Genomic DNA, 57,671 nt, shown 5'->3' with positions numbered 1-57,671 from the left:
ATAGAAGTATTTACGAATCTGTGGTTTTTACTGCTGCAATTGACGTAAAAGGGAAATTTCCAAAAGTAGATTTTTCAGACACAGACATTCTTGAGGAAAATATACTGTGGGAAAAAGCTACAGTACTTTTGAAAACTTCAAATTTAAAGGGAATAAAGACCACTCCAGTTGTGAATATAGCTTCAGAAACCCTAACGATGACCCCGCAATATTCAAAAGAACGACTTAATACTATTCAAAGTAATTACATTCCAAACGCAAAAGCCATATTTGCTGAATCGCAACCTTTTTCCTTCAACTTAAAAATTAATGGAAGCGAAAGTCTGAAGTTTTTGCCCATCGGAAAAGAAACCGACGCCACTATGAAATCTAACTGGCACTCCCCTAGTTTTGACGGCAACTTTTTACCCGAAGACACTAATAAGGAAATTAGTAAAGACGGTTTTACGGCCTCTTGGCGCGTATTGCAAATAAACCGACAGTTTGAGCAATCGTTTTTTGGACACCTCCCCAATCTTTCATCCTCTGCTTTTGGAACCAAACTCATAATTCCCGTTGACGAATACCAAAAAAGTGAACGTACCGCAAAATATGGTTTTTTGGTAATTGGTTTAACCCTGCTGGTGTTTTTGTTGATACAAATAGTTAGCAAAATATACATCCATCCGTTTCAGTATGTAATGATAGGTTTGGCCTTAGTAATGTTTTATACACTGCTTATTTCTATTTCGGAACACAGCAATTTCTTTAAGGCGTATTCTATTGCGGCTTTTGCGGTGCTCGCATTGATTACTGTTTACTCCCGCGCCATTATAAAAGGGTTTAAATTTCCCCTACTTATTTGCGGATCTTTGGTCTCGTTGTACGGTTTTATATATGTAATTATTCAGTTAGAAAATTATGCTCTGCTAGTGGGAAGTGTCGGACTTTTCTTAATCTTAGCAATAATTATGTTCGCTTCTCGAAAAATTGATTGGAGCAATGAAAGCTAATATTTAAAAACTATAACTAAACCTCACGGGCTTTTGAGACTGTGAGGTTATAATCAACATTTACAAAATGAGCATTTTTAGAAACAACTATTTATACAGTACGCTTCTACTACTCTTTATAGAAATCGGCATTGCAATTTTTCACTTCAATCCATTTATAAGAGGTTTTTTAGGAGATGTTTTGGTGATACTACTTCTGTATTCGTTTCTGAAAATTTTCATCAAAAACAATGTTCTCAAAATTGCAATTGCCGTTTTGGCATTTGCTTATTTCGTAGAACTATTACAGCTTTTTAAGCTTGCTGAAAAACTAAATATCAAATCTGAAATAATGCTAACAATTTTGGGTTCGGTATTTGACCCTTGGGATCTTCTAGCGTATTTAATTGGCTTTCTACTTATTCTATTAATCGAAAAAACTTTTACTAAAAATGAAGACAATAAAAACATTTCTCTTTGATCGTTTTAATATGCTGTTTCCGCTTATTTCGCTAACAGTTTTGTGTGTTTTTCTGCTTGCCATTCGCTCAAAAAGCACACATTCTTTTTTCTATTTTTTTCTAGCGTGGAATTTATTTCTGGCAATGATTCCGCTTTTTATTTCTATGTATGTAAAAACTCGTGCACCGTTAAAAAAATACAAGCTCTATTCGCTGCTTTTACTGTGGCTGCTTTTTCTTCCGAATGCACCCTATTTAATAACAGACTTTATCCACTTGCGTTTAAGCCCTACAGAATGGATTGGTTTTGACGCGTTAATGATTGCCATATTTTCAATTACAGGCATTTCGTTTTACCTGTTTTCGGTGAACGATATTAAAGAAGTGCTTTCTAGACATTTCAGCAGAAAAACAATTTCAGTTTTTACAGCTATCCTTCCTTTTCTAGTTGGTTTCGGAATCTATTTAGGCCGCGTTTTACGGTGGAATTCGTGGGACATTCTTCATAAACCAGACCATCTTTTTATGGATGTTTTTGAAATATTTACGAACCCACTCATACATATTGAAGCGTGGTTGTTTACAATTTCCATCGGACTATTTCTGAAGTTGGCATATTGGGTCTTTGGAAAATTTCTTTATAGAGATTAAAAATATGATTTCACGATTCCGATAATTATTTTAATTTGCGAAAGAAACACAATTTATAATTTTAAAAATGCGAATAAAAAAGTGCATATTCCTACTTTTTATTGTTAACATTTTTTGCCTTCACGCACAAACTCCGCGTTTTGAAAGTTTTGGCCAACCCACCAAACAAGATTTGGCATTAAAAATATACAAGCCTGAACCCGATGCCTCTGGGGTGATTTTGTATGAATCTGGCAATTATTATGTTAAGTCCGTTGGTTTCGGGATTTATCTTGTGAAGGAATTCTATAGGAAAATAAAGGTGCTAGATGCAAAAAAGTTTGATTTTACCGATGTAGAGATCGCTTTTTTTGATGGAAGGAAATGGAACAATGAGGAAGTTGTAGAATATGAAGCCATAACCCATAATGGTTCAAAACAAAGCAAAGTACCAGAAAGCGGATTCTTCAAAACACAGGAAACAAGTTCCATAAAGACACTAAAATTCACCTTTCCAGATGTACAAGATGGAAGTATTTTAGAATATAGGTATACCATTGTAACACCGTATTTTTATTATTTGAATGGATGGGAATTTCAACATGAACTACCCACAATCTATAGCTTATTTCAAACCGTACTGCCCGTAAATTTCAAATATAACCGTATCCTGTACGGGCCTCAAGAATTGGCTATAAAAAACAAGTCATTAAAACAGAATGGGTTTTCGTTACCAAATTATAATGGCAAGGTTGATTCTGAGGTGCATCTATACGCCATGGAAAATACCCCCTCCTTTATCGAGGAAGATTACATGCTTGCCAAAAAAAATTACGTATCGAGACTTGTTTATGAACCATTGTCTTTCAAAAGTTTTAGTGTTGATTGGAAAGAACAAGTGTTTACTCGAAATTGGAAAGATGTAGATGAACGCTTTAAGAATGATGAAGATTTTGGAGACCAATTAACTCAGAAAAATTATTTTAAAAGAAAACTCCCAAATGAAATCCTAAATATTCCGGATAAAATGCTGCGTGCAAAAGCTGTTTATAAATTTATACAAGAAAGATATACTTGGAATGGCAGATATTTTAATTATGAAATTAAAGTAAAAGACGCTTTTGATGAAAAACTGGGAAGTGTAGCGGCCATTAACCTTTCACTAATAAATGCACTTGAGGCAGCAGGATTATACGCCAAACCTATGATCCTATCAACTCGTGAAAATGGTTCGCCAACAGAATTATACCCAGTTCTTTCAAACTTCAATTATGTTTTGGCGGTATTAATGATTAACAACGAAAGAGTTTTACTTGACGCCACCAACAAACAAACACCATTTGCAGTACTTCCTTTTCATGCGCTAAATATTCAAGGCCGCGTGATGGATTTCAAAAACGGGAGTTATTGGATGCCTATTGAACCTTTTAAACAAAACATACATTACGCAAACGCTCAAATAACCGCCGATGCAAATGGAGATTTTATTGGGAAAGTGAGTCAAGCTAGCTATGGCTACATCGGTTTAAAGAAACGAAGCATTATTGAAGACGGTACACTTCAAGAGTATATTATAACCCAAGAAAATGATAAAGCAGGAATAGAAATTGAAGAATACCAAGTGGAAGACCTCAACGCAATTGAAAAACCGCTGAAAGAAAACTACAACATTTCTATAGAACCCGAAACGGTGGGCGACAAAGTGCTCCTCTATCCTTTTTTCAACAAAACCTATATTTCTGAAAACCCATTCAAAATGAAAGAGCGCAACTACCCGATAGATTTCGGTTTTCCGTTCACAAATACCTATTTACTATCCATAGATTTGGGCGATGTTTATAAAGTTGAACAACTACCCGAAAGCCGCAGCATAAAATTACCCGGGGACGATGGCGAGTGTTTGGTAACTTATGTATCTGAAGGCAGCAAAATCAACATCCGCTTTAATATGAAACTGAATGCCTATCGTTTTCCGTCTGATGCCTACCAATCTTTAAAGGAATATTTCGGGACAATGATAACCATGTTGAAAGAAGAAGCAATCATTCTAAAAAAAATATAAAATGAATTTAAAATCGTTACTAATTATTTTCTTTTCCCTTTTATTTTCAATTAATTATTCGCAAACCAAGGCTGCTCATATTTTTGGGGAACCCATGGCAGAAGAGTACGCTATGACTAGCTATTCCTTAGATCCAGAGGCAAATGGTGTGATACTTTATGAAAGAGGAAACTATTCTGTCGATGTATCAGATGGCTACATAAGGCTCATTAAAGAAGTGCATAGAAAAATAAAGGTATTCGATGCTAAAAAATTTGAATTCGACCATGTTCAAATTCTTTACTACCGCGAAAACAATGTTCGTGAAAACATTAAGAATCTAAAAGCAATTACGCACAACGGTAAATCAAAAATCTATGTAAGCGATAATGCAATTTTTGACACCGATGAAAGTGATCATTGGTCGCTTAAAAAGTTCACATTTCCGAACGTGCAAGATGGTAGTATTCTTGAATATACGTATCGTGTTGAAACTCCCTATTTACGCAACTTTGGTGAATGGACTTTTATGAATTCGATACCGACCATATATTCTGAATTACATACAGAAATTCCTGGAAATTACACGTATAATAGAACGCTTTACGGCGAAAGAAAGCTGGATGTAAATCACGCAGATATAATTAGAGATTGCTTTCACCTTCCCGGCTTTAAAGTCCCTGGCGACTGCGAATCGGCTACGTATGCAATGAAGGACATTCCAGCTTATAAAGAGGAGAAATACATGCTTTCAGGCAATAATTACATTCCTTCCTTAAAATTTGAGCTTAGAGATATTGTTCACTTAAATGAAAGCAAAGATGCATACTCCAAAACTTGGAAGGATGTAGATCGCGAATTTAGATATGATAAAGATTTAGGGCGCCAATTAAAATATAACAACTTTTTTGAAGAACAGCTTCCTACTAATATTCAGAATATTTCCGATAAACTTGAACGCGCGAAGGCAGTTTATTACTTTATTCAGAGTACTATGGCTTGGAATAAAGAAACACGAATTTTAAGTGATATTCGTGTAAAAGATGCTTTCGAAAAAAAATCTGGGAATAATTCTGAAATAAATTTAGGGCTTATAAATGCTTTGGAAGCGGTTGGTTTAGAACCAAAAATAATGATTTTAGCAACCCGTGACAGGGCACAGCCCACAAAGCAATATCCTGTGCTTACAGATTTTAATTACGCAGTGGTTTTTCTGAACATCAACAATACAAAATACATACTAGATGCCACAGATAAATATATGCCGTTCGGTGTGCTACCTTTTCGACTTTTAAATATTGAAGGACGTGTATTAGATTTTAAAGAAGGAAGTTATTGGGAACCCATTACCCCTATCGAAAAAAATATGCATTATGTAAATATGCAGTTGTCTGCCAATGAAAAAGGCATATTCTCTGGAAAGGTTAATGAAGTTTCTACGGGTTATATTTCAGTACCAAAGCGAAGTGAAAACTACAATGTGATAAAAGAACATATTGTAAAAAGAAAGCAGAGCAACAATGAAGCTTTGAATATCACTATGCTTCAGATTGAAAACGAAACAGATTTGGAACAACCTTATAAAGAAAGTTATGAGCTTACGCTACACGAGCAACCAGTAGGCGATAAACTGTTTGTATTTCCCTTCTTATTTCAAACCTATTTTACTGAGAATCCTTTCACCAAAGAAACTCGTGAATATCCAATTGACTTTGGGTATCCTGTCATTAACAACTACCTTGTTTCATTAGATTTGAAAGACCAGTATGAGATTGTAAAAGCTCCTGAAAACAAAATATTAAAACTTCCAAATAATGATGGGGAACTTTCAGTTGTTTACGATGTTTCTGGCACTAAAGTAAACGTTAGGCTAAGTGTAAAGCTCAACAACACAAGTTTTTCAACCGAAGCATATCCCGCTTTGCGTCAATTTTTTGAAACATTAGTAAAAATTCAGTCGGAAGAACCTATTGAGCTTAAGAGAATATAATTTTAGTCGCGGAAAAATTTAGTGTTAATCGGAAGTGTTTACATACTCTTGTAAATAGCTAAATATTTCCGTCAGTTTTCCTTCTGAGTTAGTCATTTGCGCACGGTCTGAAATTCCGCTTTTATCTCCATTAAAGAATGCGTTTTATTAAAAACTAAACATTCATTCTATACCTTTCTATTCTTTTCCTGAATACGCCTTATAACCGCGGTAGCAGTACGTCTGGAAACAAAACGCGGAAGTTTTGAGAGTAATTTATTAAGTGTGCCGGGCACGGCAACAACCTTCCCTTTTTGCATGGCTTTATAACCGTATTCGGCAACGACCGTTGGGCAAGCCATATTGAAATTGATTTTGTTTTCAGAATCTGAAGTGCCCACCCCATTTGATACCACCTCCTGAAAACAGGTTTTTGTTTGCCCTGGACACAGGCAGGTAACAGTAACCCCAGTGCCTTTAAGTTCATTCGCAATGGCTTCGGAAAAAGAAAGAATATAGGCTTTGGAAGCATAATATACCGACATTAACGGCCCGGGCTGAAATCCCGCAAGTGAGGAAATATTCAAAATTTTACCCTTCCCTCGATCCACCATTCCTTTTAAAACGAGTTTTGTTAAATGTGTGGTGGTCATAACGTGAAGGTTCAGCATTTCGGCTTCACGAACCCAATCAGTATCGTTAAAGCTGCCAAAAACGCCAAAGCCAGCATTGTTAATCAGTACATCTATTGATGCGCCCTCCAGAACCTCAAATATTTCATTGGCCGCGTTGCTTCTACTTAAATCATAGGAATACAGATAGATTTCACAATAATGGGCATTTAAAATCGCCTGTTTTGAGTGCTGTAATTTTTCAGTATCAACATCTACCAAAATTAGGTTGTAACCATCTATCGCCAAAAGTAGCGCAAGTTCAAAACCAAGGCCTGAGGCGGCTCCTGTAATTAATGCGGTTAATTTTTTGGGCTCTTTAAATATCAAATATTGGTAATGTTCGCATTAGTTAATAGCTATTCGCCAGTATCTACATAATCCTGTAAGTATGAAAATCGAGGGGTAAGATTTCCATCTGAAGTTGTCATTTGTGCACGTTCTAAAATTCCACTTTTATCTCCATTAAAGAATGCGGGAATAACGTGGTCCAAAAACATCTCTCCAAAACCTATACTGGCGTCTTTCGGCAATTCGCAAGGCAAATTATCTACCGCCATTACTGCAATAGCGCCGGGAGCATCAAAAGCAGTTTCGCTTTCAGTTTTTGGATCGTATCCGTAAAAAGGATTGGCAATGGTAGAGGCTCGCAAAGTACAGGCAATAGGTCCATCTACGTCGCAAGAAACATCTGCAACTAAGTTTATTTTGAAATCAGGCTGTTTTGCATCTTCTCGTGTAAATAGATAAGGCGCTCCGTTGCCGTAAAAGTGACCTGTAATAAACATATCGCTCACTTTGGCATATTTCATAAAATCGCTTTCGTAAACCGAAGGATCCTTATAAAATTCACGCTTGCTAAAAGCACCGCCGTCTTTACGTTTGTTGTATTCAGAAACGTCTATTAGGCAATAAACGGGCTCGTTAAATTCTTTTGAAAGATATTTAGCATCGGTAACTTCTTTAATCTTTAAATGATCTAAAATCTCCTTTGCGCCTCTTGTTACCTTTCCTGTTCCAGATAAGATAATTTTAATGTTGGGAATGGTTATTTTATCTAATTCAGCTTTTGCAGCTGTCAAGTCGGGAAGGATTTCAACTTTTGGTAGTTCGAATAATTTATCGCGCAATCCCAAACATCTAAAACCATTATATGCACCTACTAAACCTGCGTAATAACCAAAACCAATTAAACGGCGATTCGCTTTATTCACGATCGTTTCGTGGTCAAACATTTCAATCTTATTATTGAGCATAGCCTCCAACAAGTTTCGATTGTACGGCTGCTTTTTAAGAGTATGACTAAAATAGAAGTATTTCTTATTGGGAATTAATGCTTCAATCGGCACTTCCTTTACACCAAACATTACATCTGCATCTGTAATATCCTCCACCACTTTAAAACCTGCCTTTCTATATGCTTCATCGGGAAAAATACGGATATCTGAACTTTCCACAATTATAGTGGCCTCAGGATGTACTTTTATGACTTCTTGGCATTTTTCTGGAGATAAAACTACGCGACGATCTGGCGGGCTTTTGCGTTCTTTGATAATTGCAAAGGTTATTGGCATATGGTATTTTTATTGAATAGATTTAAAGCGAAGGTAAAGATAGGGTTTTTCATGTATCTTTGCGCTTCTTTAAACGTGAGACGTGAGACAGCTTTCTGCCACTGAACACTGATTACTAAAGAAAAAAAGGGGCCGACTGGTTTTGACAGCGGGTCTAATTGTATTGTAAGCATGTCGAGCGCTGGGATATAGCTCGTAAATATCATATTTCACACTTTTTAAACGGCGAGAACAACTACGCCCTAGCTGCATAATCCGAATTACAGTAGGATGTGCCTCGGCCCACAAGGTGGGCAAGCAGGAAGTCACTCAACGGCCTTGGTTTGCGGCGGTTGATTTAGTGGCTTCGTAAAAGTAAACCTAGCGATGCTAGTGCTTTGATGGCATCGTGAAGCTCAAGTAAAGATAAGGAGTGCGTTGGTAGTTTTCGACCGGCAATCTCACGAAAATCTAAATGAAAACTAAACATGTAGAAGGCAGTATAATTGCTTGTTTGGACGAGGGTTCGAATCCCTCCGGCTCCACCTTCGCCCTCCGAAGCTTTGCGTATTTCAGCAAAGCGAAGGAGGGCTTTTTAAATTTAGGAAACTTATCATTAATGCCGTTTGAGGGCTTGCACCTCCGCTAAAGCTTTGGCGCACGCAGTCGGTGGATGCGGATCCACTTAATTTTGAAATGAATAGATTTTGGCATTGCGCACTACTAAGCTTTGTTAAAGGGGTGATTTTTCAATGTTAATTCTTATAAGAATTAAAAATTGTTTTCTAATTTTATACAACTCCCCATAATTATAAAATTTTAAATTATGGAACTTCCCTTCGCTGTATATATTCTTAAATGCGCTAATGGTAAGTATTACACAGGATACACAACCAATATTAGCAATAGGCTTGCTGCACAAAAAAAGGTGAGGTTTCTTTTACTAAAGATAAACTTCCTGTACAACTTGAACATCTCTCACTCTTCGCAAACAAGCAAATAGCGTATGATCTTGAACGGTATTTAAAGTCAGGTTCAGGGATTGCTTTTCGAAACAAACGACTAATCTAAAATATAGAAAGGCTTTTCGCATTACGTTAGCGTAAGCGCATTTGCAGGATTGGTGCATAAGGCAACACATCTTTTTATATAATCTTCCCGCTCTACAATAAAAAACCACAATGCGCATACTATTAGCGAATTGTGGTTTTTTATTACTTAATCTGTACGATTTTTACAATATATAGATTGCAAATTTGATTATAACATAGGTAAGATTACTCTTCTCTCTTCCCTGCATTATCGCGTGCCCATTGTTGGTATTCCTTAAATTGTGCGTCGTTTAGCACGTCTTTTAAAATTCTATCTTGGTATTCTGTGCGCTCAAAGTTGTTCATTGTTTTTGAGCGGTTGTTTGTTTTCCAAGCGGCAACTTCGGTTCTCCACTCTTTTTCGAAACGACTTATTTGATCGTCGCTCAGCTTTAAGTCGGTATACATTTTTTGCATTTTGGTATTATATGCAACCTCAGCATTTTCAATCTCTGATTTGGACATTGTGGGCGCCACAGTTCTGCTTCCCGTGACAACACGTTGAGGTGCCGTAGTACTGGAACTTTTAGTAGTTACTTCTGTATTAACTCTACCCCTATTTGAGGTTTCAGATTCTGTTGTTGTAGTTGTTTGCGTTGGTCCGCAAGCGGTAAGCAAGGCTAATAATCCCGCTGCAGATACTATTTTAAGCTTTTTCATAGTGTTCAGTTTGTTTGTTGTAACTACGAATTTACACCGGAGCAGCGCTAAAGTAATAGCCTTTAAGAAAAGTTTCTAATATGGTTAATAGGATGAATTGTACACACGGGAGTTCTGGAAAGCGAGATTGTATTAGGAATACATAATGCTTTTAAACCATTAGTTTGAGTGTCTATTTAGTATTTCTTTAATGGCTTAGGCTTGTTAATGCGCATCCAGATATCGCTATCTATTAAAAACAGTATCTTCGGAACAAGTAATTTACGATTTATGGCAAATGGCAAATCTTGGTTAAAAGCATTTCTGGAAATAATTAAAGTTATTTTTGAAAGTTCGCGAAGCAACGCTACACCCAGAACCTGGCACCAACACGTGGTACCTTATGAGGGGGATTGGGCAGTAAGGCGTGAGGGTAATAAACGCATTACTTCCAAACACCGTAAACAAAGTACAGCCATTACTAAAGCGAAACGAATAGCCAAAAAACACAAAGCCGATGTTATAATTCATAGGGAGGATGGAACTATTAGAGATCGGATTGGTTTTGATTGATATCTTAGAGGTATTTTGTATAAACTTGCCTAAGGGAATGGGACTAAATTTGATTCTATGTGTTGGGTATTAATCAAACTCCTTTTGAATATATTGCTCAAAATTGAAGCCACTTGCTCCACTAGCAATATCTCTTAAATAATAAACTCCTGCCTCTGATGAAATTTTTATTTCAACAAGTCCATTATCATCTCGTATGCGGAAAACTTTACTTACATCAGTTACAACTCCTTTGGGGATTTTTATCCAAATAAAGCCTTCCTCTTTTGCTAGTAATAAATGAAGTTCTTCTGTAAATTTTATTTGCGGAATATCAAACCACCAAATGGGTTTAGCCTTATTTAAATTTGAAAAACGGGTATTTGCTTTTGATAACGCATTTCGTTTAAGTACAGCATTTACAATTTTGATTGCTATCTTTTTTGATATTATGTTCCCTTTTAAAACATAATAAGTAGATTCAAAAGATTGGTAATCTATTTCCTTTTCTTCTTCTTCTTCAGCAATTTCATTATCATTCGACTTAAAGTTTTGCGCCCTATTTTGGGTGTATAGAAAATAGATTACAATTAGGAGAATTACTATTATAACAGAGAGGATAATTATCATTTTATTTTCCTTTACTATTATTCCTTTTTGCTTTTTCGATAATATCCTTTAGCTCGTCAATCTCCAACATAGATGAGCCACGATGTAACATTCGATGACAATTAGAACATACTGGTCTGACATCTTCTAATTTAGATTTTCTAGGACCATCTGCAATAGGTATTAAATGATGTATTTCAATAAACCCTACTCCATATTGACCATAAATTTGACCAAAATCAAATTGACATACGGAACACTTTGCACCATAATGCTTCTTTGCTTGAGAAATTAATTTTCTATCTCGTTTTGAAACCTCGCGTACTATTTGCGCTTTAAATCCCTCGTCGAAAATGTCTTGCGATGATTCTATAAAAGTTAGTGGTAATAATTTCTTTGGTACTGTAGTAGCAGGAACAAGTAATTCAAAATTTTGATTCTTGTTTTGATCTCTTTCGAACTTTCCAATTATATCGAAACTTTCAATTTTGTTACCCCAATCGTAAAACTTTGAAATGATATCTTTCTTAAAGTCACTTGCCGGTAGACTTAAAACATTAATAAAACCCCGTGAAATAAACCATTTTTTAGCTGCTCCACCTCCACCATTAAAATATTCATTATCAAATCCTGCGCTTTTGGCAAATGCCCAATGTTTAAGATCTGGTGTTGGCACGTAATTTTTCGCTGATGACAATTCTTTTTTCCACTCCTCTCCATTTCTTTTAAATTGAGAACTTCTATATTTAATAGTCTTGTATACGTTTTGCAGATTATTCATAATTGATAATTATTTTTATAGACTTATGATTTAAAGCAATCCACTTCTCTTACCAAATAATGGTTTATAAGCATCCCATAAATCCTGTTCAGCAAGTTCTAGCATTTTTACAATCTGAATATCGTTTTCTTGTATAAGCACTGTAAATACTCTGATTTCAATAGTACAATTCAATTCCTTAGGTAGCCATTCTTTTAAATGCATAGAATAAACTGTTTGCGACCCTATACCTAGATGATTTCTCATACGAGTAGCTAGATACTTAGATTGGCTACTACCTACATAAAGGATTCCACTTTTAACATTGTTATTTTTGCTATATGCTTTCCCGCCTTTTTTTGAGCTTTTTGCTTTTACAAAAGCTGTATTTATAACATCATAATCATCGCATCCTTTTAACCCCACTGTATAAATGACTTCTTTATCAAAAACGCTGAAATAATCCTTAACTTTTATTTTTAAATTCGAAGTATCTGAAGAGAACAACTCCTTGATACAGACTTCGAAACTACTTTTAGGTTCTTTTATTTCTACTTTCTCTAATACTTTGGAAATAGCCGCAAGTTCAGATTGAATGCCATTTTTTATTTGATTCCAGTCTTCCATTAATTCTCATCTGTCATAGCATCCCAAAAATCTGTGTCGAGCTTTTTAAGCTCTACGGTTTGCTCTATTTGCATTCCCAAACCATAATCATACATATATTCTGCAAGTTGGTCGCCGTCAATAAGAATGATAGTTGCGGCAGTATTAAGGTTCTTTACGTAGGCAAGTGAACCCGGTGAGAAATAAGATGTTGTTATAAAAACTCCTTTGCTCACAGGAGCCCCTAAAAGGGCGCCAGCAAATTTCTGAACCTCATCCCTGCCAATGCCATTTTTTAAAGCATAGCGTTTGGCTTGTATATGAATACGACCTAAGCCAAGCACATCTTCCTTTATTATTCCATCTATTCCGCCATCATTGGTGGCGCTTGTAACTAAACCAGAATCTTTTATTTCGCCACCATACCCCATACGCTGCAAAAGACGAACTACCAATTTCTCAAAATCATAAGGTGACTTTCTTAAAATAGTATCAAGGATCTCACTTTTACGAGCTGCTTTTATTTTCTCGAATGAAATGTATAGTTTCTCTGCCGGCGTATCATTTGAGCTTTCATTTTTATCAGGGAGTGATTCTTCCTTTTTGGCTGTTGCTTTGTTTGGCTCTCTTTCGCTAACTTTTTTGTCAATGTAAATGTGGACTTTATCTGGAGTTTCTAGCATTTTTACCCCGCTTACACTAATCTGGTAATAGCCTCTATTGGGTTTATCTACTAGAGCTGCCATATGTAAATAACTGAGAGCCCAAGTAACACGGTCATAGAATATATGCCCGTTACCAGAAGGATAGATTTCAGACACTTCTTCTTCTGTTAGTTGAAAGTAAGTAGCAAGAAGCTCTACAAAATCTTTTAATTTTAGTGTTCCTTTTTCCTTAAGTAGTTTTAAAGCAGGAATGCGGATTTCATCGTGTTTTGGAATTGGCATAATAATTTTTTTAAATCAATTTGAGTTGTCTGGCAATGTCTTGTGTTAATTTTGCAAATGGTCTTTTAAATGTTTCTTCGGGTTTGCTGTAATTGCCAATAATCACTCTATCAACAATTGAAGGATCAGGAAAAATACTATTTAAACTTTTACTGAGCATATCTCTATAACTTTGTGGATTTGCATTTGCTTTTATAACCAACTCTTCAACTATATCAATTTGCTTTTCATAAATTTTTTGAATTTGAAAAAGATCAATATGATTATGCAGTAATGAAATATTGCCATCTTTGGATTGTAAACTTATTTTCAAGTGATCTAAATTTTTGTTTATCCAATATTCCAATATTGAATTATCATCAATCCAAAAATTGAAACTATCAACATCATCAGACAATGTATAAAGCTCAAAAACTGCACGGTCTTTGCCTTTGGCAAGATTACAATTTGCGCAGGTAGGATAAAGATTAAAAAAAGAAGTTGACAAAAAAGGATATTTCGATTTTGGATGGTAATGGTCCAATTGCAATTTTGCTAATATATTTTTTTTCCTTTTTCTTTTTTCTTTATCGTAATATTTTGGCTCAATTACTATCGCTGATTGGGCATTACAATAAACACAAGTTTTTATATTCGATTTTAGAAGATATTTAGGAAACTCCTTATCTCTCAAATCCTCATAACGCATGGCTTCCACAACTAATTCATGAAACTTCAATTTAGACCTAGAAACATTTTTTGATACTCTACTTTGGATTAATATAGAATCAAATTCTTTAATGAAATTTATCATTTCTTCGGGAGTAGCATTCAAAAGATCCTGGTAATTGTCAATAATTTTTTGAATGTATTTTCTATAATCAACATATTTCTGTTGATTGATTTTCCCTTTAAGTTGCTTGAGTTTAGTAAGAGGATGAATAAAGTCGGATTTTCTTGTTTCTACAAATAAGGACTTATTAAATACCGCCACCTCCTCCTTTAAGTTTTTATCAATTTTAATTTTCCGCATTATTTAATTTTTTAAGGGCTAACTCAATTTCTATTTGTTTTAATAATAGCGCTGCTTTATTATTTAAGAGGAATTTTTTATCAAAAAGGTTTTGTAGCCTTTCTTTTATAATAGGTTCGTCGACAATATCAATAACTTTCTGCGCCAAATGCTTATCCCAGTTTCTGGTAAGGACGAGTTCATCCATAGCATCTCTAGGATCATCAGTAACTATAACCTTAAGATATATTATTAATTCTTTAATTGTATCCTCTGCAAACTCTCCCATAAAACCATTTTGAAGAAAAAAGCTATCCGCAAATAAGTCGTGGACATTAGCTCCGAATGATTTTTTGTGAGTAAGCTCATTATTTAAAACCGTGGTGTTTCCAACATCATCTTTATTCAAATATATAATATTACTATTAGGTATATCTGATAAGGTAAGAGGGTCATGAGTTGAAAATATCACTTGAACATTAGGCTTACTTTTTGTGGATTTCAAATCCTTTTTAGTTATAAAATCAAATTTATATGGCTGAATTTTAGAAAAAATGACTGGAAATGTTCTAGATATTGCTTTAACAAATTTCTTTTTCCATAGTGGGTGATAGCCTAGTTCTGGTTCGTCCAATAAAAGAAGATAATTTTCAAAACATTGATGTTCTCTTCCTTTAACCTTTTCCAAATAGTTATTAATTGAGGCATAAAATTCAATTAAAGCTTTCTCACCATAAGATAATTTTTTGTTACTTCTGAATTCTAAAATTGAAATTTTGGTCGGTATATACTGAAATGCTTGAAGAACCTTTTTATACTTAAATATTAATTTATCAAAAATTTCTATTGGATGTTTCTTAATGTTATATGTTAAAGTCCCCGCATTAAAATTTAAACTCTTATTATAAATTAACGAAGATAGAAATTTGTAAAAATCTAAAATGTCAGAAAACATTAGGACATGCTTCTTCATTCTGTCTCTGACATTTACCATATCAACCCCTCCAAATTTACTCCAGGTATCTGTATTGATAATGTCTAATATTTTATCCTGATTATCTACAGATATATATCCCAAAGTGTTTGTGATTTTATCTGTTAAGGCACCATATTCACTACTTAAATAAAGATCTAAGAACTTATTCAACTTATCCTCAAATCCATGCGAATTTAAAACCTCATTAAAGTCAGTTTTACCCGCTAACCCTGTCTGGGGGAAAATTGCTCCAAGTAGTATATAACTGAGCAATGTTATTTCGACATCTTTAATAAAATTTTTTGATTCGTGTATTAATCCTGCATCGTTTTTAAATTTATATTCATCTAAGTCCCAGAGTGAGTTAAAAAGAGAGTTAAAACTTCCGCTATCAATTATGCCCTTATAATTATTTAACAAATCTAGTATATCACGCTTTGAAAATTCTTCAGATTTCTCGCTTTCCAAACGGACTATATCTCCGGTTATATGATTTTTTACAACATCGCCTTTATTTGGATTTGCAAAGTTTGCTGTGGCATAAGTTTCTTGAAAAAAGGATTGACGGTGCCCTTTAGCTGATATGTAATATTCTTCGTAGGAAGGAAAATCGTTATATGATTTTTTTAGCAATGTTATTATTGGATCATTAAGTAGGATTACATTTCTTACTAATGAATCTAAATAATAATCCTCAACGGTTCCGTTTAAATAGTTTACTAATGCAAGTGATGAAGATGTGTCTTTTAAATCATAATCAAGTACAGGAGAATAAAACTGTTTTTCTATCTCTAATTTATTATTTTCTACCCATTCAATATTTCTGGAAGAATTAATTTTTTTTTCTGTTTCATTACAACCTTTTATTGTTCCTGTTTCCGTTTCATATATATAAACTGAAGCAACATGGCCTTTATCTGCTTTATTGTTTATAGCTCGCAACAAGCTTGTTTTTCCAGCACCATTACGCCCTACAATTGCACTTATTAAGGAAATATCTTCACCCCAAAATTTATTGATAAAATTTTCATTCTCTCTTACTATGTCAATATTAATAATTTGCTGATCATCCTCTGAAAAAGAGTAAAAAAACTTACCTCCTAAATTAATAGTTTGTCCGTTATGATCATCACCAAAAATATAAGGCAAACTATTTTTGGGTAAAAATATAGCAGCTAATCTCATTATTTAATTTATTTAAAATTATCATTTTCCGCAACCATACGCAATTCCTCATCCTCAGCTTTATAGTCCTTACGATCCTTTTTAGTTTTGTTAGCACCAAGGGTTTCGACTGCGCTCACCCTGACATTAACTTATCCAGTCATCCCTTGCACAAAAACCTGAACGAACTCTTTCATTTTATCTAAAATACGCTCTCCAACTTCTCTTGCTTTTAATATACTTGGTCTGTTGTCTAAGCATTTAAAGATATCATCGCGTAAAGGTTCCCGGCCGAAGGTTGTGTAGCTTTCTATTAAAGCTCTAAATTGTGCTTTGTCTAGATTTTCTTCTTCGCATATTTTTGATAATGAGATTATTTTTTCGTCGTGCCAAAAGCGTTCGAACTCATCTTGAATATTATCCACATCACTAATATAAGGCAGATTTTCTTCAATAAATTTTTCAATAAGTTCGCGCTTACTACGCAGCTCTATATCGCCAGAAAGCATTTCTATAATTGCCTTTTTCTGTGCCTTGGCATCTGTTGTTTTAGCATCTTTTAGTTTTGCTAATAATTGTAAAATATAGGCTACATTAATCTCGTCGTGATGTATTAATTCTAGCTCAAAATCTATATCGTCAAGTATAGAGGTTTTATGTTTTGCGTTATCCTGTTTTACTTTATCATATAAATCTAAATATTTGCTTTGATAATTTTCAAAGGTTTGCTCATCTATCTCTAAAGCTGACCATTCAAAATCTGTGTAAGATTCTAACACATTTTTTGCGCGCAATAAGCTTCTAAAGGCTTTTACAAATTTTAATTCATCTTCTTCACTTTGCAGATCATCAACACTTTGGTAGGTTGGCGCAATTTTTAATAGGTTTTTTAATGCTTCATCAAATTTTTCGGCAATTGACTCATAAGGCGGTAGTATTATTTCTTCAATTGCTTCTTTGTTAGAAAACAATGTAATAGCCTCGTCTGTTGCCTTTTTAAGGTTTCTGAAGCATAAAATATTTCCTTGCGATTTCTGCTCCCCTAAAATTCTGTTTGTTCTAGAGTATGCCTGTATTAGACCGTGATATTTTAGATTTTTATCTACGTATAAAGTATTTACCTTTTTTGCATCAAAACCAGTAAGCATCATATTTACTACTAGTACAATATCCAACCTATCTTTATCTTGAAAAGTTGGTTTTTCACGTTCCTTTAAACGCTTGCTTATGTCTTTAAAATAGTTTTCAAACTGCTGACTGTCTTTTGTTGAAAAACTAGTATTATACATTGCATTATAATCAACAATATATTCGTCTAGCTTGTCGCGGGTATGACTTGTTTTGTAGCTTTTATCTGGTTCACCTGCTACATAAAAATCATTATCTGGCATAAAATCCTGTGCGTCTTCATCGTCTTCATTGGTTCCGTAAGAAAATATAGTGGCTATGCGCAAATTGTGATCGCCTGCTTCTTTTTTGCGTTTAAAGATGTCATAATATTTAATTAGGGTATCAATATTACTAACTGCGAACAAGGCTGAATAATCCTTGCTAAACGTTTTCTTACTGTGATAGGCAATTATGTAATCTGCAATTTTTTCTAAACGCTTTTCGTCTGCATACACCTCAGCAGTGTCTATATCTTCTACTTCAATGTCAATAAACGTGTTGCTTTTTTGCTTGTACCTACCGATGTATTCTATTCCAAAACGTAACACATTTTGATCTCTAATAGCATCTGTAATTACATATTTATGCAAGCACTTTCCAAACAAATCTTTGGTAGTGCGTTTTCCCAAATCATTCTTTGAAGCATTGTCCCTAAAAATAGGCGTTCCTGTAAAACCGAAAAGCTGACTGCTTTTAAAATACTCAGTAATCTTTTGATGAGTATTCCCAAACTGACTTCTGTGGCATTCATCAAAAATAAAGACAACTTTTCTATCTTGTAAATGCTTTAAGCTTTTCTCGTAATGTATTTTAGAAATGGCATTGTTCAGTTTCTGAATTGTGGTTAATACCAATTTAGAATCATCTGTTAATTGAGTAACTAGCGACTGTGTATTGTTTGTAACATCTACGCTATCCTTTTTAAAGCTATTAAACTCTAGCATGGTTTGGTAATCCAGATCTTTTCTATCTACCACAAATACTACTTTGTGTACCTCTGGCAAATCCATTATAAGCTGGCTAGCTTTAAACGATGTTAAGGTTTTACCAGAGCCTGTGGTGTGCCATATATAACCATTCTTATTACTCGTGGCAACTTGGTTTACTATGTGTTCTGTGGCGTAAAATTGATAGGGGCGCAACACCATTAATATTTTATGGGTTTGGCTATGCACTATATATTTGGCAATCATTTTACCCAAGTGGTTTGGGTTTAAAAACGCAGTTGCAAAGTCCGTTAAATCTGTGATGTTTTTATTGTTTTGGTCTGCCCAAAAGAAGGTTTGCTTTACAGATTGCAACTTATTATTGGCAAGATACTTTGTATTTGCGCCATTGCTTATTACAAACAATTGCACATACTGAAACAAACCGTTATTAGACCAAAATGAATGTCGTTGATATCTGTTAATCTGGTTAAATGCTTCCTTTATTTCTAATCCCCTACGTTTTAGCTCTATTTGCACCAAGGGCAAACCATTTACTAAAATCGTAATATCGTACCTATTTTTATAGGTGCCTTCTTGGGCTATTTGGTTGGTTACTTGAAATAGGTTTCTTGCCCAATCTTCTTTATTAAAAAAGCGAACATAAAAGCTATCGCCGTTATCTCTCGTTATGTTGAAACGATCGCGTAAGGTTTTCGCTTTTTCAAACACATTGCCTTTGGCTAAATGATTTAAAATAGTTTCAAATTCTCTAGTATTAAAAACTATTTTGTTAAATGTCTCTAACTGCGTTTTTAAATTAGATAGTAACGCATCACCATCTGAAATAACAACATTCTTATAACCCAAACTAATTAACTGTTTGATGAGCTTATTTTCTAATTGAAGTTCAGATTGTTTGGTCATAATTTAAAGGTCATTAAACAAATCGTTTCAATTTGGATTAATACTTTCTAGTAAAGCTATTTTCCTAGCCCAATTACCGCCGTTTTGTGGTTTTATTGGTTATTTATTTTCCAACAAAAAACGATGCTCTTTAATAAAAGTTTTAATTTGTTGTGCTGCGCTTTCTGCTGCTAATTCTAACGTTTCTTGCTCATTTAATTTATTTAAAAATGAGATGTCTGATAAATTAATTATTTGATTTTTAAAAATTACAGGTTGATAATGTATCCATTGTTTATTAATTGAAATAAAATCCTGTCTACTGGCTATGGAATTATTTTTATCAAAAATACCAACAAACAAAATACCGTCTTTATGTCCCACACCACTGAAGCTTTCGGCTCCAAACCACACTTTCTTAGAAACTTCCAACTCTTTGCTATAAAACCATAAATTAGAGTGTTTTTTACTAATATCCTGTTTTGTTATATTATACCCTAAATTTTTATTATTTAAAATTTCTAAAACGCGATCTCTAAATTTCGATTTAAGTTTATTTACAATCTGATGATACTTTGAAGCAATAAGTGATGCTTCCTCTAAATTACTCTTTACAATTTCTGACAGCTCCATATCTTCTTTATTATCTAATGTTTTTGTTAGTTGTTGAATTAATATGCGGTACTGCTTTATACTTTCTCTAAGTAAAGGCTGGTCATAAGATAACCTTTGACAAACCTGAAGCCAATTAATTATCTCTACTTGATAACTTATTAATTGATAATTTATATCCTTTTGCAACTTTCCTTTACTTGTTATATCAGGTTCTTTACCATCTTTTGACAAATAAATCACCTTGTTTTTATCTTTATTAAAATTACAATACCTTTCAACTTGGAATTCTTGGTCTCCTGCATCTATTTTGTTTTCAATGGAAATAGTTTTGTTCGTTACATCATTAATTAAAATATCAATCCTACCACCTGTCTTTAAGTCTTTATTTATGAGACCAACATTATATTCAATAAAGACCTCGGCTGTTTTAAGGTCTAAATGATTTTTATATTCAATATTTGGTAAAATTTCAAGAAATGCTTTTAGAAAAACCGAACCCATTAAATGCGTACCCTGTGGATTCAATAATTCTCCAATAAATGCAGAATGTGTTCTTACCTCATTTGTTTTTAAGTTGAGTATATTATAAATGTTAAACGACTCACCTTTAATTTTAGTAATTTGTTTTTGATGCTCAACTAAAGTTTTTACACTTTTAAGCATTGTATTCTGTTTATATATAGTTTCAGAGTAAGCCATAAATTTTATTAGTTAAACAAACATCCCCTGCAACAACCCCTTTTTAAAATGCTGCGTTTTTTCTAGTTGCGTTTGTACCCCGTCTATTTTTGCATCTAGCGCACTTAAATAACTGGCTATTTTTTGTTGCTCTTTAAGCGAGGGAAAATTAAACTTCAATTTTCTCAATTCAACCATAGTCAGAGCTTTTTGAGTCGAGCCAATTGAGGTTTTAATTAATTCCTTAGTTTCCCATTCTAATAAAATTTCTAGAAATTTAGAATTCTCAGTTATTTTTCTCAACCATATTAAATTTCCATCTTTAAAATAAAATTCACTTTCATCTTTTATTCTTAAAACGTTACCTAGGGTTCCAACTGCTGTTATTAAGATATCGTTTTTAATTGGGACTCCATATTTAGCTTTAAAATCTTCATAGCGTTCTCTCGTTATAAATAATATATCAGATGGCTCTTGATTTATTCTCAATTCTGATATTTCTTTTCCTCTGTAAAATGGTATTCCTTCTTGTACATAATCCTCTAAATACACTCTTTTACTAGAAGTCATTTCACAAACATCCCCCAACCTCTTCTCCTCCCAATCCCCAAAATCACTCCCATTATCATCTTTAAACCGCAATTGCTGGCTAAAAAGCTGCTGCATTACCCCTTTTTTGTATTGTTCCAGTAGTTCTTTTTTGGTGCTTAGTTGCTGTAGTTTGGTATCTACCGCTGTTAGGAAATTTGCTATTTTTTGTTGTTCTGGGAGGGTGGGGAGATTTAGTTTAGTTTTTAATAAAATTTTCTGTGAAATATTTGTTTGAGATTCTGCTAATCCACTCGATTTACTGACTAATTGTTTTTGCGCTGCTCTATTTCCTAATGAAATTGCTAAAAATAAACTTGAGCTATTTTCATTAACTTTCAATCGAATCAACTTATCAGAAAGCATCAATTTTGGACGAACTTCATTAATATGCACTGGAACTCCTACTCTACTTGTTGGACCAGCTCTTGTTATTAGTATATCATTTTTCAATACCTGCAAATCTGGTCTTGGTTTTAGTTTTAATGGTAATTTTTTATTTGCATTTTGATTGAATCCTTCCCAAACAACAGCGGTTGTTTTTAAAACTCCCCACTCATTTTCAATTGAAGGATAATCTTCGCATTGTGGACTCCATCCAGAATCGATAGATGAAATTTTAGATTTTAATAAATTCTCTTCCCATTCCCCTTCAAACTCAGGAAAGCGCAATTGGGGTGTTTGTTGTTTTGCTTTGCGAAGCACGAAGCAAACCTGTGATGTTTCGGTTTCAGCTGCCATTAAAAAGGAGTTTCTATGTTTAACTGCTTACAAAAATCTGCAATGACAGCATCCGTGCTCTGAGTTTGGGCAGCAACTTCTTTTAAATCTGCTACTATTTTGCTTAAATCTATAGGTTCTACTTCTTCAAAAGTATCTACATAGCGCGGTATGTTTAGGTTGTAATCGTTTTCTTTAACCTCGGCTAGGGTGGCAACGTAACTGTATTTGTCAGTTGCTTCTTCGGTAAAATTGCCGTTGCCGTAGGTGCGGTAGGTGTTCACAATTTTTTCTATATGTGCCTCCTGCAATACATTTTGAGTTTTTACTTTTTCAAAATGTTGGCTAGCATCTATAAACAATATGTTTTTACTGCGCTCCGCATTGCTATTTCTATCTTTTTTGAGCACCAAAATACAAGTAGGAATGCTGGTGCCAAAAAATATGTTTGCAGGTAAGCCAATAATGGCATCTAGGTAGTTTTTATCTTTTATCAAAAATTTACGAATGTGTCCTTCTGCTGCGCCACGAAACAATACACCGTGCGGTAATACACACGCCATAGTTCCGTTTTCATCTAATTGATGCACCATATGCTGTACAAAGGCGAAATCTGCTTTGCTTTTTGGCGCAAGTTTACCATAAGCCGAAAATCGATCGTCGCTCATAAACAAAGGGCTAGCACTCCAATTAGCCGAAAATGGCGGATTGGCTACAATGGCTTCAAAACGTTTGTCTATATGGTTTGGGCTTGGGTTTACTAGGGTGTCTTCGTTATAAATATCAAAGCGTTTGTAGTGTACGTTGTGCATTATCATATTCATACGGCACAAGTTATAGGTGGTTGGATTGCTTTCTTGTCCAAAAAATTCACCTACTTCTTTTACTTCTTTGGCAACACGTAACAATAGCGAGCCAGAACCACAGGTGGGATCGTACACGCTTTGCAATTTGGTTTTATTGGTTGTAACCAGTTTTGCCAATACTTTTGAAACTTGTTGTGGGGTGTAAAACTCGCCTGCCTTTTTGCCTGCGCCGCTTGCAAATTGCCCAATTAAATACTCGTAGGCATCGCCTAGAATATCGCTGTCGCTGTTTTCTAAGTCAAAGTCAATATTTTCTAAATGGGTAAGCACTTTTACGATTAGTTCGTTTTTGGCGTCTTCTGTTTTCCCTAGTTTACTGCTCGTTAAATCGAGGTCTTCGAAGAGATTACCAAAATCGTCTTCACTTTCGCTACCCATAGTACTTTGCTCAATGCTTGTTAGTACATTGGCAAGATCGCCCAATATAAAATTGTTTTTACCACCAGCGTTGCCACGTCTTGCAAGTTCGCTAAATAGTTCGCTGGGTTTTAAAAAATAGCCTAGCTTATCTAAAGCTTCATATCTAATTGCTTCTAGCAAAGCTTCGGCATCTTTATGTGTTTCAACCGTATCGTAATTTAAGTCATCCGGCTCTAAAATAACATTTGCGTAGCTACTCATTTTTCGGCTTAGATATTTGTAAAAAATAAAGCCTAGTATATAATCTCTAAAATCGTCTGCATCCATATTGCCACGTAGGTCGTTGGCAATATTCCAAAGGGTTTGTTTAAGGTTTTGTTGTTTTTCGTTTTCTGACATTGGTAATTTAAAATCTTGGTTAGATGTTTAGCTAGTAGTTTTGGTGGTGTTTTTATGTCTTCTACCATTAAAAAATACAATTCCGCCTCATTGCAAAATTTCACACTGAGACAGAATATATTCTTTATTCAAATATAGAATTAATATTAATCTAACAAAACAAGGAGCTACTACTACAAAGGTGGAAAGCAATTTTCACCTACTTCACCACATCCACATTATACGTATACTTATAGCCCACGTATGAAACGGTGAACTTACTTTGCTCTTTGGCGGTTAGTGCTTTTATGTATTTTATTCTACAGATTTTATCGTTGTTGTCTACGCAATAGAAAGCCAGGCTTTCTTCGCCATTTTCGGTGGTTTCTATGTCTTCATCGCCAGAAATGGTGTACACCATATCTTGTTTTGCCCGAATGGTTATTTTATTGGTATCTAGATTTAGCGTAATTAAATCGTTAGTTTCTGAAATAGGATCCCATTCTGTCCATTGTCCGTTATCTAGCTCGTAGCGCATCGAAATACCTGTTGCTTTAAGCTTAATTACCTGTGCTGAAATTGGCACGCTAATCAATAGGAATAGAACAGCCAAAAGGAGCGGTTTAAATACACATTTTTTCATCATACTAGTTTTTAATTTTTGTTATTCAGTAAAACAATTTTAAATGGGGATTTAATTTTTTGCGTTTTTATTTCAGCAAAGCTTTAAGTGGGTTGTATTCTTTTTTTATTGCGTTGTATTTATAAGTGTTGGTTTTAGTTTTGTAAATGTAAAAGTGTTAAAGTACATCGCATTGCGGAATTCCACATTGCAGTTAAAATAATTAGCGCACGACAGCTTGGAGCTTCTGTGCATGTGGTTTTTTGGTGATCGTGGGTATCCTACGCTAAAGCTTCGGAGACCGTGGGGAGAGAATCAAAGATATCAATTTTTACAAATTTTTCACTATCAAAATTGTTTTCTAAACAGGATGCTATTTTTTCTGAAAAAATATAAGGCGTATTTCTGTTTAGGTTGCAACTACAGCAATCTCATTCCTACAGTATTGCATACACATAGCCACTTCTATTCTCATTATACGAATGCTATCAACAATATGAAAAATAGTCTTAGGGTTCCCTATTTATCATTTTAATACACTTTAGTTAGTTACATATCTAAATTTCTGTAGCGAATTGAGTACTAACAATATACGTGGTAACACTTATTTTCTATAGTGCTAATAATCAGTAACTTTAATATTTCAAACAATATTCAAATTACTCCCCTTTCTAAATTGATGAATACTTCATATTATTTCAATATGGAGTATTTACTATACTAATAACACTAACAACCAAACCAATGAAAAAAATTACACAACTATTAGCCGTAATAGCAATATTTTGCTGTTGCTGGCAGAGCAGTGCACAAGGGACAGAGAACAGCTTGTACTACCCTTCTTCATTACAGACACAACGCGCAATGCCCACGAGCCCAACTGCTGGACCTATGGGCATTGTTCCTATTGCGCCTACACAGGGCAATGAATTTTGTGCTGTTACCCATATTCCATATATAACGGAGTTGGAACAGCCTAACGGTCAAATTTTCCGCGGTCGGATTTTGACCGTCGATAAAATAACGTATCTAGAAACTGAGGATGGTTATACTGTTATGCAAGATCCTGCGGATGGCTATTTTAAATATGCCGCGCAAGGTGTTGATGGCGAATTGTATTTATCTGATGTAAAAGTTTCTGCTGCTAATCGCAGAAATGCGCAGGAAGTGCGTACGCTAAATTCTTTAAATACCCACGCTCGTTTTACTGGAGCGCCTTTACAGGAGCGCCTAGTTAGTGCAAGTGCTTCTCGAATTCCGTCTGGAGTATCTGTACAGAGTGTGTTTCCTTCTACTGGTGTTAGAAGGTCGTTGCTATTATTAATTGATTATCCAGATCAACTTGCAACTTATACTAATGCAGAGTTTGACAATCTTAGTAATCAGGTGGGGTATAATGTAAACGGACAAACGGGAAGTTTTCGAGATTTTTATTTGGCGGCTTCTTACGGAAGCTTAACAATAAACACTGATGTTTCTGGATGGTACACTGCCGCTAATAATCGCGCCACCTATGGAGTTGATGATATAAATGCAAGAAATTTCTTTAATGCAGTACCGCTTATTCGCGAAGCAGTTGACGCAGCTGAAACAGCTGGTATTAATTATGCAAATTATGATGGTGATGGCGATGGCTCTGTTGATGTGGTTATGGTAATTCACTCTGGTCGTGGATCTGAAGAATCTGGTAATGCAGCCGATATCTGGTCTCATAGATGGACATTGTCTGCCGCTGGCTTACAGGTTACATACGATGGTAAAATTATTAATGACTATATAATTCAGGCTGAAAAATATGGTCCTGCATCGATTACAAACATAGGTGTTATGTGTCATGAATTTGGACACGCACTGGGCCTTCCAGATTTATACGATACCGATGGCGGCTCTGAGGGTTTAGGAAATTGGTGCTTGATGGCTGGCGGAACTTGGAATAATAGTGGAAAAACGCCTGCTCATCCTTCTGTGTATTGTAAGGATGAAATGGGCTGGATGACGCCAACTGTTTTAACTGGCTCGGGAACAATTACTAATATGGATTTTTCTCAAAGCTCTTCTGAAGCTTATCGACTAAATACATTGGTAGGTAATGAATATTTTTTAATTGAAAATAGACAAAAAGTTGGTTGGGATGCCTTTTTACCAGGTTCAGGTTTATGTATTTATCATATTGATAGAGCCACAGCCAATAATACCAATCCAGCGAGATATCGTGTTGATTTGGAACAGGGTGATGGTTTTAGAAATTTAAATCTGAATATAAACCGAGGCGATGCAGGTGATACTTTTCCTGGAAGTTCGGGTAATGCTACATTTAACTGTATTAATAATCCGAATTCGAAAACGTATAATAATGCTGAATCTGACGCTAACCTTTATAATATTGTAGCGGAAGCAGCCAATAAAATGGGCTTTAACTATTTTACTGCTGCAGATTATACTGCGTTAGCAGATTTAAATGTGAATGCTGGCGTTCAATCCGGTCTTGGGAGCGGTACTCCTACAGGTGGGGTATATAGCGGACCCGGTGTAACAGATGATGGAAACGGAACTACCTATAGTTTTGATCCTGCTGCTGCAGGAGTTGGAGTTCATACTTTAAACTATACCTTTTCATTTACACTTTCCTGTGCGGATACGGCCTCAGATAATGTGGAAGTGTTTGCTTCGGCAACAACTTTTACAGCATTGGCAGATTTATGTATAGATGCTGGTAATCAAACTGGTTTAGGCAGTGGTTCACCAACGGGCGGTGTATATAGCGGGCCGGGCGTAACTGATGATGGTAACGGTACAACCTATAGCTTTAACCCAGCCACCGCGGGAGCTGGAACACATACATTAACATATACCCAAGGTGGAGATTTTGCTACAGATAATGTGGAAGTATTTGCATTACCAAATGTAACTTTTACTGTGGCAATTGATCCTGTGTGCCCAGCGACTGTGTTGCTTGGTCAAGGCGGTGGAAGCCCAACAGGTGGTTTATATAGTGGACCTGGAGTAACAGATGACGGTAATGGAACCACCTATACATTTGAATCGGGTGTTTCAGGGAATGGTACCCATACAATAACTTATAGCTATACTGACGGCAACGGATGTACTTCTAGTGCTACAGACACGGTAACCGTTGAAGATACTACTCCACCAGTTGTTACGTGCCCTGGAAATATTACCCAGAATAACGATCCCGGAAGTTGTGGCGCTGTAGTTACTTATGCTATGCCAACAATGACGGATAATTGTGGAACTACTCGTAATAATCAAATTCCTGATCAAACGAGTTCTTTTGGTGGAAACGCCAGAGGATACTGGTTTACCGCGCCAGTTGATTTTGTAATTACTGCGCTAAGAGTTCCAAATACGGCTTCTGCTGATGATCAAAATGTACAAGTAATGCGTTTTGCAGCAGTTCCTACAACGTGGCCAGCTCTATCGTCTTATGACGCTTTGCTTCACTGGTCTGGCCTTACCCCTGGCAATAACTTTATTCCGGTAAATATTCCTGTTGTAGCGGGAGATATAATTGCGATTATGGGAACCCGTGGAACAGGTAATATAAATTCATATACTAATGGTAACAATATTGCAATTGGGGGAAATATTGTAAACATTGCTCGTTTTGGTACTCAAAACACTATACACACTGGCCCTGCGCCACAAGGTACTTACTGGACGGAACCTAGTGATAGCAATAAATCTCGTATAGAATTTGAATATGATGCAACTACGTTAAATCAAACAGCAGGTCTTCCATCGGGTAGTGTCTTCCCAGTAGGAACGACTACTAATACCTTTGAAGCAACAGATGCATCGGGTAATATGGCTAGTTGTAGTTTTGATGTTACAGTGGTTGATAATGAAAATCCTATAGTAATGTGTCAGGACATAACTATACAATTAGATGCCGCGGGAACGGCTACCATTATTCCTGATGATGTACTTGCACCACCCGTTCCTGGTTATTCTGTAAATCAGACAGGCGTATTTAACCCGATAGATATTTCTGGAATAGGAACAAATATTACGCTAGGTGATGATCAAGGAAGTGCGGCAATACCGTTGGGATTCTCGTTTGATTTTTTCGAAAATACATATACAGACCTTTATATATCGTCTAATGGATATTTATCATTTTCAGGTATAGATCTAGCTGATTTTTCAGACGATGCAATACCTAATGTATCTACTCCTAATGATATTATTGCTGTTGTATGGGACGATTTAAATCCTGCATCGGGAGGTACTATTCGTTATGCGATGACAGGGATAGCGCCAAATAGAGTGTTTATTGTAGAATACAATAACGTGCCGCAATTTCCAAATACCGCTCCTATTACCACCCAAGCGCAATTATACGAAGGATCTAATATTATTGAAATTCATACGCTATCTAAATTATCGGATGGAAATCCTTCAACCCAAGGAGTTGAAAATGCCGCTGGAGATGCCGGCACCTCTACACCAAATAGAAATAATCAAATATGGACCGCGTTTAATGATTATGTTGCCTTTATTCCTAGTACTGGCACTAATCCAAGTGATAATTGCGGTGTAGCAAGTACAACATTAGATATGGACACCTTTAGTTGTGCCAATGTAGGACCAAATACTGTAACTATAACCGTAACCGATGTAAACGGAAATACTAGTACTTGTACGGCAGTTGTAACTGTTGAAGATAATATACTGCCTACTATTACTTGCCCTGGAGATATTACAGTAAATAATGATGCTGGTATTTGTGGCGCCGTAGTTACATGGACCGCTCCAGTAGTAGTTGATAATTGTTCTGGAAGTGCAGTAATAACATCATCGCATAACCCTGGAGATATGTTCTCAATAGGGATAACCACGGTAACTTATATGGTAACAGATCCTGGCGGCAACACGGCTAATTGTAGCTTCACTGTAACTGTTAATGATACAGAGCCACCAGTTTTAACATGCCCAGTAGATTTCACAGTAAATAATAATGCTGGACTTTGTAGTACAGTGGTTACTTATGTTACTCCAACTGCTACAGATAACTGTTCGCTTAGCGATATACTTATTAATGGTAGTTTTGAAACAGGCGATTTTACAGGTTGGGTTGTGGATGATTTTACTGGTCCTTATATAGCATATTACGTAGGAGCATCTAATGATGGAGGTGCATTTTTCCCACCGGCTACTCCAACAGATGGAGGATTGCTAGCCGGAAATGGCTTCGATGCAGGAGCTCCTGACACCTCACTGCTGTATCAAGAAATTAGTATTCCTGCCGGAGCAACAACTGTCGATTTAAAGTGGGACGAAAATATAGATTATGACCTGCTCACTTTCTGTGGTGGATGTTCAGATAGAACCTATCAGGTTCAAATACTCGATGCAACCAACACCGTACTTCAAGTGCTAAAAACGAGAGTTTTGACTGCGGGTACAATTGAGGATGATAATATGTGGGAAAGTGAGATGGCAGATCTTTCTGCCTATGCAGGACAGACAATTAGAATTGGCTTCTGGCAAGATGTGCCTGATTCCTCCTCGGGTCCTGCTAAATTTGCATTAGATAATGTTGTCTTGCTGATAGATACGCCTGTTGCAGTTATTCAAACAGCTGGATTACCTAGTGGTAGTACTTTCCCCGTTGGAATAACAACAAATACCTTTGAAGCAACGGATGCAGCTGGTAATACTGCAAGCTGTAGTTTTACCATAACAGTGATAGATAACGAACCACCACTGGCAAACTGTGCTCCTGCGTTCACACTTCAATTAGATGCTGCTGGAAATGCAAGCATTACCGTTGGCGATATTGAAAACGGAAGTACAGATAACTGTGGAATTTCAACTACAACAATCGATAAATCAACATTCACTTGTGCAGATGTAGGGCCAAATACAATTACTTTAACGGTCACAGATGTTAATGGAAACGTTTCAACTTGTACAACCATTGTAACAGTTGAAGATAATGTGGCGCCAACAGCAGTATGCCAACCATTTACGGCACAGCTAGACGCTACTGGAAACGTGACAATTACAGGAGCCGATGTTGACAATGGATCATCAGATGCCTGTGGAATTGCTTCACTTTCTGTTTCACCAAATACTTTCACTTGTGCAGACGTGGGACCAAACACAGTTACATTAACTGTAACCGATGTTAACGGAAATGTTTCAACATGTACAACTACTGTAACGGTTGAAGACAACGTGCCGCCAGTTGCAAACTGTGCTGCTCCATTTACTATTCAATTAGATGCTGCGGGTGATGCAAGCATTACTGTTGGAGACATAAACAATGGAAGCACTGATGCCTGCGGAATTGCAAGTACATTAATTGACAAATCAACATTTACTTGTGCAGATGTAGGTCCGAATACAGTGACCTTAACGGTAACCGATGTAAACGGAAATGTTTCAATGTGTACAACAATTGTAACTGTTGAAGATAGCATTGCACCAACCATAATCTGTCCAGCAGATATAACAGCCTTTACTGATGCAGGTGAATGTTTTGCAACGGTAAATTTTGCAACTCCGGTGGCTTTCGATAATTGTGGAATAGCGACTATTGTACAAACAATGGGAGCTCCAAGTGGAGGTACATTCCCTGTGGGAGTAAACACTATTGAATTCACTGCAACCGATGTAAATGGAAATACAAGCACGTGTACATTCACTATAACAGTGACCGATAACGAAGCGCCAGTGGCGGTTTGCCAGAACATCACCATCCAACTTGATGCTAACGGTAACGCAAGTATAGTGGCAGCAGACGTTGATGGCGGAAGCACAGACCAATGTGGTGTGGCTACTTTAGCGATAGACATTGATACTTTTGACTGTAGCAATGTTGGAGACAACAACGTGATTTTAACGGTAACCGATGTAAACGGAAACACTTCAACCTGTACTGCTATAGTAACTGTGGAAGATGTTACGGCGCCAGTAGTGGTTTGCCAAGACATAACAGTAGTGCTTGATGCATCGGGTACAGTAACCATAGCAGGAATAGATGTTGACGGTGGAAGCACTGATGCTTGCGGAATAGACACCTATACTTTAGATATGGACACCTTTGATTGTAGCAATGTTGGAGACAATATTGTAACATTAACGGTAACCGATGTAAATGGAAACACTGCAACTTGTACTGCTACAGTAACTGTTGAAGACAACACCAGTCCAGTGCTAGTTTGTCAAGACTTTACTTTAGAACTTGGTGCAGATGGTACTGCTATCCTTAATCCAAGTGATGTAATAGCTAGCAACGACGATGCTTGTGGAATCTTTACTTCTGCAGTAGATATTACGGCTTTCGATTGTTCAGATATTGGCGCGCCAATTACGGTTCAGGTATTTACAATAGATGTAAATGGCAACCTTGCAACTTGTACTGCAGAAGTAACAGTTGTAGATCTATTAGCACCAGTAATTACTTGTCCGGCAGATCAAACTGTTGATCCGGGACCTGGAAATATTTTCTATATTCTTCCAGATTACTTTGGAACCGGTGAAGCAACTGCAATAGACAACTGTACAGATCCTGTAACAGTAACAACGCAGAGTCCAGCAGCAGGAACACCACTTTCTGATGGTACATATACTATTTCATTTACAGCAACAGATGCATATGGCAACACAAGCACTTGCGATTTCGAACTAATAGTAGAAAGTGTACTTGGCGTTGGCGATAACAATCTAGATCTTGGAAGCATCAAAATGTATCCGGTACCAGCCAAAGATGTACTAAACATCAGCAATCCGCAGAGTTTAGAATTGGAAAGACTGGAAATATACGACCTAAGAGGTAGATTAGTACAGAGCACAGACCTTCGCGGAATGGGCAATGTGAAAACTATAAATATTGACCAACTAGCCGCTGCTTCTTATTATGTTAAGATTAAAGGTGCAACTGGCGAAATAACCAAACGACTTATAAAAGAGTAGTTTATTTAGTAAATAGTTTATAATTGTAAATCGCCCGAGGAAATTCCTCGGGCGATTTTTTTGTTTTTATAGGAATAAGATAGCGATTACTCGTTACAATTATTTTCATTGATTTCCATTTTAAAATGGTCAATTTATAACAGGGATGGCCATATTTCAGCCCGCAACCAGTTAATTCCAACAAACTACTAGAGATCTCAACTAACCACTACAAAAGAACGTTTTTCCTCAGATTCATTTACTGTTTCCATCCTACAATTAACTTAAATAATTAATAATAAAATTGCGTTTTTAACACTAACTACGTAAAATATACGTGTTACTACTTACTTAAAAGTTAAAAATTTAACATAACTTGCTGAATAGACAATAACGCAACTGATGCGAAATGTCAGTCTTTATTCATTTTATAAAGCTCGAAACCTCCTCATTTCTGACTTAAAAGAGGTCGCTTTCAAATTACAATCGCTAAAAGCTACTAATTTGATGCAAATTCTTAAAACCTAACTCGGTAGTCCCAATTACTGTACTTGCAAAATAGATATAGAATTCTTTTTAAGTACAATTTCATTCTGCTACAGTTAAAAAATTAGCTCCACAAATTTGACTGATTTAAACCTACGCCAAATGTTATTTAGAACAATGTTCTAAATGAGTATCGCAGTTTAAAAATTTAATTTGAGTCAACTTTAACCCTTTAATACCTTCATTATGAAAAAATTTATACTATCATTATGCATGTTTGCGGTCACGTGTTTTACGTATGGCCAGACAACAGTAACCAAGACTTATTCCGGGCCCACCGTTACAGTAGATGGCTGCGGAAATTATTGTGTAGCACTGCCAGGTGTTACTTTCTCAGCCGCCGATTTCACCCCCGGATGTACATCAATAATAGACATTAATATAAGTATAGACTGGCAAAAAACCAGTGGTACTTGTGGGGCGCCAGATACAAATTGTTCTTTTCACAATGAAACCAACTTTCGTATAGACGGACCTGCCGCTATGGAAATACTGGCTACTCCTAGTACGTGGAGCGGATGTGGAAATACCCCGGCGGTAACCACCGTTTTTGACCAGGCTGCCGCTGGCCCTCCAGGACCAGGAGATCCCGTTAGCGGGACCTTTCAACCAAATGGTGGAAATTTAGATAATTTTAATGGCTTAAGTGCTTTGGGAACATGGAGTCTGTCCGCAGGAGATACAGTTGGATCCGATCCACTTTGTGTGATGAGTTACTCTGTGACTATCACCGTAGGCGCCGCCAATGATACTTGTGCTACGGCTATTACAATAGATCCCGTTGCAGGAGGTACCGTAAGTGGCAACACTACTTGTGCTACTGCAAATGTTCCTCCAGAACCCAATTGTTCGGGTGTTGCAGCCGGATCACCAATGGTCTGGTATACTTTTACCGATACCACTGGAACGGGAATGATCGTTGATGCAAATACCTGTTCTGCAGGGACCGGTTATGACTCGGCACTAGGAGTTTATATTGGAGCTTGTGGAGCTCTCGCTTGTATTGCCGGTAATGATGATGCCTGCGGTTTGCAAAGCAGCGTTTCTTTTGTCACAGATGGATCCTCAACATACACCATTGGAGTGCACGGATTTTTTGGAAGTGTTGGTGCATTTGATCTTAATTTCAGTTCGTGCATCATAGATATTACCTGTCCTGCAGATGTAATTGTAAGTAATGATCCCGGTGCCTGTGAAGCAACTGGGGTTGGCTTGGGCACGCCAATTACTAATGGCTGCGCTGGTGAAATAATAAGTAACGACGCCCCCGCAGCCTTTCCTGTAGGAGTAACTGTTGTTACTTGGACTGTCACGGATGCTTCTGGAACAGCTATAGCAACTTGTACGCAAAATGTTACGGTTAACGACACTCAAAATCCAATCATTGGATGCCCAGCGGATATAACAATTAATAACGATCCCGGCGTGTGTGGTGCAACCGTATCTTATGGCATAGGATTCTCGGATAATTGTCCTGGGGCCACATTAAGCCAAACTGCCGGACAAGCTAGCGGAACTGTTTTCCCGATAGGAACAACAGTTAACACCTTTGTTGTAACCGATGCATCGGGTAATACTGCTACATGTAGTTTTAATGTTACGATTAATGATACTGAACCACCTGTAATTGCCTGCCCAGCAAATATAACGGTCAATAACGACCCAGGCGTTTGTGGCGCTACCATAACCTATGCAACACCTGTGGGCACAGATAATTGTCCAGCTTCCACAACAGTACAAACAGCTGGACAAGCCAGTGGAACCGTATTCCCAGTGGGTACAACCACTAATACTTTTGAAGTTACTGATGCTTCTGGAAATACAGCCACCTGTAGCTTCGATGTAACGGTAAATGATATAGAAGATCCAACCATTACATGCCCGGCAGATATTACAGTTAGTAACGATCCGGGAGTTTGTAACGCCGTGGTAAATTATACGGTCACAGGTATGGATAATTGTACCACTGGAACTAATCAAATCCCCGGACAAACCGGCACATTTACAGGTCTGGCCAGAGGTTACTACTTTGTGGCTCCAGCCAGTTTTACCATAACCGGTTTGAGAGTTCCAGATACATACGTGTCTACAGATCAGAATATTCAGGTAATGCGATTTGCCTCAACACCGGCAAACTTCCCAGGAACAACAAGTTATGATGCCTTACTTCATTGGTCTGGTTTAACTCCTGGAAATAACTTTATACCTGTGAATATCCCAGTAGCTCAAGGAGAGATCATTGGAATCTTGGGTACAAGAGGAACTAACAGTTCAAATTCATATGCGAGTGGTAACCCAATGGTAATTAATGGAATCAATATACCTATTAATAGACTAGGCTCACAGAATGATATTCATGCGGCAGCGGCACCCGATGGAACGTTTTTTACTGAGCCCTCTGGTGTTAATCCTAATAAAGGACGTATAGAATTTGAATATGACAGCCCAGTGTTAACGCAAACCGCAGGTCTTGCTAGCGGAAGCACTTTTCCAATAGGAACAACAACAAACAGCTTTGTAGCAACAGACGGTTCAGGAAATACTGCTACTTGTAGTTTTGATGTAACGGTTAACGATACCGAACCTCCAGTGGCAAACTGTGCTCCTGCGTTCACACTTCAATTAGATGCTTCTGGAAACGCTAGCATTGCCGTTGGAGATATTGATAACGGAAGTACAGACAACTGTGGCATTGCAACTACAACAATTGATAAATCATCTTTCACTTGTGCAGATGTAGGCCCTAACACGATTACTTTAACGGTAACCGATATTCACGGAAATGTTTCAACTTGTACAACAATTGTAACCGTAGAGGATAATGTAGCACCGATAGCAGTATGCCAACCGTTTACTGCACAATTGGATGCAACCGGAAACGTGACGATTACAGGAGCCAACGTTGATGGCGGATCATCAGATGCTTGTGGAATTGCTTCGCTTTCTGTTTCACCAAATACGTTCACTTGTGCAGATGTAGGTCCGAATACAGTTACTTTAACCGTAACAGATGTAAATGGAAATTCTTCAACTTGTACAACAACGGTAACTGTTGAAGACAATGTTGCGCCAGTAGCAAATTGTGCGCCGCCGTTCACCATTCAATTGGACGCCGCTGGAAACGCAAGCATCACAGTTGGAGATATTGATAATGGAAGTACAGATGCCTGTGGCATTGCAAGTACAACAATTGATAAATCAACCTTCACTTGTGCAGATGTAGGTCCTAATACAATTACTTTAACGGTAACCGATGTTAACGGAAACGTTTCTACTTGTACAACAGTTGTTACAGTTGAAGACAACATCCCACCAACCATAATTTGTCCAGCAGATGTTACTGCCAACACAGATCCGGGAAATTGTTTTGCTACGGTAACCTTTGTAACCCCAGTAGCTTTTGACAATTGTGGCATTGCTACTATTGTTCAAACAATGGGCGATCCAAGCGGAAGTGGTTTCCCTGTAGGTGTAAATACTATTGAGTTTACTGCAACAGATGTAAACGGAAACACAAGCACTTGTAGTTTCACCATTACAGTGACTGATAACGAAGCTCCAGTGGCTGTTTGTCAGAATATCACCATCCAACTTGATGCAGCTGGTAATGCAACAATTGTTGCAGCAGATGTTGACGGTGGAAGCACAGACCAATGTGGTGTGGCGAGTATTGCGATAGATATTAATACTTTCGATTGTAGTGATGTTGGCGACAACAACGTAATATTAACTGTAACTGACGTAAACGGAAACACTGCTACTTGTACAGCTGTAGTAACTGTTGAAGATGTAACGGCGCCAACAGTGGTTTGCCAGGACATAACCGTAATGCTCGACCCAGTAACGGGCACAGTAACTATCGCAGGAATAGACGTTGACGGAGGAAGCACTGATGCCTGTGGTATTGCAAGCTACGATCTTGATATGGACACGTTCGATTGTTCAAACGTTGGAGCAAACACAGTAATATTAACTGTAACCGACGTAAACGGAAACACTGCAACTTGTACTGCTACAGTAACTGTTGAAGACAATACGATTCCAGTAATCGTTTGTCAAGACTTTACTTTAGAACTTGGTGCAGATGGTACCGCCATCCTTGACCCAAGTGATGTGATAGCTTCTAACGACGATGCTTGTGGAATCTTTGCTTCGGCAGTAGATATTACGGCCTTTGACTGTGCAGATATTGGAGCGCCTATAACGGTTCAAGTATTTACAATAGATGTAAATGGAAACTTAAGCTCTTGTACAGCAGAAGTAACAGTTGTAGATTTATTAGCACCAGTAATTACCTGTCCAGCAGATCAAACTGTTGATCCGGGACCAGGAAATATATTCTATATTCTTCCAGATTACTTTGGAACTGGTGAAGCAACAGCTGTAGACAACTGTACAGATCCTGTAACAGTAACTATGCAAAGTCCTGCAGTTGGAACACCACTTTCTGATGGCACGTATACAATCACGCTAACAGCGACAGACGAATATGGCAACACTAGCACTTGCGATTTCGAGCTAATAGTAGAAAGTGTACTTGGTGTTGGTGATAATAACCAAAACCTGGGAAGCATAAAAATGTATCCAGTGCCAGCCAAAGACATTTTAAACATAAGCAATCCGCAGAGTTTAGAATTGGAAAGACTGGAAATTTACGATCTAAGAGGTAGATTGGTTCAAAGAGTAGATCTTCGTGGAATGGGTAATGTAAAAACCCTAAACATCGATCAACTTGCTGCTGCTACTTACTATGTTAAGATTAAAGGCGCCAATGGCGAAATAACCAAACGTTTACTAAAAGAATAGTATTCAAAATTAATAATTTTTAAAATGAAGTCGCCTGAGGAAATTCCTCGGGCGATTTTTTTTTACTTCCTGTTTGCAGTCTGAGTTTAAACTAAGTAATAAAATAGACCCCTTCTACCAAAAACAAAACACTACACACAATACACAACTGAAAAAAAATAGTCTCAAAATTTTAATTTTCAAAATTTCATAATTGCATTTGGAATATTGAACATCATTATTTTATATTGCAATTCATTTAACTTTCAAATGTTTAAAAATCCCTTTTCATTTAATGGTCGAATTCACAGAACCGAGTATGGCATTAGCTATACTATATTTCTCTTCTTCGCATATAGCTTTACATTTATTGCGGAATGGTTAAATCTTGGTGGGTATCATTTAATAGTCATCTTTGGTGCCAGTTATTGGTTTCTTATTTCCCAAAGTACTAAACGCTGCCATGACCTTGGCAACAATGGATTTTATCAGCTAATACCTTTTTACTTCTTTGCACTCATCTTTAGTGAAGGGCAAAATCGAAATAATAAATATGGGCAAGATCCTAAACTTGTAGAATTGCAAGCTGAGAAAGCGCCTACGACCTCATTATACAATAAATTTTCCCTTCCCGAAGGAAAAAGCATGGAAGCCATAGGTAGCGAATTGCTAAGCGGAATAATGCTTACTGCACTTTCTGTAGCCTTGTTGAATTACTTCACGAACACAGAAAGCTGGGTTACTTTTATTTTTGAAAGCATGTTTATAATGGCAGGTTATTACATGGTGCTTCTATTAAGTTTTAAACTAAATCCGCTTCCGCATTTACCTATTTATTTTATAGTTCACAGAGTTATTTTTAGCCTGGGGTGGTATGTTGTTATTTGGATCTATGAAGTGTATAGCAATAACATCAGCGATATTGAATTTGCTGCTATTGGCGGCGATATAATTTATATAATTTCAACTTTTATACTTACCTATATTCCTTATTTTTTATATAAAACGTTCAAGAAACCAAATCTAATACTGCTTGAAGCCTAAATATCATATTTTAATTTCGGCCATACTCATGGCGTGTTTGGTAATGTTAGCATACGCCAAAAAAACTGAGGTCACAAAAAGTATCCGCTGGCACGAACGCTCCCTAATTTGGGATGATTTTCCTATTATAAATAATATTCCTGGCGATTACCACGCTATGGTGTATTCTGATATACAATATGAAGGCAGCCGCGAAGATCAATTTCTTTACATTTATGCGCAAATGATTCCGCATCGCTCTGGAAGAGTTATAAAGGATGATACGGATACAGAACAGCTGCTTATTCACGAGCAAAATCATTTCAATATCACGGAATATCATGCGCGTCTTTTCCGTAAAGAAGTGGTTGAAATTGGAAGAGAAAAATTAACAAACAGTACCCTCAAAAGTCTTGGTAAGAAATATTTAGAGCAAATAGATGCGATGCAAGATAGGTATGACAGAGAATCTAAGCACAATATTGAATGGCCCGCACAGCGTTATTGGGAATTACATATTGCTGGTTTGTTGCGTGAGACTGCCTATTACACAAATCAAGATCTCTATACTTATCAGGCGTTTTTGGGTGGCTCCACTAAGTGGTTCCGACAATTATATTACACCATAGAAGGGGAGGTACTTACCTCCTATCCAGAGAAAGCTGAAAATAGTGGTTATGGCGAAGTATATAACATTGAGCGAAAGGCAGACAGCACCATTGTAGAGTATTACCAGAATGGAAAACTTACCAATGGCGGCTATTTTGAAGCGGCAAAGTGCATCATTACCTTTCCAAAAGTAAATACGCGAGAGGCGCTACTTTTTGATGCAGATAACAAGCCATATTCTAATAAAACTGAAGCTCATATTACCCGAACCATAACGGACGCCAAAGGTAATATTACAAAAACTTATTATGACGAAAACAAAAAACAGATTTCAGTTGAAGGAGTTTATACACTAAAAGGAGTTTGGGATGCTTCTAAAAAAAGTATGCATTCCAGTTACTACAATAAAGACGGCATTGCCGCAATGCGTCGTGGTGCTTTTCAAGAACTCCGAATACTAGATAGTATTAAAATTTCTACTAAAATCGCATATTTTAATAGCGATGGCAAGCCAATGCGGGACAAATTTTTTGTTTCAATTTACGAATATGAATATGACAGCAATTTTATGCTAAGCACTGTAAAATTGTATGATGTGGATGGTAAATATGCCATTGGTCTAGAAGGTTATAATGCTATCTATGATTATGACGCGCTGGGCAATATAAAGTCTATGGCTTACTTTGACGAATTGGGAAGCAAAACATCAAACACGGAGGGCATTCATAAATACATGTATACCTACGACCAGTATGGCAATAGTACCGATATGCGAAAATTTAATATTCGAGACCTTCCCACCAAAGGGGCTGATGATTATCATCAGTTCGTAAACCTATATGATAGCTTGGGAAGAACCACCTTTAATGCAAAATATTATCCCGATTATGTTTTAATGTTCAACGATAATAAAAGTGGGGCTGCTACTTATGAATATGTAGGAGACACTATTGTAAACGTAAAAAATGTGGATGTATATGGCGAAGATGGGGTAAATGATTTGGGAATATTGTTGACCAAGCTGTTCATTGATGATAAAAAACAAACAATAAGGGAGGAGTTTTACGGCTCTGACGGTGCGTGGGCGAAAACCGAAGACGGAGTGGTTTCTTATACATATAAGTACGATGAAAGAGGAAACCAAACAGAAACGGCGGCATTTGATTCTTTAGGTAAATTACGTGCATGGCAAGAAGATGTAGCTATTACTCGCTGGGAATACGACGAAAATAACAATAAAAGCAGGACAACATATTTTACCGTCGATAACAAATTGGCAAATGCGGTAGATGCAACAACTTATAATGTATTTAAATATGATGATAATAGCAATTTAATAGAACGCACCAATTTCGATAAGAAAATGAATCCGAGTATTATTGATGGGGCATTTAGAACCAGCAGTATTTTAAATAAATTTGGGAAGGATTCCATCGTAATGATGTACGATATTAATAACAACTTACTAGCCAATGCAGGAATTATTAAATATACCTATAATTCACGAGGGGTTTTGCTCTCGGAAGCAAATTTCAACCCGAATAACCAAGCTGCACTAAATGAACTAGGTATTCATAAAACTGTTTATGTTCACGATAAATATGACAGGTATATTGGCTTTACATATTTTGGCAAAAATGGCGAAAGGATAAATAGTATAGAAGGCTACGCTAGCATGGAAATTAAATTAAACAATTCTGCATTTGTAAGCACCTATTCTTATTATAATGATAAAAAGAACCCAGTGCTAGGTCCCGATGGTTTTCACAAAATAGAAAATTATTATAATAATATGGATGAAGTGGTTCGAACTTCTACCTATGGATCAGACAATAAGCTAGTTAACAATGTAGATGGCATTGCAGATTATGTTTATCAAATAGATAAAAGTGGTAGGACAGTGCGCATTTCTTTCTATGATGCGAAAGGCAATTTAACGGAAAACGCAAGTGGTATCGCCGAATATTTATACAAGCCTTCATTAAATGGACTATTCTATCCTGAAAAACAACTAAATGCAGAAGGAGAGGAAGTTGCTGAAGAAGTCCTTTAAAAACTTTTTACGCTACTTAACTTGATCTAAAATTATTTGCCACAAAGAGCGAGTAGGCACTGTAAATATTGGCGAATTAATTAGAAAAACAGAACGTAACGCTGGCGGCACCAAACAAGAATAATATTACAGATACAGCAATTAACAAAACTGAAAATTTGTACCTATTTTTGAGGAATGGAAAAACCCTTGTTTTCATTCCTCATTTTTTGTTTCGTATTGGGAATGTTACCTCAAAAGGTGATTGGCCAATTCAAAATTGATAGTACTGCCTATCATTACAATCACATTTTGAATCCGCAGAAAAGCTCAGATATTTCACTAGCAATTAATTATTTTTCACATTTAAAAGAACAGCACCTCAACGAAAAAGATACGTATGAGGCTATTAAAGATTTGCGATTGATTGCCATTGGGCAGCTGGAGATAGGAAATAATTCTGATAGCGAAATAGCTACAGTAGAAGCGTTAGAATTAATAGATAATTCTGCACTTTCAGATACTTTGGTGGAAGCAAGAAAAGGGCTTTATAATCAGTTGGGACGAATCTACAGAGAGAACCATAGATATGATGAAGCTATAAAAGCTTACAAAAATGCCTTACTGTTCTCTGCAAATCTCAAGGACAGCCTCACTATTTTAAATAATACTGGCAATATCTACAAGGATATGGGGCTTTATGAAAAAGCGTTGGGGCAATTTGAACTTGCTTTAACGAAAGACAACGTTCAGAAAAATACCTTGGCATACGCTAGGTTACTGGATAATAAAGGTGCTACACAAGCTAAATTAGATCATCCAGATGCATTGGCACATCTGCAACTGGCTTTAACGTTAAGAGAAGCGAAAAATGATATCCCAGGCAAGTATTCTAGTTACCGCAATTTGGCAGTTTATTACATCGATAAAAACGATACTACCACAGCTTTGGATTTTGCAAACCGAGCTTACGAGGTTGCAGAGACCATGAATAGTCTTACTTATATTGAAAATGCGTTGTCACTTTTTGTTAGTATGAGTCCAGATCCCAGAATTGTGCGTTTTGAAACCATAAGTGATAGCATTGAAAAGGAGAAACAATTGGCAGGAAATAAATATGCCTTTTTGAAATACAATGTTGAAAAAGAGCGCAAAAATACAATCGCCGCCCAACTCGAAAATGAAAAACAAAAAACCTGGAAAATATTTATTTTGGCTATTGGTTTAGTTGGATTTGTAATAGCAATAGTTTCATATTTCAATATTAAGACCAGGCATAAACAAGAAAAAGTTGCGCAAGTATATACTACTGAAAAAAGAATTTCGAAAAAAGTACACGACGAAGTGGCAAATGATGTGTACAGGTTAATGGCTAAACTACAAAGCAAGCCTGCAGAAAAAGATGAGATTTTGGACGATTTAGAATCTATTTATATTAAAAGTAGAGATATCTCAAAAGAAAACAGCGCCATAGATGTTGAAAATTTCCAAGAAGTCTTGTCCGATTTATTGTTGAGTTATGAGAACCAAAATGTATCTGTAATTCGTAGGCATACCAAAACTATTGATTGGAAGACAGTATCAAATATTAAAAAAACCAATCTCTATAGAATATTGCAAGAATTAATGACTAATATGGCAAAACACAGTAATGCCACTGCAGTTGTATTAAATTTTGATCAAAAAGACAAGGCGATTTTCATCAAATATGCAGATAATGGCGTAGGATGTAAACTAAAAAGCAAAAATGGACTCCGAAATGCGGAATCCCGCATAGAAGCCATAAACGGAACTATTACTTTTGAATCTGAACCAAATAAAGGGTTTAAAGCAACTATAAGTATTTGATCATGTTTAAAAAAGTTCTAATTTCAGACGACCTAGATTGTATCAATCAAGGAGTAATATCGATATTGCAAGCATTAAAAATTGAAAACATTACAGAAGTTGCCTACTGCGATGATGCTTTCTTAAAAGTTGAAAAGGCGATTTTAGATAATGCACCATTCGATTTGCTGATAACAGACCTCTCCTACACTCCCGATCATAGAGAACAAACATTTTCGTCTGGCGAAGCGCTTATTGCTGTGCTAAAAAGTAAGTATCCTAAGCTTCCCATTATAGCCTATAGTGTGGAAGATCGATTGCAAAGGGTGCGCTCTCTAGTTTTAGAACACAACCTAAACGCCTACGTTTGTAAAGGCAGAAAAGGACTTGAAGAACTTAGAACTGCAATAAATAAAGTTGCTATGGGCGAAACCTATCTTTCGCCACAGGTTGTAAACGCTCTCTCCGGAAAGATTACGCCTGTATTAGACGATTACGATATTTCTTTAATGGAGCAGTTGGCAAACGGTTTATCGCAAAAAGAAATAAGTGAATATTTTAGAGATCGAAATATTCAACCCAGTAGTTTGAGTTCCGTAGAAAAAAGGGTGGGTAAACTTTGTATCCATTTTAAAGCAAAAAATGCAATTCACATGGTGGCGATTGCTAAAGATTTAGCACTGATTTAAGCTGCCTTTAATAATTTATTTCAAAAAAAATGGCCGCTTTACGGAATCCCGCAAAGAAATGTGCGTTTTGTCCCTTTTCTTTGTATTGGGATAGACAATTCATTCTGGGGAGAATTGTTTTGTGTTTTCCTATAACCGTCTTGTCGTTGAGGTAGGACGGTTTTTTTTATTTTGAAATTATCCTTCCAAAACGAGCAATGAATTACTTCGAAGTAAATTATTTTCTGATCTCGATATTTTGAATTAGATGATAAACTCTTTTCATTTTAAACAAATTCTAGCAGCTTCAGCTAATTTGAATATATAAATAAAAAATTGATTATTTCAGCTATCCGAAAATGCAAAATCTAATTTTAAATTAATAAGAATAGCATACATTTGGATAAGATTTTACGAGGGTATTTGGTTGCACACTTTAGGAAGGGAGCTAGCAGATATTTCGTAATTGCAAAGTACAGACAAGGACTCTAAAGCCCCTGGCAATGCACTAAAAAAGGATAGAGGATGATACAACTACACCTGCTTGTTATTAGTCTGCCGCTCACGAATCCTGTGTTAAAATTCCTTTTAATATTGGTAATTATTCTAATTGCCCCAATCATCCTCAATAAAATAAAAATCCCCCATCTTCTTGGCCTTATTATCGCTGGAGCTATAATTGGTCCAAATGGCTTCAATTTAATAGAACGCGATAGCAGTATTATCCTTTCTGGAACGGCTGGACTTCTATATATAATGTTCCTCGCAGGTTTGGAAATAGATTTAGCCGACTTCAAAAAAAACAGTAAAAAAAGTATTGTTTTTGGATTATACACCTTCATTATCCCTATGATATTGGGGACTCTTGCAGGTCTTTACATTTTAGAGCTTCCACTACCATCCACAATTTTACTGGCAAGTATGTTTGCTTCGCATACTCTAATTGCCTATCCGCTAATTAGTAAAATGGGCGTTGCAAAAAACAGAGCCGTAAATATAACCGTAGGCGGAACAATGATTACCGATACCCTAGCCCTACTGGTGCTGGCAGTAATAGTTGGAATGACAACTGGAGAAGTAAACACAGCATTCTGGATACGTTTGTCTATTTCAATAATTGTATTTGGTTGTATTATCTTGTTTCTCTTCCCTATAATTGGAAGGTGGTTTCTGAAACGTTACGACGATAAAGTATCGCAGTATATTTTTGTTTTGGTTATGGTTTTTTCGGGGGCTGGGCTTGCAGAACTAGCAGGAGTTGAAGCTATTATTGGTGCCTTTTTAGCCGGACTTGCACTTAATAGACTTATACCACAAATTTCACCATTAATGAACCGAGTGGAATTTGTAGGGAATGCTATTTTCATACCTTTTTTCCTTATTGGGGTGGGAATGCTAATTGATTACAAAGTATTTTTTAAAGATTTAGAAACTATTAAAGTGGCTGTGGTTATGATTGTTGTTGCAACTTCAGCTAAATTTCTTGCCGCTTGGTTAACGCAAAAAACGTATAAATTTTCGGTTGATGAAAGAAGGTTAATTTTTGGGCTTAGCAACGCACAGGCAGCGGCTACTTTGGCAGCGGTACTAGTGGGTTATTCTATTATTACAGGTGAAACAGCTACGGGTGAACCAATTCGGCTACTTGATGAAAACATCCTAAACGGTACTATTTTAATGATACTTTTTACCTGCACCGTAGCATCGTTTGTAGCGCAGAAAGGTGCTCAAAACATTGCGCTTTCCGAAGCTTATGATAATACAGGCGAAGAGGAATACTTGCAAGAAAAAATTCTGATTCCGATAAGTAATGAAGCTACTACAGACGAACTTATAAACCTGGGAGTTACTATAAAATCGAAGAATAACAAAGATGGTTTATATGCGCTCAATGTAATTGATAATAATACAACGGACGGTGCAGCAGACAAGAAAGCTAAAAAATTATTAACGAAAGCGGCAATAACTGCTGCGGCCACAGACAACCAATTGCACGAGCTTTTACGTTACGACATAAATATTACTAACGGTATTAATAGCGTCGTAAAAGAGCATAAAATTACCGATATAATTTTAGGGCTGCATATAAATCAAGGATTATCAAATTCATTTTTAGGAAATTTAACCGAAGGAATTTTATCAAAGTGCGACACCACAACGTTAATTTATAAACCAGCACAGCCTTTCGGAACCGTAAAAAGACATATAATTATTGTTCCTCAAAAAGCAGAAAAGGAAATAGGCTTTCCTTTTTGGCTGATAAAAGTCTGGAACATAGCACGCAATTCAGGCGCAAAACTCATATTCTACGCTACTTCAGAATCGCTAAATTTTATAAAAGAAATTCACCATTCACATCCTATAGAATCAGAGTTTGTAATTTTTGATGATTGGGATAACTTCTTAGATCTTTCCAGCAATTTCCATAAAGATGACAATCTTATAATAGTGATGAGTAGAAAGGATAAGCTATCATATACTAGTAATATGAGCAAAATTCCTTCATATCTCAACAAGCATTTTAAAAGCAATAGTTTTATAATAATTTATCCCATCCAAATTGGTGTCACCGATTCTGCCACAATAGACCTCACAAACCCTACCATCACAGAACCTCTTGAAAAGCTTGATGAAATAGGGAAGACAATCGCAAGAATATTTAAGCGGAAATAAAACCTACTCGTATTAATAATACTTTGTAAATCTGTAAAGCCGAAATATTTCAAACGCAACCTCTATGTTGCTATTTGTTAATTTCATGTAAACACTTTTTTCAATAAAGCAATGTATTGTAATTTCACAATTATCTATAAATAAATTCTAAATTAAAGTTTGATTTCATCATTTGTACCAAAATATAGAATGCACTTTTAATATAATTATATATGAGCCGAGGATTTGTAAAAGAAGAAGACCAAGAGGAAGCGCCCATTATACCGCCACGCGCAGCACTGCCTGCTGGCGCCACTAATTATGTAACCCCGACTGGCATGAAACTACTGCAAACAGAACGGGAACAGTTAGAAAACGAACGCGCTACTCTCTCCACTACTCACGAACAACAAAGACGAATTGAACTTGCAGTCCTAAACGGAAAACTGGATTTGCTTAACGAACGCATTGTGTCTGCAAGAATTTTAGATCCAGCATTACAACCAAAAAACGAAGTGCGATTTGGCGCAACAGTAACTTATAAAATATCTACCGCCCCTACTCCGCAAACCTTTCAGATTGTAGGCGTAGATGAGGCTGACATAGCCAAACGCAAAATTGCATTTGTGGCACCAATTGCTGTGGCGCTTACCGGACATAAAGTTGGAGATATAGCAGATTTTAAAATGGGAGGGGAATCTCGTAGTTTGGAGGTTGTAAACATAAAATATGAATAATAGAAAAAGCTACTTATTATTTAAGTTTTGATCATCCTGAAGGGTATTCATCGTAAAACTGATTTACTATTGTAGCGAAAAAAATACATTGTTCACTTAAAATTGAATGTCTTAATGAAAAAAATTATTGCCATCCTACTAAGTATAACAGCTGCTGTTGTAATTATCATATATTTTTCAATTTGGAGTACACCAACCAAAGTGGCTTCCCAAATTATCGTGAACACAGATAATATTAATACATTCAATTTTGGGGATCACGATTCGGTTACCATCGCAGTAACGACAATGTATGAAGGCAATATTTTAAAAAAAATGGTGCAAGGAGAGCAATATCGCGATGAATGGGCGATCCCCGTAAAAGTACCTATCGTTTTTTTACACACTTTAAAAGGAGGGCTTACCATTATTAAAAAAGGGGGAGGAAAACAGACTCAATCCTTACGATTAAAAAACAACAAAGGCATTTACTATTCATTGCGAAGTGTTGCAAAAAACCCCGAACCTCTTATTCCTGAATTCGCAAAAACACTGGGTATAGAAAATATTATTATCGATGGAATCTCGGCACAACATCCTTATGCCGCCATTGTGGTAGCTAAATTAGCCGAATCTATTTCAATTTTACACACGCACCCTTCCTTGGTATTTGTTCCTAAGCAAGAACGCCTAGGTAAATACAATACTACGTATGGTAACAAATTATATTGGCTTGAATATGAAACCGAAGGACCTACAAATTGGACACATTTAAAAAATGTAAATGAAATAATCGACACCGATAAACTGCAAGAAAAAAAACAACAATTAGGCGAAAAACTAAGTATTAAAAAGGAAGAATTGGTGCGAAATCGTTTATTCGATTTAGTGATTGGCGATTGGGACCGGCACGCAAAACAATGGGGCTGGGTGCTACAACAACAGGGAGAAAAGTATGTAGCCACCCCATTACCCGGAGATCGTGATAATGCATTTTTTTCAATAGACGGACTAATACCTTCGGTTGTGTCATCTAAAAACATACAGCCTCGTTTACGTCCTTTTGAAAAGGAGATAGACTATATTCCAGGACTGATATACCCTTTTGACAGGTATTTTTTACAAAACACAGCTGAAGAAATTTTTATAGAACAGGCAAAATTCATACAAAACCATTTAACAAACCAAGCAATTGAAGAAGCTTTAAAATTATGGCCAAAGGAAATATACAATCTCCACGGTGAAGAAATTATGGCCAATATAATAGCAAGAAGGGAGCGGTTAGTTGAATATGCTATAGCATTTAAAGTAGAAATTGACAGGCAAGGAATTTTAACTGAGCCATTAAAAGGTTCAGAGGATTTGGTTTTATCCAAACGTTTAATGCAGTGTTTTGAATGTGATTAAAAGCTACATAGAAAACCATTAGCCTAATTAAATTACCAAAATACCCTCCATATCATTATCTTGCACGCTATTATTTAAAAAACCGTTACTATGAAATTATTTCGCCTTCTTTTTATCTTTTTATCAGTCCCACTTTTTGCCCAACAAGGTGGTATGTGGATTCCTTCGCTCTTAGAAGGAATGAACGAATCTGAAATGACCAACCTCGGCATGAAAATGACCGCCAAGGATATTTACGATGTTAATAATGCAAGTTTAAAAGATGCAGTGCCTCACTTTAACGGCGGCTGTACTTCTGAAGTTATTAGCAATAAAGGACTTTTGCTTACTAATCACCACTGTGGTTATTCTCAAATTCAAAGTCATTCCACGTTAGAAAACGACTATTTGCAGGATGGTTTCTGGGCGATGAGCCTAAAAGAAGAACTTGCCAATCCTGGAGTTACCGCCACTTTTATCGTTAAGATTGAAGATGTAACAACCCAAGTAATGGCAGGCGTTACCGCAGCTATGAATGAGGCCGACAAACAAAAAAAGATAGAGGAAAATATTGCGAACGCTGTACAAAATTCTCCAAAAGAAGCTTGGCAGGAAAACCGCATACGTACATTTTATGAAGGCAACCAATACATGCTTTTTGTTGTAGAAACTTTTAAAGATATCCGTTTGGTAGGCGCTCCGCCTTCTTCAATTGGGAAGTTTGGTAGCGATACCGACAACTGGATTTGGCCACGCCACACTGGCGACTTCAGCCTTTTCAGAATTTATGCCGACAAAAACAACCGTCCCGCAGAATATTCTGAAGACAACGTGCCTTATACGCCAAAACACTTCCTACCTATTTCTTTAGATGGCGTAGCTGAAAACGATTTCACTTTAGTATTTGGGTACCCAGGAACTACAGATGAGTATTTACCTTCAATTGCTATCGAGCAGGTAATAAACACTGTTAACCCAGCGCGTATTGCCATTCGCGATGCTGCATTGGCTATTCAGGATAAATATATGCGTGTAGATCAGCAGATAAAAATTCAATATGCTTCCAAGTTTGCTCGTATCGCTAACTACTGGAAAAAGTGGAAAGGCGAAACCCTTGGTTTAAAAAAATCGAATGCTGTTGGCATCAAAAAGCAACAGGAAAAGGAACTTATTGCGCAAATTAATAAGAAAGGAAAACAACAAGAATACGGCCAACTTCTACCAAAATTCGAACAGTATTATACCGAAATAGAACCATATACTTTAGCTCGCGAATATTTCCTAGAAACAGTTTTACGAAATGTAGAATTACTTCGTACTGCCTACCAAGTTTATCAGTTAAAGCAAGTTTATGAAAGCCGTGGCGCACAATCTTTTGACGATAGAAAAAACAATATGATTGAAAGATTGGAAGGTCAATATAAAGATTACAGCAAAAAAGTAGATCAAGAAGTTTTCGAAGCCCTAATTGCACTTTATGCCGAAGGCGTTCCAGAACAATTTCTTCCTGCAACGTTTAAAAATTTAAATGCTGCACAGTTAACTACCAACGTCTACACTAATTCTGCTTTTGTAGATTATGCTTCAGTAAAAAAGTTATTAGAAGGTGATGCCGAAACGGTTATTGCTAAGCTAAATAACGATCCCGGTTTCAAAATTGTACAGGAAATGGCAGATGCTTATTTTGACAATGTTGCCCCTAAATATGAAGAACTTGAATTAAACATTTCAGGTTTACAGCGTGACTATATGAAAGCTATGCTCGAGTTAAGCCCGAAAGACGCGCGTATCTTCCCGAATGCTAACAGTACGCTTCGAGTAACCTACGGAAAAGTTGCTGGCTACTCTCCTGCCGATGCTGTCTATTACGAACCCGTAACTACTTTAGAAGGAGTAATTCAGAAATACGTTCCAGGCGACTACGAATTCGATGTTCCTCAAAAATTAATTGATTTATATGAAGCTAAAGATTACGGTCAATATGCTGAAAATGGCAAGATGCCAATCAATTTTATAGGAACTAACCACACAACAGGTGGCAATAGCGGGAGCCCTGCAATTGATGCCCACGGAAATCTGATAGGCCTTAACTTCGACCGTGTTTGGGAAGGTACAATGAGCGACTATTACTATGACCCTGCGTTATCTCGCAACATTATGGTAGATATTCGTTACGTGCTTTTTATAATGGATAAATACGCTGGTGCAACAAATTTAATTGATGAATTGAAGTTAGTACACCCAAAGAAGGATTTGAAAAAATCTAAAAAGAAGAAGTAAATAAAATATCCTCTGGAGCCCTTCAGCTTCAAATGGATATAAAAAAACCACGAATACACGAATAAAATAACATTCGGGTATTCGTGGTTTTCATTTTATACAATTATTTCAAGCCTCGTGCCTTAAGCATTGGCTCAATTTTCGGATCGCTTCCGCGCCAGTCTTTATACATTTTTTCGAGTTCCAAAGTGTTTCCTCTTGAAAGAATCATAACTCTAAAACGTTGTCCGTTTTCGCGAGTAAGTCCGCCGTTGTTTTCAAACCAATTGTAGGCATCGTGATGTAACATTTCTGTCCACGAATAGGAATAATATCCAGCAGCATATCCTCCAGCAAAAATGTGGGAGAAATAGGTTGAACGGTATCTTGGCGGCACTGCATGTACCACATTAAGTTTTGTGTTTTTCAACGCTTGCTTTTCAAACGCGTTTACATCTTCAATCTTTTTGTCTGGCGAAATGATGTGCCATTGCATATCTAAATTAGAACCCGCCAAATTTTCGGTTAAACTATATCCTTGATTGAAAGTTCCCGAATTTTTAATTTTATCAATTAACTGCTGCGGAATCTGCTCGCCAGTTTTATAGTGTAGCGCATAGTTTTTCAACACATCTGGATACAATGCCCAGTTTTCGTTAAATTGTGAAGGAAACTCTACGAAATCACGTGCTACGGCAGTTCCCGAAAGCGAAGGGTATTGCTGATCTGCAAAGAAACCATGAAGCGCATGTCCAAACTCGTGGAACATCGTGGATACCTCGTCATAGGTTAATAATGCAGGTTCATTCCCCGCTGGTTTTGGAATATTAAGCACATTATATATTACTGGCTTTTTATTATACAATTTAGATTGCGTAACAAAGTTGCTCATCCAAGCGCCACCACTTTTGCTAGGGCGTGCAAAAAAGTCTGCATAAAACAGTCCAAGCGCGTCGCCGTTTTCTTCAAACAATTCATAAACCATAACATCTTCGTGATAGGTTGGAATATCAGTTCTAGGTTTATAGGTAATGCCGTACAATTTTTCAGCGGCGTAAAACACACCTTTTTCCAAAACATTCTTCAATTCAAAATATGGCTTTATTTGATTTTCATCTAAATCATATTTTTCTTTACGAACCATTTCAGCATAATAATTCCAGTCCCAAGGCTCTAATGTGAAATCCTGTCCTTTGCTTTTAATCATTTTCTGAATTTCATTAGACTCTGCTTGCGCCTTGGCAGTGGCCGCTGGAATAAGTCCGCTGAAGAATTTGTTTACATTTTCAGGAGTTTTTGCCATTGTTTTTTGAAGACTCCATTCGGCATAATTATTAAACCCTAAAAGTTTTGCCTTTTGAGCACGTACTTCTACCAATTCCTTAATTAATTCGCGGGTGTCATTAGCACCTTGGTCTGCTCTGTGCCAAGCGGCTTTATAGAGCTTTTCTCTACTCGCTCTATTTTCCATAGATTGAAGTAGAGGTTGTTGCGTCGTGTTCTGCAATGGAATGGTCCAGCCTTTACCATCTTCATTTTCTTTCGATTTCAGAAAATCTTCATCCACGCCTGCTAATTCCTCTTTATTGGTAAAAGTTACAGCACCAGCATTATTAGCATCCAAAAGTGTTTTGCCAAATTTAGTTGTAAGCGTTGCGATTTTTCCGTTGTATTCCTTTAGTTTTTCTTTGTCTTCAGCAGAAAGATTAGCGCCAGCTATTTCAAAATCTTCGTAATAATTTTCAAGTAATTTTAAGGATTCCGTATCTAGATTTAATGATTCTTTTTTATCGTGAAGTGTTTTAAAACGTTTGAACAGATTATCGTTCAAATAAATCATATCGTTTTGGGCTGCGAATTTAGGCGCCATTTCGGTTTCCACAGCTTGAAGCGTTTCGTTGGTATTTGCACCAGCTAAGGCACCGAATACTTGAGAAGCTCTGTTTAAAAGCACACTACTTTTTTCCAAAGCGAGAACTGTATTTTCAAAAGTGGGTTCTTCACTATTATCTGCAATTTCAGATACGGCTTTCTTTTGCTGTTCTATACCTTCAAGCATTGCAGGTTTAAAATCTTCATCTTTTATTTTTGAAAAATCCGGTGCTCCGTAGGGCAAAGTACTTTCGGAAAGTAGCGGGTTTTCGGTGCTATTCATCTGTTCATCATTTTTGTTTAATTTTTCTTTAGAATTGTTACACGCAGTTACAATAATGGCAAGTGCCAAAAAGGGAATTATTTTTTTCATTGTGGAATTTTTTTAATAGATACGTAAAGATACACAAATAGCAAGATTTGTCTTGTGAAGTTATCTTAAATGAAAAATCCCCTCAGCAAAAGCTGAAGGGATTCTCTTTATTTGGTGGGTTTAAATTTATTAGTTTTTAATCAAACGCTTCACAGAACTTGCGTTGTCACCAACAATCTTTACAACATAAACCCCAGTTGCTAATGCTGAAATATCTATCGATTTTTCACCTTGCATATTGCGAAGGTTAGTCTGGTTAACAAGTTTTCCTGTTATATCATAAATCATCAATTTCTCGAGAGAAGTATTGTTGCTATTTACTAGGTTAATCAGGTTGTCTGCGGGATTCGGGTATAAAGCCAAACCTTCGTCTATTGAACTGTCATTAACACTAAGTACAACATTATTACCATCTAACGTTATAGCGGTCTGTGCAAGTGCTCTTCCGTCAAAAGTTGCTCCTGTTTGCATCGCTATCTGTGTTTGACACAATATATTTCCACTAAATTCTGATGTTGTTCCAAGAGTAACTTGTCCAGAAACTTGCCAGAAAATGTTTGATGCCTTCGCACCTCCACTAAGCGTAACAATTGCGCCGTTAGCTATAATTAAATCCTGTGCTATCTCAAATATCCAAACATCTGTTGGACTGCCTGAAAGAGTAACACCAGCTTCAGAAACTAAAACATTGGTACCCCATTTATAAACACCCGTGGTTAAGGTCTGTCCGGTAAGATCACCAGCGTGTAATTCAGTGTAATCTGGCGTTCTTCCAGCTGCATCGGTATATGCAGTTTCCATATCGCTTATAGCAGTCGTTAATTTTGTTGGAGTTGGTGATGCATAGTCTGATGCATATATTTTTCCATTAACTAAAGATGAAGTAGCAAATTGACCTGAGGAATCTAATATTAAACTAAATCCAGTTATACCGGTTTGGTCAATAGGGCTAACTCCAATATCGCCAACGATTGAAGTGGTTCCAGTAGCTGAAACTCCTGATTTTGCTAAGACCACGTAATTGCCAGCAGTTCCAAGATTAACTGGAGAAGGCGATTGCGACACAGCAATAGCTGGCATCGTTAAAGCAATTACGAGAATGATTCCGAGAAATCCCTTTAGTTTGATTGAAGTTGTTTGGGGACTTTGAGTATTGTTTTTCATAAAACATCTATTTTTTAGGGGGTTCTATAAGATCTAAATCAATCTAAATATGTCCTTCTAATAGATGACCAAAATTACACTAATAATAGATGCGGCTTAGCCATGTTTAAGCTAAGTTTAAGCCAAGCTTAAGCCAAAGTGTAGAAATTATCGATAAAACTGCTGTTTAATAGCCAAAAATTTATTAAAAAACCCCTGAATTATTAAATTTATGTTAAAACGACGTGTTAAGTTTATAATGGTAAAAATTACCAATTATATATTAGCTTCGGGTTTATTAAGTTACAATTGAGATTATGAAAGGAATCTCTTTAAGAATATTAAATATCTAAATTAGTTAAAATGAAAAAACCCCCTCAGCAAAAGCTGAAGGGGTTCTCCTTTTATAATTGGTTATTGATTATTTCTTAATCAAGCGCTTCACAGTGCTTGCATTTTCACCAATAATCTGAACAACGTAAACACCAGATGCAAGAGACGAAACATCTACTGCTTTTTCACCTTGCATTGTGCGAAGGTCTACTTGGTTTACAAGTCTTCCATTTATGTCATAAATCATCATTTTATCTAGAGAGATGTTGGTCTTGTTAACAAGATTTACAACATTGCTCGCTGGGTTTGGATATAAAGCCACACCAGCATCTAAAGAATTCTGATTCACACCAAGAACAGTTGTAACTGTAAGTTCAAAATCACAAGATGACATGTTACCGTACTCATCAGTAGCAGTAAAGCTAATGGTGTGAACACCATCTGGCAATGCCGCGCCTGGAGCCGGAACTTGAGTAGTCAACGTTACAGGATCTGTACAGTTATCGTCAGCAATCGCTTCGCCAGTTGCGAAGTAATCTGGAACGATATAGAAAATGTTTCCTGCTCCTGGATCTACAGTTTGATCTGCAGGGCACGTAAGTACCGGTGCAAGTCTGTCTACCACATGAACTTCAGCCACACAAGATGCAAGGTTACCACTAGTATCGCTTACGAAAACTGTAACCATTACTGGGGTTCCTATATCTGCACAAGTTACTGTAGGTACATCTACTGCAATAGTAGCGATACCACAAGCTTCATTTATATCAGAAAGTAAGCTGTAAGGATCAAGAGTAGTTGTACCATCTGGTCCAAGCTCAATTTCTACAACGTTACCAGTGCTTACACCTTCAAAATCAATTTGGAAGTTGTCTACACCAGCTCCCCAAGCCCAGCCGCCTTCATCGTCGTAAGTAAAACGAACTTGGAAGTCAGCATTCATATAAGCAGCCATATCTAGTGCTCCTGAATTGGTTGGGTTAGTATCAACATCAACAAATAGAATTTGTTGCCAAGCTGCACCATCATATACTTCTACAGCAAGGGTTCCGTCTCCTGCAAATTCCTGCATTGCATAATCAAAAGAGATAGATGCTGTTACAGCTGCAGAGATATCATAAACTGGAGAAATAAGTGAAACTAAGTTTACTTCACCGCTTCCTGCTGCATCATCATTAAAGATAGCTGCATTAGTCGGGAAATCATTTCCAATTGGCATATCTCCTGAACCGAAAGCCCAGTCAGCGCTACCAGAAGTAACAACTGTAGACCAGCCAGAAGGAATTGAAGCACCTTCAAAATCTGTAGCTTCGGATGTAATATTAGCAACTCCACAAGTAATTACTGGAGCAGTATTGTCTATTACATTTACAACTGCCATACAGGTAGAAGCGTTTCCACTTGCATCCGTAACAGTTACCTCAATAATATTCTCGCCAAGATCTGCACAAGTAAATTCTAAGCCTGAACCTCCAGATGTTACGTAGTGTAAAGTTCCATTCCACACACGAGGGGTGAAAATTGAACCTGTAAATAATCCAGTTACTGCAGAACCAAGGGACATTGAAAGTTCAGCATTTGAATAGCTCTGATTAGCACCAGTACCATTAGTATACCTCTGTCCAACGCCATCTGTTACTACTGCAATACCGTAAGTGGTATTGGCAGAAAGTACTACAGGAGCATTTAGTACAACATTGCTAGGAATATCCTGACCTGCGCCAGTTCCTGAACCAGATGCAGCTGGGGCACCCCAAGCAGCACTATTGGTTTCACTTCCTACATAAGTACCTGTTTTAACATATAAGTCTAAATCAAATACTGTTGTGCTTGCTGTATTAATATCAACTTCAGTCAATTCAATATCAGTAGGTCCAACTGTTACGTCATACATTACTGCCCAACCTGTTGAACCGCCATTATTTGAAGTGAAAAGTGAAGTTAGAGCGCCTGCTGTTCCACCACCAGCACCACCGGCGCTAATTGTGTATCCACAAGCTTCGTTAACACCAGTTACAAGATCGTTAGGGCTAATAGAAGCCATACCGTTTGCATCAAGGAAAACATCAAGTCCACCGCCAGCAGCAGCTTCATAGTTCAATAAGAAGTTGTCAACGCCAGCTCCCCAGCCCCATCCGCCAAGATCGTCAAAAGTGTAACGCACTTGGAATGCAGCATTTACATAAGTAGAGACGTCGAAAGATTCCGTTTGAATAGTAGTCAAGTTTGCATCATAAATAGCAATTTGTTGCCATGCCGCACCGTCATATACCTCTACTTTAAGTTCTTGGTCACCAAATTCTCTAAAGGCTACATCATAACCTACAGTTACATTTGAGGCAGCGCTAAGATCATATACAGGAGAGAGCAATCTTACTAGATTTACTGATCCATTACCGGCAGCATCATCATTAAAAATAGCAGCGTTGGTAGCAAAGTCAGGACCAATAGGCATGTCTCCTGAACCGAAAGCCCAATTTGCAACTCCAGTTTCTATCACTGTTGTCCATCCTGTTGGAACGGCTGCGCCATTAAAGTCTTCAGATTCTGAGAACACTCCAAATCCGCCTACACAGAATACTTCAGGTGGAGTAACATCTTGAACAGTTACTGTTGAAGTACAAGTTGCAGTTCTTCCAGCGCTATCAGTAACAGTCATAGTTACTGTGTTTGGACCTACCATTGAACAGTCGAATGTAGATACACTCAAAGTTCTTGAAGCTATAGTACAGTTATCTGTTGAACCGTTATCTAAATCGGCAGCAGTAATTGTTGCCATACCAGTTACTGGATCAAGGTCTATTGTAATGTCTTGGCATACTGCCACAGGATTTTCATTATCAATTACAGTAACAATAAAACTACAATCTACTGTATTATTATCGCTATCTGTAACAGTAAGGGTAACAGTAGTATCACCTACTGGGAAAGTACTTCCGCTTGGTGGGGTTGCTACAATATCGCCAGAGATGTTTCCATCTTCATCGTCAAAAGCAAGTCCAGCAAAGTTGACAACTGCGCCACAAGTTCCTGGAGAATTATTTGCTGAAATATTAGCAGGACATAC

Annotated in this window: 34 protein-coding genes and 1 other RNA gene (2 of these 35 cut by a window edge); 18 read left to right on the top strand and 17 right to left on the bottom strand. The window is 36.8% G+C overall.

Annotated features, from left to right (window positions below; genetic code table 11):
* The 5 genes from creD to AC3RVG_RS11115 form a co-directional block, all read left to right on the top strand.
* Positions 1-992, top strand: partial view of a cell envelope integrity protein CreD gene (creD, locus tag AC3RVG_RS11135; RefSeq protein ID WP_489691534.1) — the 3' portion only. Its footprint begins 358 nt before the window's first position; 992 of the gene's 1,350 nt are visible here — the last part of the coding sequence; its start codon lies off the left edge, out of view; it ends in the stop codon at positions 990-992.
* A gap of 67 nt (positions 993-1,059) precedes the next feature.
* Positions 1,060-1,452, top strand: a complete 393-nt coding sequence (locus AC3RVG_RS11130; RefSeq protein ID WP_489691533.1) for a ribosomal maturation YjgA family protein — start codon at positions 1,060-1,062, stop codon at positions 1,450-1,452.
* Positions 1,424-2,083, top strand: a complete 660-nt coding sequence (locus tag AC3RVG_RS11125) for a DUF1361 domain-containing protein (RefSeq protein ID WP_489691532.1) — start codon at positions 1,424-1,426, stop codon at positions 2,081-2,083. The genes AC3RVG_RS11130 and AC3RVG_RS11125 overlap by 29 nt, the downstream gene beginning before the upstream one ends.
* Before the next feature lie 67 nt (positions 2,084-2,150).
* Positions 2,151-4,124 (top strand): DUF3858 domain-containing protein, encoded by a 1,974-nt coding sequence (locus AC3RVG_RS11120; RefSeq protein ID WP_489691531.1) that lies wholly within the window; start codon positions 2,151-2,153, stop codon positions 4,122-4,124.
* Between the two features lies 1 nt (position 4,125).
* Positions 4,126-6,093, top strand: coding sequence for a DUF3858 domain-containing protein (locus AC3RVG_RS11115; protein ID WP_489691530.1), 1,968 nt, complete (start codon positions 4,126-4,128; stop codon positions 6,091-6,093).
* A 167-nt stretch (positions 6,094-6,260) separates the two neighbouring features.
* Here the strand turns inward: AC3RVG_RS11115 and AC3RVG_RS11110 are convergent, their stop codons facing one another.
* Together AC3RVG_RS11110 and AC3RVG_RS11105 are read right to left on the bottom strand one after the other, a co-directional pair.
* Positions 6,261-7,073, bottom strand: coding sequence for an SDR family NAD(P)-dependent oxidoreductase (locus tag AC3RVG_RS11110; protein ID WP_489691529.1), 813 nt, complete (start codon positions 7,071-7,073; stop codon positions 6,261-6,263).
* A 29-nt stretch (positions 7,074-7,102) separates the two neighbouring features.
* The gene (locus AC3RVG_RS11105; RefSeq protein ID WP_489691604.1) at positions 7,103-8,311 is read right to left on the bottom strand and encodes an NAD(P)-dependent oxidoreductase; all 1,209 of its coding nucleotides are present in this window, start codon (positions 8,309-8,311) and stop codon (positions 7,103-7,105) included.
* Positions 8,312-8,445: 134 nt separating this feature from the next.
* Between AC3RVG_RS11105 and ssrA the strand changes: the two genes are divergently transcribed.
* Together ssrA and AC3RVG_RS11095 are read left to right on the top strand one after the other, a co-directional pair.
* Positions 8,446-8,844: a transfer-messenger RNA gene (ssrA, locus tag AC3RVG_RS11100) on the top strand.
* 278 nt (positions 8,845-9,122) lie between these two features.
* Positions 9,123-9,299, top strand: coding sequence for a GIY-YIG nuclease family protein (locus AC3RVG_RS11095; RefSeq protein ID WP_489691528.1), 177 nt, complete (start codon positions 9,123-9,125; stop codon positions 9,297-9,299).
* Between the two features lie 274 nt (positions 9,300-9,573).
* Here the strand turns inward: AC3RVG_RS11095 and AC3RVG_RS11090 are convergent, their stop codons facing one another.
* On the bottom strand, positions 9,574-10,047 hold the full coding sequence (locus AC3RVG_RS11090; protein ID WP_489691527.1) for a hypothetical protein: 474 nt from the start codon (positions 10,045-10,047) through the stop codon (positions 9,574-9,576).
* 270 nt (positions 10,048-10,317) lie between these two features.
* Between AC3RVG_RS11090 and AC3RVG_RS11085 the strand changes: the two genes are divergently transcribed.
* Positions 10,318-10,599, top strand: coding sequence for a DUF2188 domain-containing protein (locus AC3RVG_RS11085; RefSeq protein ID WP_489691603.1), 282 nt, complete (start codon positions 10,318-10,320; stop codon positions 10,597-10,599).
* Positions 10,600-10,668: 69 nt separating this feature from the next.
* On the opposite strand, the gene AC3RVG_RS11080 is transcribed toward AC3RVG_RS11085, so the two are convergent.
* The 11 genes from AC3RVG_RS11080 to AC3RVG_RS11030 form a co-directional block, all read right to left on the bottom strand.
* On the bottom strand, positions 10,669-11,208 hold the full coding sequence (locus AC3RVG_RS11080) for a hypothetical protein (protein WP_489691526.1): 540 nt from the start codon (positions 11,206-11,208) through the stop codon (positions 10,669-10,671).
* 1 nt (position 11,209) lies between these two features.
* On the bottom strand, positions 11,210-11,968 hold the full coding sequence (locus AC3RVG_RS11075; protein WP_489691525.1) for an HNH endonuclease: 759 nt from the start codon (positions 11,966-11,968) through the stop codon (positions 11,210-11,212).
* Between the two features lie 30 nt (positions 11,969-11,998).
* Positions 11,999-12,574, bottom strand: coding sequence for a hypothetical protein (locus AC3RVG_RS11070; protein ID WP_489691524.1), 576 nt, complete (start codon positions 12,572-12,574; stop codon positions 11,999-12,001).
* On the bottom strand, positions 12,574-13,500 hold the full coding sequence (locus AC3RVG_RS11065) for a restriction endonuclease (RefSeq protein WP_489691523.1): 927 nt from the start codon (positions 13,498-13,500) through the stop codon (positions 12,574-12,576). Before AC3RVG_RS11065 ends, AC3RVG_RS11070 begins: the two co-directional genes overlap by 1 nt.
* 10 nt (positions 13,501-13,510) lie before the next feature.
* The gene (locus AC3RVG_RS11060; RefSeq protein ID WP_489691522.1) at positions 13,511-14,512 is read right to left on the bottom strand and encodes an HNH endonuclease; all 1,002 of its coding nucleotides are present in this window, start codon (positions 14,510-14,512) and stop codon (positions 13,511-13,513) included.
* Positions 14,499-16,652 carry an AAA family ATPase gene (locus AC3RVG_RS11055; RefSeq protein WP_489691521.1) on the bottom strand — a complete coding sequence of 718 codons (2,154 nt, stop codon included), beginning with the start codon at positions 16,650-16,652 and terminating at the stop codon, positions 14,499-14,501. Before AC3RVG_RS11055 ends, AC3RVG_RS11060 begins: the two co-directional genes overlap by 14 nt.
* A 131-nt stretch (positions 16,653-16,783) precedes the next feature.
* The gene (locus AC3RVG_RS11050; RefSeq protein WP_489691520.1) at positions 16,784-19,654 is read right to left on the bottom strand and encodes a type I restriction endonuclease subunit R; all 2,871 of its coding nucleotides are present in this window, start codon (positions 19,652-19,654) and stop codon (positions 16,784-16,786) included.
* Positions 19,655-19,753: 99 nt separating this feature from the next.
* Entirely contained in the window at positions 19,754-20,947 is a 1,194-nt protein-coding gene (locus tag AC3RVG_RS11045; RefSeq protein ID WP_489691519.1) for a PDDEXK-like family protein, read from the bottom strand.
* A 12-nt stretch (positions 20,948-20,959) separates the two neighbouring features.
* Positions 20,960-22,255, bottom strand: a complete 1,296-nt coding sequence (locus AC3RVG_RS11040; protein WP_489691518.1) for a restriction endonuclease subunit S — start codon at positions 22,253-22,255, stop codon at positions 20,960-20,962.
* Positions 22,255-23,859, bottom strand: coding sequence for a type I restriction-modification system subunit M (locus AC3RVG_RS11035; RefSeq protein ID WP_489691517.1), 1,605 nt, complete (start codon positions 23,857-23,859; stop codon positions 22,255-22,257). The genes AC3RVG_RS11040 and AC3RVG_RS11035 overlap by 1 nt, the downstream gene beginning before the upstream one ends.
* A 199-nt stretch (positions 23,860-24,058) precedes the next feature.
* Complete coding sequence (locus AC3RVG_RS11030; RefSeq protein WP_489691516.1) at positions 24,059-24,451, bottom strand: hypothetical protein; 393 nt, start codon at positions 24,449-24,451, stop codon at positions 24,059-24,061.
* Between the two features lie 753 nt (positions 24,452-25,204).
* On the opposite strand from AC3RVG_RS11030, the gene AC3RVG_RS11025 reads away from it, so the two are divergent.
* From AC3RVG_RS11025 to AC3RVG_RS10980, 10 genes are all read left to right on the top strand, one after another.
* Complete coding sequence (locus AC3RVG_RS11025; RefSeq protein ID WP_489691515.1) at positions 25,205-32,401, top strand: HYR domain-containing protein; 7,197 nt, start codon at positions 25,205-25,207, stop codon at positions 32,399-32,401.
* A gap of 711 nt (positions 32,402-33,112) precedes the next feature.
* Positions 33,113-37,732, top strand: a complete 4,620-nt coding sequence (locus tag AC3RVG_RS11020; protein ID WP_489691514.1) for an HYR domain-containing protein — start codon at positions 33,113-33,115, stop codon at positions 37,730-37,732.
* 249 nt (positions 37,733-37,981) lie between these two features.
* Positions 37,982-38,755, top strand: a complete 774-nt coding sequence (locus tag AC3RVG_RS11015) for a DUF805 domain-containing protein (RefSeq protein WP_489691513.1) — start codon at positions 37,982-37,984, stop codon at positions 38,753-38,755.
* Positions 38,745-41,396 (top strand): DUF922 domain-containing protein, encoded by a 2,652-nt coding sequence (locus AC3RVG_RS11010; RefSeq protein ID WP_489691512.1) that lies wholly within the window; start codon positions 38,745-38,747, stop codon positions 41,394-41,396. Before AC3RVG_RS11015 ends, AC3RVG_RS11010 begins: the two co-directional genes overlap by 11 nt.
* 240 nt (positions 41,397-41,636) lie before the next feature.
* Positions 41,637-43,223: a sensor histidine kinase gene (locus tag AC3RVG_RS11005; protein WP_489691511.1), complete on the top strand. Its 1,587-nt coding sequence runs from the start codon at positions 41,637-41,639 to the stop codon at positions 43,221-43,223.
* A gap of 2 nt (positions 43,224-43,225) precedes the next feature.
* Positions 43,226-43,891 carry a response regulator gene (locus tag AC3RVG_RS11000; RefSeq protein ID WP_489691510.1) on the top strand — a complete coding sequence of 222 codons (666 nt, stop codon included), beginning with the start codon at positions 43,226-43,228 and terminating at the stop codon, positions 43,889-43,891.
* Positions 43,892-44,395: 504 nt separating this feature from the next.
* Positions 44,396-46,543, top strand: coding sequence for a cation:proton antiporter (locus tag AC3RVG_RS10995; protein ID WP_489691509.1), 2,148 nt, complete (start codon positions 44,396-44,398; stop codon positions 46,541-46,543).
* Positions 46,544-46,755: 212 nt separating this feature from the next.
* Positions 46,756-47,259, top strand: coding sequence for a GreA/GreB family elongation factor (locus AC3RVG_RS10990; RefSeq protein WP_489691508.1), 504 nt, complete (start codon positions 46,756-46,758; stop codon positions 47,257-47,259).
* A 114-nt stretch (positions 47,260-47,373) separates the two neighbouring features.
* Positions 47,374-48,645, top strand: coding sequence for a hypothetical protein (locus AC3RVG_RS10985; protein WP_489691507.1), 1,272 nt, complete (start codon positions 47,374-47,376; stop codon positions 48,643-48,645).
* A gap of 90 nt (positions 48,646-48,735) precedes the next feature.
* On the top strand, positions 48,736-50,904 hold the full coding sequence (locus AC3RVG_RS10980; RefSeq protein ID WP_489691506.1) for a S46 family peptidase: 2,169 nt from the start codon (positions 48,736-48,738) through the stop codon (positions 50,902-50,904).
* Positions 50,905-51,007: 103 nt separating this feature from the next.
* Here AC3RVG_RS10980 and AC3RVG_RS10975 read toward each other — a convergent pair whose 3' ends face one another.
* From AC3RVG_RS10975 to AC3RVG_RS10965, 3 genes are all read right to left on the bottom strand, one after another.
* The gene (locus AC3RVG_RS10975; RefSeq protein WP_489691505.1) at positions 51,008-53,128 is read right to left on the bottom strand and encodes a M3 family metallopeptidase; all 2,121 of its coding nucleotides are present in this window, start codon (positions 53,126-53,128) and stop codon (positions 51,008-51,010) included.
* Between the two features lie 129 nt (positions 53,129-53,257).
* Entirely contained in the window at positions 53,258-54,292 is a 1,035-nt protein-coding gene (locus AC3RVG_RS10970) for an ice-binding family protein (protein WP_489691504.1), read from the bottom strand.
* 400 nt (positions 54,293-54,692) lie between these two features.
* Positions 54,693-57,671: the 3' portion of an HYR domain-containing protein gene (locus AC3RVG_RS10965; protein ID WP_489691503.1), read on the bottom strand. It continues 825 nt past the right edge of the window; the window shows 2,979 of its 3,804 coding nt (coding positions 826-3,804); the start codon falls outside the window, past its right edge; its stop codon occupies positions 54,693-54,695.

The organism is Aequorivita sp. IT1282, from assembly GCF_058068205.1.
The sequence above is the reverse complement of the archived record's forward strand: the minus strand, read 5'-3'. Positions and strand labels throughout refer to the sequence as shown.

What these genes read in the sequence shown, in the direction of transcription:
- AC3RVG_RS11130 (WP_489691533.1), top strand. Translation starts at nt 1,060, where the DNA reads ATGAGCATTTTTAGAAACAACTATTTATACAGTACGCTTCTACTACTC.
- AC3RVG_RS11125 (WP_489691532.1), top strand. Translation starts at nt 1,424, where the DNA reads ATGAAGACAATAAAAACATTTCTCTTTGATCGTTTTAATATGCTGTTT.
- AC3RVG_RS11120 (WP_489691531.1), top strand. Translation starts at nt 2,151, where the DNA reads ATGCGAATAAAAAAGTGCATATTCCTACTTTTTATTGTTAACATTTTT.
- AC3RVG_RS11115 (WP_489691530.1), top strand. Translation starts at nt 4,126, where the DNA reads ATGAATTTAAAATCGTTACTAATTATTTTCTTTTCCCTTTTATTTTCA.
- AC3RVG_RS11095 (WP_489691528.1), top strand. Translation starts at nt 9,123, where the DNA reads ATGGAACTTCCCTTCGCTGTATATATTCTTAAATGCGCTAATGGTAAG.
- AC3RVG_RS11090 (WP_489691527.1), bottom strand. Translation starts at nt 10,047, where the DNA reads ATGAAAAAGCTTAAAATAGTATCTGCAGCGGGATTATTAGCCTTGCTT.
- AC3RVG_RS11085 (WP_489691603.1), top strand. Translation starts at nt 10,318, where the DNA reads ATGGCAAATGGCAAATCTTGGTTAAAAGCATTTCTGGAAATAATTAAA.
- AC3RVG_RS11080 (WP_489691526.1), bottom strand. Translation starts at nt 11,208, where the DNA reads ATGATAATTATCCTCTCTGTTATAATAGTAATTCTCCTAATTGTAATC.
- AC3RVG_RS11075 (WP_489691525.1), bottom strand. Translation starts at nt 11,968, where the DNA reads ATGAATAATCTGCAAAACGTATACAAGACTATTAAATATAGAAGTTCT.
- AC3RVG_RS11070 (WP_489691524.1), bottom strand. Translation starts at nt 12,574, where the DNA reads ATGGAAGACTGGAATCAAATAAAAAATGGCATTCAATCTGAACTTGCG.
- AC3RVG_RS11065 (WP_489691523.1), bottom strand. Translation starts at nt 13,500, where the DNA reads ATGCCAATTCCAAAACACGATGAAATCCGCATTCCTGCTTTAAAACTA.
- AC3RVG_RS11060 (WP_489691522.1), bottom strand. Translation starts at nt 14,512, where the DNA reads ATGCGGAAAATTAAAATTGATAAAAACTTAAAGGAGGAGGTGGCGGTA.
- AC3RVG_RS11055 (WP_489691521.1), bottom strand. Translation starts at nt 16,652, where the DNA reads ATGAGATTAGCTGCTATATTTTTACCCAAAAATAGTTTGCCTTATATT.
- AC3RVG_RS11050 (WP_489691520.1), bottom strand. Translation starts at nt 19,654, where the DNA reads ATGACCAAACAATCTGAACTTCAATTAGAAAATAAGCTCATCAAACAG.
- AC3RVG_RS11045 (WP_489691519.1), bottom strand. Translation starts at nt 20,947, where the DNA reads ATGGCTTACTCTGAAACTATATATAAACAGAATACAATGCTTAAAAGT.
- AC3RVG_RS11040 (WP_489691518.1), bottom strand. Translation starts at nt 22,255, where the DNA reads ATGGCAGCTGAAACCGAAACATCACAGGTTTGCTTCGTGCTTCGCAAA.
- AC3RVG_RS11035 (WP_489691517.1), bottom strand. Translation starts at nt 23,859, where the DNA reads ATGTCAGAAAACGAAAAACAACAAAACCTTAAACAAACCCTTTGGAAT.
- AC3RVG_RS11025 (WP_489691515.1), top strand. Translation starts at nt 25,205, where the DNA reads ATGAAAAAAATTACACAACTATTAGCCGTAATAGCAATATTTTGCTGT.
- AC3RVG_RS11020 (WP_489691514.1), top strand. Translation starts at nt 33,113, where the DNA reads ATGAAAAAATTTATACTATCATTATGCATGTTTGCGGTCACGTGTTTT.
- AC3RVG_RS11015 (WP_489691513.1), top strand. Translation starts at nt 37,982, where the DNA reads ATGTTTAAAAATCCCTTTTCATTTAATGGTCGAATTCACAGAACCGAG.
- AC3RVG_RS11000 (WP_489691510.1), top strand. Translation starts at nt 43,226, where the DNA reads ATGTTTAAAAAAGTTCTAATTTCAGACGACCTAGATTGTATCAATCAA.
- AC3RVG_RS10995 (WP_489691509.1), top strand. Translation starts at nt 44,396, where the DNA reads ATGATACAACTACACCTGCTTGTTATTAGTCTGCCGCTCACGAATCCT.
- AC3RVG_RS10990 (WP_489691508.1), top strand. Translation starts at nt 46,756, where the DNA reads ATGAGCCGAGGATTTGTAAAAGAAGAAGACCAAGAGGAAGCGCCCATT.
- AC3RVG_RS10985 (WP_489691507.1), top strand. Translation starts at nt 47,374, where the DNA reads ATGAAAAAAATTATTGCCATCCTACTAAGTATAACAGCTGCTGTTGTA.
- AC3RVG_RS10980 (WP_489691506.1), top strand. Translation starts at nt 48,736, where the DNA reads ATGAAATTATTTCGCCTTCTTTTTATCTTTTTATCAGTCCCACTTTTT.
- AC3RVG_RS10975 (WP_489691505.1), bottom strand. Translation starts at nt 53,128, where the DNA reads ATGAAAAAAATAATTCCCTTTTTGGCACTTGCCATTATTGTAACTGCG.
- AC3RVG_RS10970 (WP_489691504.1), bottom strand. Translation starts at nt 54,292, where the DNA reads ATGAAAAACAATACTCAAAGTCCCCAAACAACTTCAATCAAACTAAAG.